Consider the following 56,616-nt stretch of genomic DNA (forward strand, 5'->3'; position numbering starts at 1 on the left):
AGGTGCCAGCCCAGCCCGACCGCGTCGCACGCCGTCCGCCGCACCCGCCCGCCTGCGTCCTGCCAGCGGAGAGCGGTGACCCCGGTATCCGACGCCTCGATTTCCTCGAGAACGGCCCCGGCATGGTAGAGCCGCCCCAGCCGCGCCCGCATCGCCAGCCCTTGCAGGGCGAAGGACGGGCGGACGGCGAGGTCGGGAATGGCGGCGATCTGGCCGCGCATTCCGGCGGTGTCGAGGACCGCCGCGATCCCGGCCCCCGCCTTCAGCAGTTGCGTCGCCAGCAGGGTCAGCAGCGGCCCCGACCCGGCCAGCACGATCCGCCGCCCCATCGCGACGCCCTGGGCCTTGAGCGCGATCTGCATCGCGCCGAGGCTGTAGACGCCGGGCGCCTGCCACCCCGGCACGGGGGCGAGGCGGTCGGTCGCCCCGGTCGCCAGGATCAGCCGGTCGTAGCCGATCCGGCGGCAGCCGTCGTCCCCCACAGCATGCAGCGTCCCGTCGGCCAGCGCCACGACCGAATGGCGCGGCAGATGGACCGCCCGGCCGGCCGCGGCCAGCCCGTCGAAGGCGGCGTGCAGCGCCACCGCCTTGCCGGCCTGCGAGCCGTAGAGCGTCGCGGGGGTCGGGTGAAGCCGTCGGGCGGGCGGCGATAGATCTGCCCGCCGGCCCGGGCGCCCTCGTCGATCACCGTCGGGCGCAGTCCGGCCGCCGCCAGCGCCTCCGCCGCGCGGATGCCCGCCGGACCGGCGCCGACGATCACCACATGCGGTTCCGTCATGGCCAATCCTCCCGCGTTTGGGTCAGCAGCCGCATGCCGTCTGCCAGCGGGGTGGAACAGGCGCGCAGGCGCGGCCCCTGTTCCTGCCAGATCCAGCAATCCTGGCAGGCGCCCATCAGGCAGAAGCCGGCGCGCCGCTCCGGGCCGAATTCCGACTGCCGCAGCGACGCGGCGTTGGCCAGGATCGCTGTCAGCACCGTATCGCCCGCCAGGGCGGTGCGTTCCACCCCGTCCAGCAGGAAGCGGACCGGCGCCCTCCCCGTCTCGGCCAGCCTGACCAGCCGGCCCCCCGCCTCTTCACTCATTCCGCCGCCTCCCGGACCTCGGCCTTCGGGCGCGGCATCTCGGGGAAGCGGGCGTAGACCTCTTCCAGCGCCGCCGCCACCCCGTCGGCACCGGCGCGGCCGGCCATGCGGGCGAAGATCTCCGTCTTGGCGAAGAAGCGCCAATGGATCGGCAGGCCGTCCAGGGTCCGCGTCAGGAAATCATAGGCGTCCGGGGTCCATTGCCGCTCGTACCCCTCGCGTTCGGGGCCGAAATGGAAATGCGCGGTGGGCGGCTGCCGGCCGGCACGCAGGGTCCCGGTCGCCGCCTCGTCGAGCAGGCCGTCGCGGATGACGACGCCATACTCCCGCTCAGCCGCCTCGACGGAGACATAGCCGCGCGCCACGTCGCGGGCCACCCGCCATGCCTCGCGCGTGAAGGGATCGCCCCGCCCGCCGCCGCCGGCCGAGCGGATGTCCAGCACGTCGCCCGGCTGCAGCACCGCGGTGTCGATGTTGCCCAGCCGCCGTTCGCCCTGCGTGCCGGGATTGACCACCATGTCCGACAGCCCGGCCGCCCGGCCGCCCAGCACGCCCCAGGGGCGGAAGAATCCGCGGTCGCGGTTGCGCGCGGTGATGCGGGTGTCGGGGGAGAAGACGCGGAAGGCCATGTGCGTCGCCAGACCGCCGCGCCAGCGCCCTGCCCCGCCGCTGTCGGTCGCCAGCCCGTAGCGGACGAACTCCACCGGGGTTTCCATCTCGGTGATCTCGATCGGCGTGTTCTTCAGATAGGCGGCGTCGGCGCCCGACCCGTTGGTGCCGTCGCGGTGCGGCATGCCGCCGCCGCCGCCGACCACCGGGTTCACCGCGGCGATGATGCGGTTGCCCGTCCGCTCGTCGGTGGTCATCACGTTGACGATGCAGTTGTTGCCGGCGGGGGCCGCCGGAAGCCGCTCCGGCACCGCCTGGGAGAAGGCGCCGAAGATCACCGAGCGCAGGCGCGCGCAGGTCAGCGACCGCATGCCCACCGCCGCCGGGAAGGTCGGGTTCAGCACCGTCCCCTCCGGGGCGATGCAGGTGAAGGGCCGGGTCAGGCCGGTGTTCAGCAGGATCTTCGGGTTGAGGGTGTAGAGGACGTAATAGACCCCGACCAGCAGGATGGTGTGGCGCGGATCGCCGCCCGACGGTACGTTCAGCGAGGAGGCCAGCTGCGGGTCCGACCCGGTGAAGTCCAGGATCGCCTCGTCGCCCCGGATCGTCAGGGTCAGCTTCAGGCGGCAGGGGTTGGCGTTGACCGAATCCTCGTCGGCATAGTCGGCGAAGACCCATTGGCCGTCGGGCATGGCGCGCAGGATGTCGCGCGCCTGCGCCTCCGCATGGTCGAGCAGGGCGTCGACGCCGTCGAGGAAGGCGGCCTTGCCGAACTTCTCGACCATGGCGAGGATCTTGCGCTCCCCGGTGTTGAGCGCGCCGACCAGCGCCTTGATGTCGCCGATGTTCAGGTCGGGCTTGCGGACGTTGGCGGTCATGATCCGCAGGATCTGCTCGTCGAACACCCCTTCGCGGACCAGCTTCATCGGCGGGAAGCGGATGCCTTCCTGGTGGATTTCGGTCAGCGCCCGCGACAGCGAGGCCGGGACGGCGCCGCCCATGTCGGTGTTGTGGATGTGTCCGCCGGTCCAGGCGATGATCTCGTCCTCATAGAAGACCGGCTTCCACAGGTGGGTGTCGGGGGCGTGCGTCGCCACGAAGCCGGAATAGGGATCGTTGGTGAAGGCGACGTCGCCGGGCCGGTAATCCTCGATCATATCGATGGCGCGGCCATAGGTCAGGCCCGGATACCAGGTCGCCCCCAGTTCCATCGGCACGCCGAAGGTCTCGCCCCGGCGGTTCAGCAGCATGACGGTGAAATCCTCCGTCTCCTTGACGAAGGCGGAATGGGCGGTGCGCTGCAGCGTGTGGGCCATGTTCTCGGCCGCCGAGCGCGCGTGGTTCGCCAGAACCTGAAGCTTCATCTTATCGAAAGCAGGGCGGTCAAACACGGCGATCACTCCGCAAAGGTCAGGTGGAGGTTGAGGTGCGCGTCCACGCGCGCATCGGTCCCGGCCGGAATGGCGAAGGTGGTGTCCTCCTGCGCCACGATGGCCGGCCCCTGGAACTGCGCCCCGGCCTGCAAATCCGCACGCCGGTACAGCCCGACCGGGGTCACGGCGCCGCCGGTGAAGACCGGGACGGTGCGCTCCGCCGACACGGCGCGCGGCTCCTCCTGCGCCGTCGGGAACTGCAGCGCCGGGCCGTTGCCGATGGCCGACAGGCGCAGGTTGACGATCTCGATCCGCCCGTCCGGGTCATGAAAGTCGTAGAGCCGGGCGTGCGCCGCATGGAAGGCGTCGGCGATTGGGCCGGGATCGTCGCCGTCCAGCCAGGAGGGGTTCAGCGGCGTCTCGATCTCATAGCTCTGGCCGGCATAGCGCATGTCGGCGACGACCATCAGTTCGACGGCGCCGGAGTGGCCCTGCGCGGCGAGCCAGTCGCGCCCTTCCCTGCCCATGGCGGCGAAGGCGTCGCGCAGCGTCGGCATCAGGCCGGGGGACAGCTCGGCGAACAGGGTGCGGACGAAGTCGCCGCGCAGGTCGGCGACCAGCCCGCCCAGCGCCGACACCACGCCCGGCCAGCGCGGTGCCACGACGCGCGGCATGCCCAGCTCGCGCGCCAGGAACACCCCCAGCATCGGACCGCCGCCGCCGAAGGGCATCAGCGCGAAGTCGCGCACATCGACGCCGGCGCGCGCGGCCATCTTCTCGACCTCCGCGAACATCTCCGACACAGCGACGTCGAGGATGGCCTGGGCGGTGGCCTCAACCGAACGGCCCAGCCGGTCGGCCAGCCGCCCCACCGCGGCGCGGGCAAGGCCGGCGTCCATCCGCAGCTGCCCGTAGGCCATCTGGCTGTGGCCGAGCCAGCCGCAGACCACCATGGCGTCGGTCACCGTCGCCCAGTCGCCGCCGCGGCCGTAGCAGGCCGGACCCGGCGTCGATCCGGCGGATTCGGGGCCGACGCGCAGCACCCCCTGCCCATCCACGCCGGCGATGGACCCGCCGCCGATGCCGATGGAGCTGACGGACACCGACGGGATGTGCAGCGGAAACTCGCCGATCATCTCGCCGACGCCGAACTGGGCCTGACCATCGATGATGAGGGCGAAATCGGCCGAAGTCCCGCCGATGTCCAGCGTCAGGATGCGCGGCTCCCCCGCCTGCCGGGCCAGCCATGCGGCGCCGTTGACGCCGGAGGCGGCACCCGACAGCAGCATGTGGACGCAGGCCCGCTTACCCTCCGCCGCGTTCATCACGCCGCCGTTGGACTTGGTCAGCAGCGGACGGGCGGGCACCTCGCGCCCGGCCAGACGCTGCTCCAGCGCCGACAGGTAGCCGGAGATGCGGGGATGGACATAGGCGTTGAGGATCGCGGTCGTCGTCCGCTCATACTCGCGGATCACCGGCCAGACCTCGGCCGAGGTGAAGACGAACAGCTCGGGAGCCAGCCGGGCGACCTCGGCCTTGACGGCGCTTTCGTGGGCGTCGTCGCGCCAGGAATGCAGGAAGGAGACGACGACGCCCAAGGCACCCTTGGCCTTGAGGGCGGCGACGGCCTCGGCGACGGCCGCCATGTCGGGGGCCTGCCGCTCGGTGCCGTCGGACCGCAGGCGGGCGGGAATGCCGAAGACCATGTCGCGGGCGACCAACTGGTCCGGACGCGAGCAGAACAGCGAATAGGTGTCCGGCATGCGCAGCCGGGCGAGTTCGATCACATCCTCGAACCCCGCATTGGTCAGCAGCGCCAGCGGCGCGCCCTTGCGCTGGATGACCGTGTTCATGCCCACCGTCGTGCCGTGCACGAAGCGGGTGACGGCGCGCGGGTCCATCCCCTCGCGCTCGGCCAGCAGGGTCAACCCGGTCATCAGCTCCGCACCGGGATCGTCCGGCGTCGTCAGCACCTTCAGCGACGCCACCCGGCCCGACCGGGTATCCAGCGCGCAGAAATCGATGAAGGTTCCGCCAATGTCGACGCCGACCTTCCAATCGGCCCCACCCATGCCCCCGTCCATCTTCGCTCCCTTCCGCAAGTCAGCCTGTGCCGGGCGGAAAGCTGGCATGGCGGGGCGCAGGCGGTCTAAGACCCAATGAACGCAGAGGCATAAGGCCGACTTATGCACCGGGGCTCCAATGGCCCGGTCCATAGCCCGGCCTTATGGGATCATGGCCAACCCGTCTTTGACCCGTCCGCCGGCCGCGGGCAGCCTGCCCGATGGGGCGGAGCCGCATCCGCCCGGATGTGGGAGAGGTCGATGAAGGTTATCGTGCTGGGCGGCGGGTTGATGGGATCGGCCGCCGCCTTCTTCCTGGCCCGGCGCGGCCTGCGCGTCACGCTGCTGGAACGCAACCGCGTCGGCTCGGGCGCCACGGTGGCGTCCTTCGGCAACATCCGCCGCAGCGGGCGCTATCTGCCGCAATTGCCGCTCGCCCACCGGTCGCGGGCGCTGTGGGGCGAGGCGGAGCGGCTGCTGGGCCGCGACGTGGAGTTCCGCGCCACCGGCCATCTGCGGCTGGTGTTCGACGAGGACGGGCTGGCCGACATGCGCCGCTTCATCGCCGACGCGCGGCCCTGGGGGCTGGAGCTTGAGGAGCTGACGCCGCCGGAGATCCGCCGCCGCTTTCCCGGGCTGGGGCCGGGCGCCATCGCCGCCTCCTTCTCGCCGCAGGACGGCAGCGGCAACCCGCGCCTGATCGCCCCCGCCTTCGCCGACGCCGCCCGCCGCCTGGGCGCCGAGATCGTCGAGGAGTGCGGCCCGGTGGAGGTGTCGGCGACCGGTTCCGGGTTCGAGGCGGTGACGCAGCGGGGCCGCTTCACGGCGGACTGCCTGCTGAACGCCGCCGGCGCCTGGGGAGCCCGCGTCGCCGCCGGCTTCGGCGAAGCGGTGCCGATGTCGGCATACGGGCCGCAGATGGGCGTCACCGAACCGCTGCCGCACCGGATCCTGCCGGTGGTCGGCATGTGGTCGCGGGCGGGCGGGGACGGCTATCTGCGTCAGGTGGAGCGCGGCAACATCGTCTTCGGCGGTGCGGCCGAGCGCGTGCCCGTGGCGCTCGATCCCGGCCACGCCAGGGCGGACCCGGCGCGGCTGCCCGGGCAGTTGCGGGGGCTGATCCGGCTGCTGCCGGCCATCGCCGACGTCGCGGTGATCCGCACCTGGTCGGGCTGCGAGGGCTATGTCGCCGACAAACTGCCGGTGATGGGACCGTCGGCGACGACGCCCGGCCTGTTCCACGCCTTCGGCTTCAGCGGCCACGGGTTCCAGCTCGGCCCCGGCGTCGGCGACGTGATGGCGGAGATCATCGCCACCGGGCGCACCGAAACGCCGCTGCATGATTTCCGCATCGACCGTTTCCAGGCCGCCGCCCAGCCGGCCGGCCTGGAAGCGGGACTGTCCTGACCGCGCCGCCTGGTCCCAAGCAGTGCGGCCCGCTAACTTGCGGGCCGCAGCGCTTCCGACCGGGCGGCGTACCGGGCGGAGACGGGGACCACCAGGGCCGACAGCGCGATCACGACCGCTCCGGCAAGGCTGAGCGGGGACGGCAGCAGGCCGAAGATCAGCGCGTCGAGGATCAGCGCCCACAGCATGGCGGTGTAGTCGAACGGCGCCTGGGTGGAGACCGGGGCGCGGGCCATCGCCTCGGTCATGGCGATGTGCGCCAAGCCGCCGGAGATGCCAGCGCCGATGAGATAGGCCAGCGAAAGCCCCGTCGGGTTGATCCAGCCGAACGGCCAGCTCGCAAGACCGCCGACCGCACAGAGCAGGGCGAAGTAGAAGGCGATGGTCCCCGGCGCCTCGGTCGCGGTCAGCGTCTTGATCTCGACCCGTCCCGCGGCGGTCGCGACCGCCATGGCCAGCCCGGCCGCCACCCCGATGATGGTGTCGTGATCCAGCTTCGGCCCGTCGAAGGCGGGGGCCAGCATCAGGACCACCCCGGCGAAGCCGGTCAGCGCCGCGCCGATGGCCACCGCGCCCGGCCGTTCCCGCAGGAACAGCATGGCCGCCGGCACCGCGAGCAGCGGAGCCAGGAATCCCAGCGCCGTCGCCAGGGCCAGCGGCAGATAGGCCAGCGAAACGAAGGAGAACACCATCGCGGCGCCGCCATACAGGTTGCGCTTCAGATGCCCCACCGGCTGCCGCGTCTTCAGTGCCTTGGGGAATTGCCGGCGCCACATCAGATAGGCGACGATGGGCAGCAACGCGAAGGCGCTGCGGTAGAAGATGATCTGTCCGATCGGCGCCTCGACGGTGGCCAGCCGGACGAACAGCGACATCACCACGAACAGTCCGGCCGACACCAGCCGCAGCATCACCCCGCCGCGGACGCCGGGCGGGGGTGGAGGGGGAGATGGTTCGGGCACGGGGTCGGCGTGAGAGCCGGCGGAGGAGTCCGGCGTCTGTCCCGGCATTTTCGGCGCATCCTTTTCATGAAGCCGGCTTTTCATGCAGCCGGTTGCGGCTCAACCCAGGGCATGGGTGGCGAGTGCGTAGGTGACGGGGCGGTCCGGCCCCCGCCTCGCCGGGTCTGTCAACGGCGCCCCCAGCGACATGGTCAGGACCGTATCGAAGATCCGCATGCCCGAGCGGGCGACGAACAGCGGGAAGATCCCTTCGTCCAGATGGGTGTCCAGGCGAAGGAAACGGCCGTCATGCTCATCCACATGCGGACGGATCACGGCGACCGCGTCCTCGTCCAGCCCGGCGACCACCGGACCGACGACATGGCCGCGGCCGAAGGGCCGGCAGAGGGCGAAGGCGGCCAGCGTGCCGTCGCGTTCCAGGCCGTAGCCGACCGACTGCTCGAACAGCCGCGCGATCAGCCCGGCGCGCGAGGTTCCGAAGGCGCGTTCGTCGAGCGCCGTCACAGCCGCCAGATCGGCCGCCTCCAGCCGCCGCACCGGCTCCGCGGAGAGGGGCCCGTCGCTGCGCCGGGCCTGGCCCTGGCACTGGAACACGGTCCGGTGACCGATGAAACCGAGAGAGCGGTACAGCGCCAGCGCCGCACGCGTGGCGTTGAGCCGGTAGGTCCGCCCCGCCGACGCCGACAGCACCCGCTTCATCAGCCATTCGCCGACGCCCAGCGACTGCAGCCGGGGCGAGGTCATGACCATGCCGATGGTCGCGAAATCGTCGCCATGGGGAAACCACATCGCCGATCCAAGGACGCGGTCGATCTCGTCGAGCGCGACGAAGCCGTGCCCGACCTCGCGCGCGAACTGCCAGTCCTCAGCACGGTGCGGCCAGCCGACCGAGATCGACAACGCCTGCAGGCGTTCCAGATCGATGTCCGCGACATCGGCCATCCGCACGTCGAAGGCGTCGACCGTCAGGGAGGGCGGTAACGCACCGTCCCCGGTTCCTTCCGCAACGCTCAAAGCTTCCTCCTCCCCGGAGTTTCCGAACCGTAAGGCGGTGCTCCTTTGGGTCAACCGACATGCCTGAGCCACCAACCGTCGCCTGAGACTAGCCGGACGCCCGCCGCACAAATCACCGCAAAGCGCCGGGTCCGCACAACAATCCTCCAAATCGCCCATGCATTCGGCATGGAATGGAGCCGGCGCCGGCTATGATCGTACCTGTCGCAGCCGCCAAGGCCGCCGCCCCTCTCCACACACAGCGACGATCCCGAACAGACTCCCTGCGCCCGTGGCGTGCAGCAAGGGAACGCAGCAAGGGACCCAGCAAGGGACAAGGTGAGCCCGTCATGACCGTGATCGACATCCTGAAGGATCTGATCGCCTTTCCCTCCGTCGTCGGAACCCCGAACGGCGCCATCGTCGACGGGATCCGCGGCATTCTGGAAGCGGCCGGCGCGCGCGTGCAGGTGCTGCCGGGGCCGGAGGGCGACCGGTTCAACTTGTTCGCCACCATCGGTCCGGCGATGGTTCCGGGCTATGTGCTGTCCGGCCACATGGACGTGGTTCCCGCCACCGAACCGGAATGGACCGGCGACCCGTTCCAGCTGCGCGCCGACGGCAACCGGCTGTATGGGCGCGGCACCTCCGACATGAAGGGCTTCATCGCGGCGGCGCTTGCGGCTTTGCCGGACCTGACCGCCGCCCCGCTGGCCCGGCCGATCCATTTCGCCTTCACCTATGACGAGGAGGCCGGCTGCCAGGGCGCGCCGCATCTTCTGCCGCACCTGCCCGCCCTGTGCGCGCCGCCGCTGGGCGTCATCGTCGGGGAGCCGAGCGGCCTGCGCGCCGTCCGCGCCCACAAGGGCAAGGCGGCGGCCCGGCTGACCGTGCGCGGACGCTCCGGCCATTCCTCCCGCCCCGACCGGGGGCTGAACGCCATCCATGCCATGGCCGAGGCGCTGACCGCCGCCGTCGCCCAGGCCGGCCGCCTCACCCAGGGCCCGTGGGATTCGGCCTTCGAGCCGCCCTACTCCTCGCTTCAGGTCGGCACCATCCAGGGCGGGCTTGCGGTGAACGTCATCCCCGACGCCTGCACCGCCGAGTTCGAGGCCCGCGCCATCGCCGGGATCGATCCCGCGACCCTGCTGGAGCCGGTTCGCGAGGCGGCGGAGCGGCTGGAGGAAAAGGGCTTCGCCGTGGATTGGACGCAGACTGGCGCCTATCCCGCCCTGTTCCTCGCCGCCCGCACGCCGCTGGCCCGCCTGCTGGAGGAGCTGACCGGACAGGAACCGCTGGCCGCCGTCAGCTATGGCACGGAGGCCGGCCTGTACCAGACCGCCGGGATCGACGCCATCATCTGCGGCCCCGGCGACATCGCGCGGGCGCACCGTCCCAACGAACACATCCTCGTCGAGGAACTGCAGGCCTGCCAGTCGATGATCGAGGCGCTGGGCCGGCGCTGCCGCCTCTGACCCGCAGCCCGCAACCGCATCGCATCGCATCGCATCGCATTGCATCGCCAAAGGGACGCACGGACGCACATGACCTTCCTGTTCAATTCCGATGCCACGCGCGGCGCGGTGTTCGCCGGGGCCTTCGCCGACGAGCTGCCCGACCTGCCCTTTTCGATGGACCCGGCCACCGTCGATCCCGATGCGGTGCGCTACCTGATCACCTGGACCATACCGGCCGACCTCGCCCGCTACCGCAATCTGGAGATCGTCTTTTCCATCGGCGCCGGGGTGGACCAGTTCACCATGACCGACCTGCCACCCTCGGTGAAGGTCGTGCGCATGGTGGAGGACGGCATCATCCGCATGATGCAGGAATACGCCACGCTCGCCGTGCTGACCCTGCACCGCCGGTTCCCGCACTATCGCGCCCAGCAGGCGGACCGCCTCTGGCGTCCCCTGCATCAGCCGCAAGCGGCGGAGCGGCGGGTCGGCGTGCTGGGGCTGGGCGTGCTGGGCCAGGCGGTGCTGGAGCGCCTCAAGCCCTTCGGCTTCCCGCTGTCGGGCTGGAGCCGCTCGCCCCGCCAAGTCGACGGCGTGACCTGCCACCACGGCGAGGGCGGCCTCGACGCGATGCTGGCCGAGACCGACATCCTGATCGTCCTGCTGCCGCTGACCCCGGACACCCGCGGCTTCCTGAACGCCGATCTGCTCGCCAAGCTGCCCCCCGGTGCCGGGCTGGTCCATACCGGGCGCGGGCCGCAGCTGGACCATGCGGCATTGCTGGAGGCGCTCGACACGGGCCGCCTGTCCGGAGCCGTGATCGACGTGACCGATCCGGAGCCGCTGCCGGCGGATCATCCCTTCTGGTCGCATCCGAACATCGTGCTGACCCCGCATGTCGCCAGCATCACCCAGCCGGACAGCGCCGCCCGGGCCGTCATCGCCAACCTCCGCCGGCATTTCGCCGGACAGGACCCGGTCGGCCTCATCGACCGGCAGCGCGGCTACTGACACCGCCATACCCGGCTCTTTCCCCTGCGGCACAGCCGCTCACAGCAAGGATTTCCCATGTCGCTGCTCAAGACCATCGATCCGAACCCGACCTTCGCCCCGCGGGAATCCACCCCGATGCCGGAACGGCTGATCGCCGGGTCGCCCGCCTTCAAGACCTGGGCGCAGGACGCCGCCAAGGACGACAAGGTCCTGACCGGCGTCTGGGAGGCCACGCCCGGCGAGACCCGCTCGATCAAGGGCGAGACCTTCGAGTTCTGCCACATCCTGGCCGGCGTCATCGAGATCACGCCGGACGGCGGCGAGCCGGTGGTCTACCGGGCGGGCGACAGCTTCGTCATGAAGCCGGGCTTCACCGGCGTGTGGAAGACCATCGAGACGGTCCGCAAGATCTATCTCACCGTCAGCTGAGGACGCGTCATGAGCCTGTCCTTCGACCCGGACCGCCTGCCGCTGCCCATCGGCCACTTCATCGGCGACCGTCTGATCCCGGCGGCCGGCGCAATGGAAGGCGGGCTGCCCATGCACCGGCCGTCGGATGGCCGGGCCTTTGCCGACTGCCCGGTGGCCTCGCCGGATCTCGTCGATGAGGCGGTCGCCACCGCGCAGGCCGCCCTGAAGTCCAGCAACTGGGGCGGCGTGCGCCCGCGCGAGCGAACCGCCGTGCTGCAGCGCTGGGCCGCCCTGATCGAGGAGGAGGCGGAAACCCTGGCGAAGGTGGAGGCGCTGTCCTCCACCCGTCCGGTCGGCCAGCTGGTCGCCGGCGACGTCGCGGTGACCGCCGAGCAGATCCGTTTCTTCGCCGAATTCGCCGACAAGGAGGGCGGCGACCTCGCCCCCACCGACGACGGCAGCTTCGGCATGGTGATGACGGAGCCCTACGGCGTCGTCGGCGCCATCACGCCGTGGAACTTCCCGCTGTCGATGGCGGGCTGGAAGCTCGGCCCGGCGCTGGCCGCCGGCAACGCGGTGGTGCTGAAGCCGTCGGAAATGACGCCCTTCTCCACCGTCCTGCTGGCGCAGCTGGCGGTGAAGGCCGGCCTGCCCGCCGGCCTCATCAACATCGTCCAGGGCGACGGCCCGACCACCGGCGCCGCCATCACCCGCCATCCCGGCATCGCCAAGGTCAGCTTCACCGGCTCGACGGCGGCGGGATCGGCGATCATGGCCGACATCGCCCGCAGCGGCGTCAAACCGATGACGCTGGAGCTGGGCGGCAAGAGCCCGCAGATCGTCTTCGCCGATGCCGACCTGGACAAGGCGGCGGCGGCCATCGCCACCAGCGTGCTGTCGAATGCCGGCCAAGCCTGCGTCGCAGGATCGCGCCTGCTGGTCGAAGCCGGCGTGGCCGAACCGCTGGTCGAGCGCATCCTGGGCCACATGCGCGCCGTCCGGCCCGGCCCGACCTGGGACGAGAAGACCCGCTATTCCCCCATCATCTCCGAACGGCAGCGCGCCCGCATCCACTCCATCGTCACCGCCTCGCTGACCGGATCGGTGGAATGCCTGACCGGCGGGGCGCCGATGGAGGGCGACGGGTATTTCTACGCGCCGACGCTGCTGGCCGGGGTCGACCGGACCTCCCCCGCCGTCATGGAGGAGATCTTCGGCCCGGTGCTGACCGTGCAGAGCTTCGACGGCGAGGAGGAGGCGATGGCGCTGGCCGACCATCCGACCTACGGGCTCGCCGCCGGCCTCTACACCCGCGACCTGTCGCGCGCCATCCGCCTGACCCGGCGGCTGCAGGCCGGGACGGTGTGGGTCAACCGCTATGGCCGCTCGCGCGACCACATCCTGCCGACCGGCGGCTACAAGCGCTCCGGCATCGGCAAGGACCTGGGACGAGAGGCGTATCTCGCCAACCGCCGCAGCAAGAGCGTGCTGATCGGGCTGTAAACCAATCAAAGCAGGTGAGGGACGTTCGATGAAAACCCACAACATTGCGATCATCAAGGGCGACGGCATCGGACATCCCGTGGTCGACGCCGCCTGGGAGGTTCTCCAGGCCGTGGCGAAGCAGTCCGGCTTCGCGCTGTCCGGCACCGAGATGCCGTGGTCCTGCGCCCATTACAAGGAAACCGGCGTGATGATGCCGGCGGACGGAATCGAGACGCTGCGCAAGTACGACGCCATCCTGCTGGGTGCCGTCGGCTGGCCGGCGGAGGTGCCGGACGCGGTGTCGCTGCACGGGCTGCTGCTGCCCATCCGCAAGGCGTTCGACCAGTATGCCAACGTCCGTCCGCACCGGCTGCTGCCGGGGGTGGAAGGGCCGCTGCGGCGCGGCGGCTTCGACATCCTGTGCATCCGCGAGAACACAGAAGGCGAATATGCCGGTGCCGGCGGGCGCATCCATCAGGGGACGGCGCAGGAGGTGGCGGTTGAGACCGGCATCTTCACCCGCATGGGGGTGGAACGCATCCTGCGCTTCGCCTTCGCCCAGGCCCGCGCCCGGCGCGGCAAGCTGGCCTCCGTCACCAAGTCGAACGCACAGAAATATTCGATGGTGTTCTGGGACGAGATCACCCGCCAGCTGGCCGCCGAACACCCGGACGTCGAGGTGACGAGCTACCATGTCGACGCCATGGCGGCGCGCATGGTGACGGCGCCGGAAAGCCTGGACGTCGTCGTCGCCTCCAACCTGTTCGGCGACATCCTGACCGACCTGGGGGCCGCGATCCAGGGCGGGCTGGGCTTCGCCGCCTCGGCCAACCTGAACCCCGACCGCAAGGCGCCGTCGATGTTCGAGCCGGTGCACGGATCGGCCCCCGACATCGCCCATCTCGGCATCGCCAACCCGATCGCCGCCATCTGGTCCGGCGCCATGATGCTGGAACATCTGGGGGAAAAGGCCGCCGCCGACCGCGTGATGGCGGCGCTGGGCGACACCACCGGCCGCGGCATCGGCACCGTCCCCGGCAAGGACAGGACGGACGCGATCACCGCCGCCGTGCTGTCGGCCCTGTCGTAACGCCGGCCCCCTCGCAAACCATACGCAGCGGAAAAGACACGACCATGACCCATCACCTGACGGATTCCTCCCTGTTCCGCGAACAGGGGCTGATCGGCGGGCGCTGGTGCGACGGGGCCGCCGGCCGCACCATCGACGTCCGGAACCCGGCGACCGGCCGCAGCCTCGGCAGCGTTCCCGACATGGACGGCGCCGACGCCCGCGACGCCATCGCCGCCGCGGCCGAAGCCTATCCGGCCTGGAAGCGGCGCACCCATGCCGACCGCGCCGCCCTGCTGGAGCGCTGGCACGCGCTGATGATCGAGAATCTGGAGGATCTGGCCCGCATCCTGACGCTGGAGCAGGGCAAGCCGCTGGACGAGGCGCGCGGCGAGATCCGCTATGGCGCCTCCTTCGTCAAATGGTTCGCCGAGGAGGCGCGGCGGATCGGCGGGACCACCATCCCCTCCCCCACCCAGGACCGCCGCATCGTCGTGCTGAAGGAGCCGGTGGGCGTCTGCGGCATCATCACGCCGTGGAACTTCCCCAACGCCATGATCACCCGCAAGGTGGCGCCGGCGCTGGCCGCCGGCTGCACCGTGGTCATCAAGCCGTCGGACTTCACGCCCTATTCGGCGCTGGCGCTCGGCGTGCTGGCGGAGCGGGCCGGCATCCCGGCCGGCGTCATCAACATCCTGACCGGCCGGCCGGAGGCCATCGGCGAGGAGCTTCTGGCGAACGAGACCGTCCGCAAGATCTCCTTCACCGGCTCCACCCGCGTCGGCTCGCTGCTGATGCGCGGGGCCGCCGACGGCATCAAGCGGCTGAGCCTGGAGCTGGGCGGCAACGCGCCCTTCATCGTGTTCGACGACGCCGACCTGGACCAGGCGGTCGAGGGCGTCATCCTCTCCAAGTTCCGCAACGGCGGCCAGACCTGCGTCTGCGCCAACCGCATCCTGGTGCAGGCGGGCGTCTACGACGCCTTCCGCGACCGTCTGGTCGCCCGCGTCAACGCCATGCGGGTGGGATCGGGGCTGGAGCCGGGGGTCGCCATCGGCCCGATGATCAACGAAGCCGCCATCGCCAAGATCGAGCGCCATGTCGCCGACGCGCTCGCCAAGGGCGCGACCGTCGCGTCCTCCGCCATGGCGGCGCCGGGTCCGCAATATGTGGCTCCGGTGGTGCTGACCGACGCCACCACCGACATGCTGCTGGCCAGCGAGGAGACCTTCGGCCCGGTGGCGCCGCTGTTCCGCTTCGAGACGGAGGAGGAGGCCATCACGCTCGCCAATGCGACACCCTTCGGGCTGGCGGCCTATTTCTACACGCAGAACCTCGCGCGGTCCTGGCGGGTCGGCGAAGCGCTGGAAGCCGGCATGGTCGGGCTGAACACCGGCCTGATCTCCACCGAGGTCGCCCCCTTCGGCGGCGTCAAGCAGTCCGGCCTGGGCCGCGAAGGCGCCCAGGTGGGCATCGAGGAATATCTTGAGATGAAGACCTTCCACATCGGCGGGTTGGGGTGAGGCACAGGGATAACGAAATGCCCGACGGAAGCGCGTCAACGATTCCGCCGGTGTGTTCAGAGCAGTCGTATGTGAGATTCATCCGCGGACAGTGCCCCTCTCCCCTTGCGGGAGAGGGGTTGGGGTGAGGGGTCGCAAATCTTGGGCTTCCAACGGCCTGCGGCCGCCGCACCCTCATCCCAACCAGCGGGTCGGCAAAACGCCGTTGGCGTTTGGCCGATCCCGCCCCGGAAGGGGAGAAGGGCATCCGAGACGGAACGTCGTCGCTCAAACCTCGACGTCACTGAATCCGGTCGAGCGCCTTGTAGTACAGCCCGACCAGCGGCAGGAACCAGGGCTTGCCGAAATGGCCGGGCACGGCGGGCCAGGACAGCCCCTTCAACGGGTTCCGGTCCTCCCGCCCCAGGATCGTGTCGGCCATGGTCATGCCCAGATGGGTCGACAGCTGCGCCCCGTGGCCGGAATAGCCCATGGCGTACCACAGGCCGTCCTGGTAGCCGGCGCGCGGATAACGGTCGCTGGTCATGTCCACCAGACCGCCCCAGCAGTAATCGATGTCGATGCTGGCGATCTGTGGGAAGATCCGCGCAAGGCTCGCCCGCAGGATCGCCCCGCTCTTGGCGTCGGACCGCTGGTCGGAGGTGGCGGAGAAGCGCGCCCGGCCGCCGAAGATCAGCCGCCTGTCGGGCGACAGGCGGAAGTAGTTGCCGATGTTCATCGACGTGACGTAGGTGCGGTTGCCGGGCACCACCGACGCGATCTCGCCGTCGCTCAGCGGGCGGGTGGCGATGATGAAGCTGCCGACCGAGATGATGCGGCGGCGGAAATGGCCGAAGTTCGGCGTGGTGTAGGCGCCGGTGGCGACCAGCACCTCCTTGGCGGTGACCGTGCCGCGCGGCGTGGCCAGGCTATGCCGGTCGCCGGAGCGGGCCATGGCGGTGACCGGCGCGTTTTCGGCCAGCACCGCGCCATGCCGCTTGGCCGCCTCCGCCAGACCGGTGGCGAAGCGGCCCATATGCATCATGGCGCTCTTGCGCGACAGCATCGCGCCGTGGAACGGCGAGCCGACCTCCCCCTTCAGCTCCTCGGCGGTCAGCAGCACCGTGTCGGGATCGACCTCGCGGTGCACGACCTCGAAGTTGCGGGCGATGGCGTCGAAATGCGCGGGCTTGGAGGCCATTTTCAGCTTGCCGGCGCGGCGGAAGTCGCAGTCGATCCCCTCTTCGGCGATCAGCGCCTCCAGCGTGTCGATGGACTGGTCGAAGGCGCGGTAGAGCGCGATGGCGCGCTCCGTGCCCAAGGCGGCCTTGGCGGCGATGAAGCTGTGGGCCAGACCGTTGTTCAGGTGCCCGCCGTTGCGCCCCGACGCACCGCCGCCGATGCGGCCGGCCTCCAGCACGATCACCCGCGCCCCGGCCTTGGCCAGCTGGCGGGCGGCACCCAGGCCGGTGAACCCCCCTCCGACGATGGCGACGTCGTAACCGCCCTCGACAGGCCCCTCGGCCCCGCCCGCGAAGGCGGGGGCCGTGTCGTGCCAGTAGGAGACGAATTTCATGACCTGGGTCCTTCTCGTTGCAGCCTGAACCGTGAAATCCGTCCCTTACAGCCCGACCACGCCGGGCAGGCCGGAGATGTCGCGGATCTCGGTATAGCCGTAATAGGGGTTGGCCGGCTCGTGGCCGCGGTTGACCCACACCTTGTTGCGGATCCCCAGGTCGTGCGCCGACATCAGGTCGTAGCGGAAGGAGGAGGAGCAGTGCAGGATGTCCTCCGGCCCGCAGCCGAGCATGTCGAACATGTATTCGAACGCCTGGAAGCGCGGCTTGTAGGCCCGGGCCTGCTCGGCGGTGTAGACGGCGTGGAAGGGCGCGCCCAGCTTCGCCACGTTCGACGGGATCTGGTCGTTCATGGCGTTGGACAGGATGACCAGCGGGATTTCCTTGGCCACCTTCGCCAGCCCGGCCGGCACGTCCGCGTGCGGACCCCAGGTGGGAACCCGCTCATAGACCATGCGCGCATCCTCGTCGCGGAAGACGACGTTGTTGCGCTTGCAGCTGCGCTCCAGCGCGTTGTGCACGACCTCGGCATAGGGCTTCCAGTCGCCCATGATCTCGTCCAGGCGGTAGGCGGCGAAGTTCTTGATGAACTCCGTCATCCGGGCCTCGTCGAGGATCGAGCCGTACAGATCGCGCGCGGCCTCCGCCATCTGAAAGTTGATCAGCGTGCCGTGGCAATCGAAGGTGACGTATTTCGGCCGAAACTGGCTCATGGCTGCTTCCTTGGGATGGGGGCAGGGGAATGGATGGCATGGGGTCCGGCATGGGACCCGGGATCGGGCCCGATCAGCCTGCCCTACGATCCTAGCGTCGCCGCGATGCCGGCCCTGACCGAATTGCCCGGCGCGAAAGCACAAAGTTCCGTTTCCGTCTCGGCACTCAGCATTTGGTTGGGAGGGGACCGGCACCGGGGCGGGGCGGACGGGCCTCGAACGGGGTGTGCAGGCCCGATCCGCGGGTTCGGCGGCCAGCGCCACGGCATAAGATGCGGCGGGCTGGCGAAGCAAAGGTGAAAGATGTCGCGGCGGGTATCGCCTTCAGACAATCGTCCGGGGGCGGTGCGCCCACTCTTGGGGCAGAGGGTGAAAGGACTGCCCATGAGCAAGAATACGGTTTCCAAAAGAACGGTTCACTGTCAGGCTTTCGAACCGAAGCATCTGGAGGATGCGCTGGCATTGTCGCGGCAGGCGCAATGGCCGCACCGTCTGGAAGACTGGTCCCTGACCCTCTCGCTGAGCCGGGGGCTGGTCGCGGTGGACGCGGAGACGGCGCAGGTGGTCGGCACGGTGCTGACGACCACCTATGGCGAGGATGCCGCCGCCATCAACATGGTCATCGTCGACGAAGGCTGGCGCGGGCAGGGCCTCGGCCGCCGCCTGATGGACGAGGCGATGGCGCTGGCGGGAGACCGCCCCCTGCGTCTGACCGCAACCAGCGACGGGCTGCCGCTCTACGAAAAGCTGGGCTTCCGCGAGGTCGGCAGCGTGCTTCAGCACCAGGGTGAATCCAGCCCGATGTCGTTCGTCGCGGCGGAAGAGGTCGTCACCGCCGGCCCCGATGACCGTGGCGCCATCGCCGCCCTGGACCGGCAGGCCTTCGGCGCCGACCGCAGCCTGCTGCTGAAGCGTTTCGCGGAGGTCGGATCCTTCACGCTGCTGCGCCGGAACGGCGCGCCCGCCGGGTTCGCGGCGCTGCGCGACTTCGGCCGCGGGCAGGTCATCGGCCCGGTGGTCGCCCCCGATGCCGAGGGCGCCAAGGCCCTGATCGGCCCGATCATCGCCGCCAATTCAGGGAAGTTCCTGCGGGTGGACACCACCGCCGACACCGGTATCGCTCCATGGCTGGCCGATTGCGGCCTGCGCCATGTCGGCGGCGGCGTCGCCATGCGCCGACCCGCCCCGCCCCGCGCGCCTGCATCGCCGGCGCCTGCTTCCCAGGCTTCCGTCTCGACCTACGCGCTCGCCAGCCAGGCACTCGGCTGATCCGGAGAGGACCATGCTCAGCAATTCCCTGATCGAACTCGACCGTGCCCATCTGGTGCATCCCGTCGCGTCATACCGCGGCCACGAGAAGGCCGGCGTCCGCGTCATCGCCTCCGGCGCCGGGGCGACGATCACCGACGGCGCCGGCCGCCGTCTGGTCGACGGCTTCGCCGGCCTGTGGTGCGTCAATGCCGGCTACGGGCAGCAGAGCCTCGTCGAGGCCGCCACCCGCCAGATGCAGGAGCTGCCCTACGCCACCGGCTATTTCGGGCTCGGCAGCGAACCGGCGATCCGGCTGGCCGCGGCCCTGGCGGAGCGCGCCCCCGGCGACCTCAACCATGTCTTCTTCACGCTCGGCGGGTCGGACGCGGTGGACAGCACCGTCCGCTTCATCCGCTATTACTGGCAGGCCAAGGGCCAGCCGCAGCGCGACCAGTTCATCTCGGTGGAGCAGGGCTATCACGGCTCCTCCACCGTCGGCGCCGGGCTGACCGCCCTGCCCGCCTTCCATGCCGGCTTCGGCGTGCCCTTCGACTGGCAGCACAAGATTCCGTCGCACTATGCCTACCGCAACCCGGTGGGCGACGATGCCGACGCGATCATCGCCGCCTCGCTGGCCGCCCTCGATGCCAAGATCGCCGAGATCGGCGGGCCGGAACGGGTCGCCGCCTTCTATGCCGAGCCGATCCAGGGATCGGGCGGCGTGCTGGTGCCGCCCGACGGCTGGATGAAGGCGATGTGCGACCGCTGCCGCAGCCTGGGCATCCTGTTCGTCGCCGACGAGGTCATCACCGGCTTCGGCCGCACCGGCCCGCTGTTCGCCTGCACCGACGACGGCGTGGTCCCCGACCTGATGACGACGGCCAAGGGCCTGACCTCCGGCTATGTGCCGATGGGCGCGGTCTTCCTGTCCGACGCCGTCTATGGCACCATCGCCGATGCCGCCGGCACCGCCGCGGTCGGCCATGGCTACACCTACTCCGCCCACCCCGTCAGTGCCGCGGTGGGGCTGGAGGCGCTGCGGCTGTACGAGGATGGGTTGCTCGCCAACGGCGTGAAGGCGGGCGCGCGGCTGATGGCCGGGCTGCATGCGCTGCGCGACCATCCGCTGGTCGGCGACGTGCGCGGGCGCGGCATGCTTGCCGCCATCGAGCTGGTGGTGGACAAGGAGCGCAAGACCCCCCTGCCCGCCGCCGCCGAGCCGTCCCGCCGGATTTTCGACCGGGCCTGGAGCAACGGGCTGGTGATCCGCGCCTTCGCCAACGGCGTGCTGGGCTATGCCCCGCCGCTCTGCTGCACCGACGACGACATCGACGCGATCCTGGAGCGCACGGCCCAGACGCTCGACCAGACATTGGAAGACCCGGACGTCCGCCGGGCGATGCGATAGACGGAAAAAGAGGAGTCCGCGGAAGAATCTGCGAATACCCCCGTATCCAGCATTTTCTGCCGTCCAATACCGATGATTCAGAGACCGGCATAATCCCCATCGACCACACTGGATGGGACGGAAGACCGGATCTTTGGGCCATTTCCAGGAGGACCGCCTCCAAAAGACCATCCCGGCTGGCGATGCCGCCGGACCCGAAACGCCCCGCCGAACCGAAGCGGTTCCCATGCGGTCCCTGATGAGGAGTTGGTGCGTTGCCCAAGAGCCTGCTGAGCTTCAAATATCTGACCTTCGACGTCGTCGGCACCCTGATCGACTTCGAAGCCGGCATGACCGGATGCCTGGCGGCCATCGCCGCGGAGGCCGGAACCACCGTGGACGGCGAGGCGGCACTGGCCCTGTACCGCGAAGCGCGCGGCGACGGCGACGCCGGCCTGTTCCCCGACGATATGGTCCGCGTCTATTCGATCATCGCGCCGAAGCTGGGGCTGCCCGCCGGCACGCAGTATGGCGAGCGCCTGCGGGATTCGGCGGCCTCCTGGACCGGCTTCCCCGACAGCAGGGACGCCTTGGCCCGCCTGTCCAGGCGCTACAAGCTGATTGCGATGACCAACGCGCGGCGCTGGGCCTTCACCCATTTCTCCCGCGAGCTGGGCGATCCCTTCTTCGCCGGCTTCACCACCGACGACACCGGCACCGAAAAGCCCGATCCCGCCTTCTTCCGGCAGGTGTTCGAGTTCGTCGAGCGTGACGGCGGCAGCAAGGACGACATCCTGCACGTCGCCCAGAGCCAGTATCACGACATCGGGGTTTCCCGGCAGCTCGGCATGACCAACTGCTGGATCCAGCGCCGCCACGCGCAGAAGGGCTATGGCGGTTCCATCGAGCCCGCCCAATTCACCAAGCCGGACTTCCACTTCCGCTCCATGGCGGAACTGGCCGATGCGGTGGACGCCGCAGCACTGGCGTCCTCGACGACCTCAGCGTAACCGGGCCAAACCGGAGCGCGTCAAAACAAAAAACGAACAACACACGAACAGAGCGAGGCTAGCATGACAAAGATGCCTGATAGCTGGAACCGGACCGACGACGGCATGGTCGAAAGCGCCATCCGGCGCGGGGCCAACCGCCGCGACCTGATGAAGATGCTCCTGGCGGGCGGGGTGACCCTCGGCGCCGCCGAATTCCTCCTGGGCCGCGCCCACGCCGCGGTCGCGGGCGAACCGGTGAAGGGCGGAGCGCTCAGGGCCGCCGGCTGGTCGTCGTCCACCGCCGACACGCTCGATCCGGCGAAGGCGTCGCTGTCCACTGACTATGTCCGCTGCTGCTCCTTCTACAACCGCCTGACCTTCCTGGACAAGGCCGGCATCCCGCAGATGGAGCTGGCCAAGTCCATCGAAACCGACGACGCCAAGACCTGGACGGTCAAGCTCCGCACCGGCGTGACCTTCCACGACGGCAAGTCGCTGACCGCCGACGACGTGGTGTTCTCGCTGAAGCGCCACCTCGATCCGGCCGTCGGCTCCAAGGTCGCGAAGATCGCCGCCCAGATGACCGACATCAAGGCGGTGGACAAGAGCACCGTCGCCATCACGCTGGCCGGCGCGAACGCCGACCTGCCGACCATCCTGTCCATGCATCACTTCATGATCGTGGCCGACGGCACCACCGACTTCTCCAAGGGCAACGGCACCGGCCCCTTCATCTGCAAGAGCTTCGAGCCGGGTGTGCGGTCCGTCGGCGTGCGCAACCCGAACTACTGGAAGGGCGGTCCGCATGTGGACTCCTTCGAGTTCTTCGCGATCAGCGACGACAATGCCCGCGTCAACGCACTGCTGTCCGGCGACATCCATCTGGCCGCGGCGATCAATCCGCGCTCCACGCGGCTGGTGGACGGGCAGAAGGGCTTCGCCCTGTCCAAGACGACGTCCGGCAACTACACCAACCTGAACATCCGCCTGGACATGGAGCCGGGCACCCGCAAGGACTTCGTGGACGGGATGAAGTATCTCGTCAACCGCGAGCAGATCGTCAAATCCGCCCTGCGCGGCTTCGGCGAGGTCGGCAACGACCAGCCGGTGTCGCCGTCCAGCCCCTTCCACAACGCCGCACTGAAGCCCAAGCCCTACGATCCGGAAAGGGCGAAGTCCCTGTTCAAGAAGGCGGGCCTGCTGGGGCAGTCCGTCCCGGTCATCACCTCGGATGCCGCTTCCTCCGCCATCGACATGGCCATGGTGGTCCAGGCCGCCGGTGCGGAGATCGGCATGAAGCTCGACGTCCAGCGCGTGCCGTCCGACGGCTATTGGAGCAATTACTGGCTGAAGGCGCCGATCCATTTCGGCAACATCAACCCGCGTCCGACGCCGGACATCCTGTTCTCGCTGCTCTACGCCTCCGAAGCGCCGTGGAACGAGAGCAAGTACAAGTCCGAGAAGTTCGACAAGATGATGCTGGAGGCGCGCGCCACGCTCGCCTGGCCCAAGCGCAAGGAAATCTACGACCAGATGCAGGTGATGATCGCCGAGGAAGCCGGCACCATCATCCCCGCCTACATCTCCAACGTGGACGCGATCACCGACAGGCTGAAGGGCCTCCAGCCGAACCCGCTCGGCGGCATGATGGGCTACTCCTTCGCCGAATATGTCTGGCTGACCGCCTGATGCAGTGGATCGGCGGGGTGGTCCGGACCCAGGCCCGGCCGCCCCCTCCCTCGCCGCCCATCCGGGCAACCCCTCCGGGGGCGCCTCACCTCGCGGAGGCCAAGCATGAAATCACGCATTCCCTCCCTCATCCTTGGTCGGCTGCTCATCGCACTGGTCACGCTGACGATCGTGTCCTTCGCCGTGTTCTTCGCCACCACCCTGCTGCCCGGCGACACGGCGATGATCCTGCTCGGGCAGTCGGCGACGCCGGAAGCGGTCGCCGGCCTGCGCGCCGCCATGCATCTCGACGAACCGGCCCTGCTGCGCTTCCTCTATTGGATCGCCGGGCTGTTCCAGGGCGATCTCGGCACCTCCTATGCCAACCAGATGCCGGTGACCACGCTGATCGCCGACCGGCTGGCCAACACGCTCAAGCTGGCGGGGCTGACCACGGTCGTGACGGTCCCCCTGGCGCTGACGCTCGGCATCACCGCGGCCATGTGGCGGGGGACGCTCTATGACCGCATCGTCACCATCGCCACCATCGGCGTGATCTCCGTCCCGGAATTCGTGCTGGCGACCTTGGCCGTCCTGGTCTTCGCCGTGTATCTGAAATGGCTGCCGGCCCTGTCCTTCACCTATCAGGTCGACAGCTTCTCCGGGCTGCTGCGGGTCTATGCCATGCCGGTCATCACCCTGACCTTCGTGGTCTCGGCGCAGATGATCCGCATGAGCCGGGCCGCGGTGATCGAGACGCTGAACACGCCCTATGTCGAGATGGCGCTGCTGAAAGGGGCGTCGCGGCCCCGGATGGTGCTGCGCCACGCCCTGCCCAACGCGCTCGGTCCGATCGCCAACGCGGTGGCGCTGTCGCTGTCCTATCTGGTGGGCGGCGTCATCATCGTCGAGACGATCTTCAATTATCCGGGCATCGCCAAGCTGATGGTGGACGGGGTGTCCACCCGCGACCTGCCGCTGATCCAGTCCTGCGCGATGATCTTCTGCTTCGGGTATCTGCTTCTCATCACCACCGCCGACATCGTCGCCATCCTGTCGAACCCGAGGCTCCGATGAAGACACACTCCCCACCGGCATCCTCGCGGCACGGACGGGCTACCGGGTCAATCTGGTCGGCCTGGTCAGCTTCTTCGTGGTCCTGTTCTGGGCGCTGGTCGCCCTGTTCGCCCCCTACATCGCCCCCCATTCGGTGGGTGAGATGGTCGACCTCGATTATTTCGGCCCGATGCGGCCCGGCCTGTGGCTCGGGTCGGATTATCTCGGGCGCGACATGCTCTCCCGCGTTATCTTCGGCGCGCGCTACACCGTCGGCATCTCGCTGGCCGCGGTGTCCATCGCCTGCTTCACCGGCGTGGTGCTGGGGATGACCTCGGCGGTGCTGCGCGGACCGGTGGACATGGTGGTCAGCCGCCTGCTCGACGCGCTCAACTCCATTCCCAGCAAGCTGTTCGGCCTGATGGTGGTGGCCGCGGTCGGATCGTCGATCCCGGTGCTGATCCTGACCCTGTCGATCATCTATATCCCCGGCGCCTACCGGTTCAGCCGGGCGCTGGCGGTCAACATCGACACGATGGATTTCGTCATGGTCGCCCGCATCCGCGGGGAAAAGCTGCCCTACCTGATCGTATCGGAGATCCTGCCCAACATCATCGGCCCGGTGCTGGCCGACCTGGGTCTGCGCTTCGTCTTCATCGTCCTTCTGCTGTCGGGCCTGTCCTTCCTGGGGCTGGGCGTCCAGCCGCCCTATGCCGACTGGGGAGCGCTGGTGCGCGAGAACATCGGCGGCCTGCCCTTCGCCGCACCGGCGGTGATCGTGCCGTCGCTGGCCATTGCCACCCTGACCATCGGCGTCAACCTGCTGATCGACAATCTTCCGCAGAAGATCCGGGACCGGAGTGCCTCCTGATGACGAACCTAGTCGAAATCCGCTCCCTGACGGTCGAGGCCACCACCGATTCCGGCCGCTGGATCCAGATCCTGAAGGGCATCGACCTCGACATCGCCGCCGGCGAGACCGTCGCCTTCATCGGCGAAAGCGGCTCCGGCAAGACCACCGCCGCCATGACCCTGCTGGGCTACGCCCGTCCGGGCTGCCGGATTTCGGGCGGCTCGGTGCGGATCGACGGCCATGACATGGTGACCCTGTCGGAGAAGCAGCGGGCGGCCCTGCGCGGAACGGTCGTGGCCTATGTGCCGCAAAGTGCCGCGGCCGCCTTCAACCCGGCGGCGACCATCATGGACCAGGTCATCGAGGTGACGCGGATCCACCGCCTGATGCCGCCGGACGAGGCCCGCCGCCGGGCGGTGGACCTGTTCCGCGCCCTGTCCCTGCCCGACCCCGACGGCATCGGCGACCGGTATCCGCACCAGGTGTCGGGCGGGCAGCTCCAGCGGCTGGCGGCGGCGATGGCGCTGATCGGCGATCCCAAGGTGGTGATCTTCGACGAGCCGACCACCGCGCTCGACGTCACCACCCAGGTGGAGGTGCTGCGCGCCTTCAAGGCGGTGACCGCCAAGCGGCGGATCGCCTGTGTCTACGTGTCCCACGACCTTGCCGTGGTCGCCCAGATCGCCGACCGCATCATGGTGCTGCGCAACGGCGCGGTGCAGGAAACCGGCAGCGTCCACGACATCCTGACGCGCCCGTCCCACCCCTACACGAAGGAGCTGCTGCACGCCTTCCACCCCGACAGCGGCGGGCGGACGGCGCCGGCCGTCACTGACGCCGTCCCTCTGCTGGAGATCAACGCGCTGAGCGCCGGCTACGGGCCGCCGCAATCGAACGGCCAGCCGCTGGTGCTCGCCGTCAAGGGGGTGAGCCTGCAGGTGAAGCGCGGCACCAACCTCGGCATCATCGGGGAGTCCGGCTGCGGGAAATCGACCCTGGCACGCGCCATCGCCGGCATCCTGCCGGCCTGCAAGGGCGACATCCAGTTCGACGGACGGGAGCTGTGGCACAGCGCCCGACAGCGCAGCCGCGAGCAGCTGCGCGACCTGCAGATCGTCTTCCAGCATGCCGACACGGCGCTGAACCCGGCCAAGTCGATCGAGGACATCCTGGGCCGCCCGCTGACCTTCTATCACGGCCTGCGCGGCAAGGCCCGCGACGCGCGCGTCGATGCGCTGCTGGACATGGTCCATCTGCCCCGCGCCCTGCGCCACCGCCGCCCGGCCGAACTGTCGGGCGGCCAGAAGCAGCGGGTCAATTTCGCCCGCGCGCTGGCCGCCGAACCCAAGCTGATCCTGTGCGACGAGATCACCTCAGCGCTCGACACCGTCGTCGCGGCGGCGATCATCGAGCTGCTGAAGGAGCTGCAGCGCGAGCTTGGCCTGTCCTACATCTTCATCAGCCATGACCTGTCGGTGATCGAGGCGATCTGCGACGAGATCATGGTGATGTATCGCGGACAGACGGTGGAGACGATCATTCCGTCCGCCCGTCAGCAGCCGCAGCACCCCTATTCGAAGCTTCTGTTCTCTTCGGTTCCGAAGCTCGACCCGACCTGGCTCGACACGCTGAACATCGACGCCGAGCGGATGCGCGTGGCGTGAGACACGGCCTCCCCGCCCGGCCCGCCGCCGCGGGGAGGGGTCCGAGCGCGGCCGTTCACATCGGGCCGCTCACATCGGAAACAGCGTGGTCAGCGGCATGTGGGCGCGCACGATCGGCGATTTCAGGACGACGTAGCTGAAATACTTGTCGATGCCGATGTCCATGTCGGTCAGCTTCTCCATGATCTCCTGATACTCGCCGATGCCGGACGTGACGAACTTCAGCATGTAGTCGTAGCCGCCGGAAACCAGATGGCATTCCAGCAGCTGCTCGATCTTTTTGACGGCGGCGAGGAAACGGGCGAAATCGACCTGCCGGTGGTTCTTCAGCGTCACCTCGGTGAAGACGGTCAGGGTCTGGCCGAGCTTGCTGACGTTGATCTGCGCCGTGTAGCCTTCGATGTAGCCTTCCGCCTGGAGCTTCTTGACCCGCATCAGGCAGGGGCTGGGCGACAGGTTCACCAGCTCCGCCAGCTCCACGTTGGTGATCCTGCCGTTCTTCTGGAGCTGATGCAGAATCTTGATGTCGATGCGGTCCAGCTTCATGGGGAACCTATCCGGTTCGAGGGCGGGGAACGGAACATGACGGCAGAAAATTCTGTCACTCCGGCCTTGGCAGCTTAACACGCTCCGCCTGCCTGTCGATGATCGAGTGGCTTTGTTCCGGCAGAACAATTCGCCGGGCTTTCACGCATCGACAGAAGATAATGCCGTTGAATCCCGCAAAGCAGCGCCCGCGCATCCGCGCACCATGGCTAGATGGCGCGACGCCGAAACCGGAGACCCGCCCCATGCCCGCCCCGTTGCAAACCATCCCGTCCTCGCCACAGCTTCCCGACCGGGCGGACGTCGTCGTGATCGGCGGCGGCATCGTCGGCGTCTGGGCGGCCTATTTTCTGGCGAAGCGCGGCGTGTCGGTGGCCCTGGTGGAAAAGGGTCAGGTCGGGGCGGAGCAGTCCAGCCGCAACTGGGGCTGGTGCCGCCAACAGAACCGCGACGCGCGCGAACTGCCGATGGCGACCAAAAGCCTGGATCTGTGGGAGCGCTTCGCCGCCGAAAGCGGGGAGGACACCGGCTTCAGCCGCTGCGGCCTGCTCTACCTCAGCAACGACGACCAGGAGCTGGCGGGCTGGGCCCGCTGGCGCGACTTCGCCCGGACGGTCGGCGTCACCACCCACATGCTGAGCAGCGCCGAAGCCGCGGAGCGCGGCCGCGCCACCGGCCGGCCCTGGAAGGGCGGCGTCTTCTCGCCGTCGGACGGCATCGCCGATCCGGCCCGCGCCGCCCCGGCCGTGGCGCGGGCGATCATGAAGCTGGGCGGAACGGTGCATCAGGGCTGCGCCGCGCGCGGGCTGGAAACCGCCGGCGGACGGGTCTGCGGCGTCGTCACCGAAAAGGGCACGATCCGCACGAAACTGGTGGTCATGGCGGGCGGGGCCTGGGCCTCCTCCTTCTGCCATCAGGTCGGCGTGCGGCTCCCGCTCGCCTCGATCCGGTCGTCGATCCTGTCGGTCGGCCCCAGCCCCGCCGGTCTGCCCGACGCCCTGCACACCGCCGCCGTGTCGATCACCCGGCGCGGCGACGGCGGGCACACGCTGGCCATCAGCGGACGTGGGCGCGTCGATCCGACGCTTCAGCAGATCCGCTTCGCGCCGCAATTCATGCCGATGTTCAAACGGCGCTGGCGCAGCCTGCTGCCCGGCGGGCTGGAGGGCGTGCGCGGCGGTCACGAGACGCTGCGGCGCTGGCGCCTCGACCGTCCGACGCCGATGGAGCGGGTGCGGGTGCTGGACCCCACGCCGGACCGCGGCACCATCCGCCTCACCCACGAACGGGCCATGGCGCTGCTGCCCGGCCTGAAGGGCGCGCCGATCACCGCTGCCTGGGGCGGCTACATCGACAGCACGCCCGACGGCGTTCCGGCCATCGGCGAGGTCGGCGGCATGCCCGGCCTGATCCTGGCCGCCGGCTTCAGCGGCCACGGCTTCGGCATCGGCCCCGGCGCCGGACATCTGATCGCCGACCTCGTCACCGATCAGGCGCCCATCGTCGATCCCAAGCCCTACCACCCCGACCGCTTCGCCGGCTTCTCCGCCGGAAAGGTCGCCGATTTCTGACGGAACGGCGGGACCGTCAAAGGCCCCCGGCTCAAGCGCGCGTGCGGCTCGGCGCAGGCAGTCGCGCATCAGGGCGTGGCTGCCGGACAGCGGGCGCTCCCTGCTGGTCAGGATGGCGATGGGCACGCGGATGCCGGGGCGGAACGGCCGCTGGACGATGCCGGAAAACTGGCTCCACGGCAAAAGTCCGTCGACCACCGCGACGCCGATCCCCTCGCGCACGAAGGGGAGCGCGGTGATCGACAGGTCGATCTCCACCGCCGGGGCGTAGCTGCCCCCCTCCGCCTCGACCGCCGCGGCGAGCAGCCGGCCGGGCAGCGTGTCCACGCGGTACGAGATCAGCGTCTCCTCCGCCAGTTCGGCAAAGCCGATTTCGGCATGCGCGGCCAGCCGATGCCCCTCGGGCATGAGGCAGACCAGCCCGGCATGCCCCACCGTTTCGACGTCGAGGTCATGATGGGGCATGTCGTTCATCGCCACCCCCAGCAGGACGTCGCCGCTGCGCAGCATGTCCAGGATGTTCGCGATGGGGGCGACCAGGGACCGCACGATGATGTCCGGGTGTGCTTGGCGGAACGCCGTCAGCGCCTTGGGAAGAATGGACATGGACGGCGGGGCGGAGGCGGCGAGACGGACCAGGCCGGTGCGGCCATGGCGCATGTCGACCGTGCGCCGGCGCAGCGCCCCCAGCTCCGCGAAGATCCGCTCGGCCTCCGGATAAAGCTCGTTGGCCTCCTGCGTCGGCACCAGACGGCCGCGCACCCTGTCGAACAGCTTGAAGCCGAGCTGGTCTTCGGCGTGCAGCAGGATCTGGCTCAAGGCCGGCTGCGAGATGTTCAGCATCGCCGCCGCCCCGGTCACCGTTCCACACCGCATCAGCATGCAGAAGACTTCCAACTGGCGGGCTTGCATTCACGATCCTGGAGGCTGGCGGACGGAAGGGGCGGCGGACGAAAGGGGCGGACTCCGGCGCTCCACTATAGCGATCGACGGGCCCGGGGGTCGAGCGGCAACGGCAAGGCGGCGATAACCGGTCATGAGGCTTCGTCGGCCTCTTCGATGACAACCGTCAACCGAAGACTGCGGAGGGCGCGGTTTCGATATCGGATCGGCGCCAATACCGAAGCAGCGGCCAAGGGTTGTGCTTCTCTCCACCGGTCGAACCGAATGACTCTTGACTTGCAAACGACAATCGTTATCATTTGCGAAACGCCCGCGCTTCGCTGCGAACACAAACCTCCATGATCGATGTGGAAAACAGCATCCGTCCGGAGCACCGAGAGGGTAGTTTCATGCTTTGAGGCAAAATACTTGGCCGCGCCAACTCATTCGCTAGGCACTTTTATTGCTCGCGATTGAAGTTTCGACTGTGGGGCTGTCGCCTTGAACGCTGTTTACTGCGTCGTTCGGCATGAGCGGCTTCACCGGAACATGCGCCACACCATTGCCTCCCCGCCCCACGCGAAGCGCGCGATCCACAATGGTCCCCGATCTGCAATGGCATGACTGCGCCGCCCTTCCCCATCGCAGCCAGCGGACCGCCAACGGCGCACCGTAACGACAAACCGGCCTGGAACGTTCCCATGACCTTCGTGAAATCACTCCTGACCGCCGCCGGCCTGTTCGCGGCGGCCGGCCTTGCCGCCACCCCCTCCTTCGCCGGCAAGACGAGCTATCCGCTGACCATCGAGAATTGCGGTGCCCAGGTCACGATCCAGAAGGCTCCGCAACGGGCGATCGGTCTCGGCCAGAACAGCGCCGAAATCCTTCTGCTCCTCGGGCTGCAGGACCGGATGGTCGGCACCGCCTTCTGGCCCAGCAAGGTCATGCCGCAGCTGGCCGAGGCGAACGCCAAGGTCAAGCTGCTGACCGTCGAGTTCCCGACCTTCGAATCGATCCTGGTCGAAAACCCGGATTTCGTCGCGGCGGCGCTGCCCGTCCTGCTCGGTCCGAACAGCAAGGTCGCCAAGCGGGGCGATTTCGACAAGGTCGGCGTCCCGACCTATCTGTCGCCCAGCACCTGCCTCGACACCAGGAACTCCAAGGATGCGTATGGCACCCGTGCGCAGCTGTGGAGCATGGATCAGCTCTATCAGGAGATCGACGAGCTGTCCCGGATCTTCGACGTCGCGGATCGCGGCCAGGCGCTGATCGCCGATTTCAAGGCGCGCGAGGCGGCCATCCGCGCCAGCGTGCCGAAGGACGGCCGGAAGCTCTCCTACGTCTTCTGGTTCTCCAGCCCCTCGCCGTCCGCCGACGCCTATCTCGGCGGCAAGAACGGCGCGTCGGGCTTCATCGCCGACCTGCTTGGCGGCACGAACGCCATCGCCTCTGAATCCGAATGGCCGACGCTGGGCTGGGAGGGCATCATCGCCGCCAATCCTGACGTCATCGTCGTGGCCAGCCTCGACCGCAACCGGTGGGAACTGGACCGTACCGACGCCAAGATCAAGTTCCTGACCACCGATCCGGCCGTCAGCCAGATGCCCGCGGTCAAGAACAAGGCCATCGTCGTCATGGACGGTCAGGCGATGAACCCGACCATCCGCACCCTCTATGGTGCCGAACAGGTGGCCGGGCAACTGAAAGACCTCGGGTTGCTGAAGTGACGGGCATGGGGCAGTCGCTAGGGCGGTTGACCATGCTGGGGGGCGTGCTTGCGGCCTCCCTGGCGGCCATCGCCCTCGTCATCGCGGTCAGCGTGGGGATCGGCGACCTGCCGATCCCGCTCTCCACGACCTTCCACGCCGTGACCAACCGGCTGGGCTGGACCTCGGTCGAGCTGAGCCGCATCCATGAGACGGTGATCTGGGACTACCGGCTCAGCCGGGCGCTGGTCGCGGCCTTCTGCGGTGCCGGCCTTGCGCTGTCGGGGGCGATCATGCAGTCGCTGCTGCGCAACCCGCTCGCCGAGCCCTATGTGCTGGGCATTTCGGCCGGCGCGTCCACCGGCGCCGTCGCCATCGTCATCCTCGGCGTCGGGGCCGGGGCCGTCTCGCTGTCGATGGGGGCCTTCGCCGGCGCCTTCGCCGCCTTCCTGTTCGTGGCCCTGCTGTCGAACGGCACGCGCGGCGGCGCCGACCGCACGATCCTGGCCGGCGTCGCCGCCTCCCAGCTGTTCAACGCCGCCACCTCCTACATCGTGACGACGTCGGGCAATGCGCAGCAGGCGCGCGACGTGATGTTCTGGCTGCTCGGCAGCTTCAGCGGCGCGCGCTGGCCGGAATTCATGTTGGTCTCCATCGTGGTGAGCGGCGGCCTCGTCGCCTGCCTGCTGGCCGCGCGCGTGCTCGACGCCTTCGCCTTCGGCGACGAATCCGCCGCGGCGCTGGGCGTCGATGTCGGCCGGACGCGGCTGCTGCTCTTCGCGCTGACCGCGCTGATGACCGCGACCATCGTCAGCATGGTCGGCTCGATCGGCTTCGTCGGCCTCGTGGTGCCGCATGCCGCCCGCTTCCTGGTCGGCCCGATGCACATCCGGCTGCTGCCGGCCTGCGCCATCGCCGGCGCGATCTTCATGGTGGCGGCGGACATCGCGTCGCGCGTGCTGATCCCGCAGCAGGTCCTGCCGGTCGGCGTCGTCACGGCGCTGGTGGGCGTGCCCTTCTTCTCGGTCATCCTCTACCGGTTCCAGCGTGCGTCATGAGCTTCAAGACCGAACGTCTCACATGGGGAATTGGCGGCAAGACCGTGCTCGACGCGGTTTCGCTGGAAGCCCGGCCGGGCGAGATGCTCGGCCTGCTCGGACCGAACGGGTCCGGCAAGACCTCGCTCCTGCGCCTGCTCGCCGGGCTGAAGCAGCCGCAGTCCGGCCGGGTCCTGCTCGACCGGACCGACCTGCGGACCATCCCGCGCCGGGCCGTCGCGCAGCGCGTCGCCTTCGTTGAGCAGCATGCGACGACGAACGCCAACCTGAAGGTGATCGACGTCGTGAAGCTCGGGCGCTTCCCCCACCGCTCGCTGTTCTCCGGCTGGTCGCGGGCGGACGAGGAGGCGGTGGACGGCGCGCTCGAGAAGGCCGGGATGACGGCGAAGCGCAACGACTTCTGGCACAGCCTGTCGGGCGGCGAGAAGCAGCGCGCCCACATCGCCAGGGCGCTGGCGCAGACGCCGAAGGAACTGATCCTGGATGAGCCGACCAACCACCTCGACATCCAGCACCAGATCGCGCTGCTGAAGCTCGTCTCCGAGCTTGCGGTCACCAGCATCACCGCCCTTCACGATCTCAACCACGCGGCCATGTTCTGCGACCGGCTGGTGGTTTTGAAACAGGGCCGGATCGTCGCCACCGGGTCGCCGGCCGAGGTGCTGACCGAGGATTTGCTGAGGAGCGTCTTCTCGGTCGAAGCCCGCGTGGAGGTCTCCCCCACGCGCGGCCCCACATCCATTACCTCCGCTGATCCTCATCGAGACTGCCGACAGGCAGCCCGGCGCGCAAAGGTCGCGTCCGGAATGAGGTTGCCGCTGATTTTTTCCAAACCCTCGTCATGGAGTCAAAAGCTGTGAATCGTTATCTGCTGGCGGGCTGCGCCGCGGTCACTCTCGCAACCGGTGCCGGCGCCGCCAATGCCCAGGCCAAGTTCGACGTGAAGGTCAGCGGCGATGCCTATTTCGAAGCCGGCTACGTGAGCCAGGACCTGGATGCGAACACCCGGTCGACCGAGTTCCGCAACCGCCTGCGCGTGAACATCATCCCGACCGCCAAGGCCGACAACGGCCTTGAATATGGCGCCCGCATCCGCATGCGCGCCAATGCCGGCGCCGGCAATGCCCGCAACACGGACGCCGACCGCGCCTTCGTCTTCGTGCAGGGCTCCTTCGGCACGGTTCGCGCCGGCGTCGCCAACTCCTTCAGCGACGAGACCTACATCTCCGCGCCGTCCGACTATGTGTCGGCCTTCGTCGAGCAGCCCGTCTTCTGGGTCGGCCCGAACAACACCATCAACGGCACGACGACCGGCTCGCTGGCGTTCGGCGCCGCCCAGACCACTCGCAACACCATCGTCTATCCGGCCCTGGCCGTCGACGCCAATTCGACGAAGATCGTCTATTACTCACCGCGCTTCGCCGGCCTGCAGCTGGGCGGCAGCTATACCCCGCGCAACGACAGCAGCAACACCGACGTCAACCGGTCGCAGTTCACGGCGGACAGCTCGGCCAACATCATGGGAACCGGCATCTTCGAGAACATCTGGGAAGTCGGAGCCAACTACAACAACAGCTTCGGCGGTGTCTCGATCAAGGCCAGCGCCGGCTACATGGGCGGCAGCGCGGTCGCCGGCGCGCCGGGGATCGCCTACAACGACCTGACCGGCTGGCAGGCCGGCCTCATCATCGGCTATGCCGGCTTCTCCGTCGGCGGCAGCTACACCGACTTCAACCGGTCGGGTGAACGCCAGTCCTTCTCCGCCGCCGCCGGACGGCCGGCCACCGAAGCGCAGCGCAACTGGACGGCCGGCGCCCAGTACACCTCCGGCCCGCTGGTCGTCGGCGCCGCCTACAAGTTCGGCGCGGATGCCGGACGCACCGACACGCCGGGCAGCCGCCATGTCAACGTCTACGAGGTCGGCGTCGGCTACACCGTCGCGCCGGGCCTGACCCTGCAGGCCCAGTACGACTATGTCGACACCAAGGGCGAGGTCAGCACCCTGAACGACAAGGCGAACGTCGTCCTGGCGCGCTCCGTCCTGGCATTCTGAGGCGCGGTCCGTCCAAGCGGACGGAAATCGGAAAGCGCGTGGTCCGCCGGTGCATCGATACGCACCGGCGGATCGTGGTCGCCACCCTGATCGGGCCGGAGGCGGTGCGGGGGATCGAGGTCAACCCGCTGGCGCTGGAACTGGCCCGCGTGTCGGTGTGGATCGGCGAGATCCAGTGGCGGCACCGCCATGGCCTTGCCCCGCCCAGGGACCCGGTGCTGAAACCCCTGAAGACGGTGGAGCACGGCAATGCCCTGGTGTCGGAGGACAGCGGAGAAACGCCCTGGCCGCCGGCAGACGCGATCGTCGGCAACCCGCCCTTCCTCGGCAACAAGGCGATGCTGCGGGTGCTGGGCGAAGCCGAAACGATGCGCATCCGCTCGGTCTATGCCGGCCGGGTGCCCGACGCCGCCGACCTCGTCTGCTACTGGTTCGAGAAGGCGCGCGCCATGATCGCCGGCGGCACGGCGAAACGCGCCGGGCTGGTGGCCACGAACTCCATCCGGGGCGGCGCCAACCGCGCGGTGCTCGACCGCATCCGCCAGACCGGCCGCATCTTCGAAGCCTGGTCCGACGAACCCTGGGACCTGGACGGCGCCGCAGTCCGCGTCTCGCTGGTCTGCTTCGGACCGAAGGACACGGACGGGACCCCGCGCCTGGACGGCCGCGAGGTGACGGAGATCTTTGCCGACCTGACCGGAGGCGGGGTGGATTTGACCATGGCGAAGCGGCTGAACTCCAATAAGCGAATCAGCTTCCAAGGCCCGGTCAAAGTCGGTGCGTTCGACGTGGACGGTTGCGTGGCCCGCCGCTGGCTGATGGCTTCCGGCAATCCGCATGGTCGTCCCAATGCCGATGTCCTGCGTCCTTTGGTCAACGGCATGGACGTGATGCGCCGCCCGTCCGACACATGGATCATCGACTTTGCCGAAATGACAGAACGCCAAGCCTGCTTGTACGAAGGACCGTTCGATCACCTGAAGCTGCACGTCAAGCCTGTTCGCGAAAGAAACCGGGATGCCTCGCGTCGGCAGAATTGGTGGCGTCTCGGGCGGAGCGGAGCGGACATGAGGGAGGCACTGCACCGACAGTCCCGATGCATCGCAACGCCCAGGGTCGCGCGCCACCGGGTTTTCGTTTGGCTTCCGTCGTCCGTGATGCCGGACAGCCGCCACGGTGTCGGAAACGATCCGCAGTACACGCCGAGCACGGGTTTCGAAACCTTCCCCTTCCCCGCCGGGCTGACGCCCGACCGTCCTGCCTCCGACTATGCCGACGATCCACGTGCGCAAGCCATCGCCGAGGCGGCGAAGCGGCTGAACCGGCTGCGGGAGGCGTGGCTAAACCCGCCCGACCTCGTGAAGCGGGTGGCGGAGGTGATGCCGGACCTTCCCGCCCGCATGGTGCCGCGCGATGCGGGGGCCGCCGCCCTTCTGAAGAAACGCACGCTGACCAACCTGTACAACGACCCGCCGGACTGGCTGCGCGACGCACAGCGCGACCTCGACGCCGCCGTGGCCGACGCCTATGGCTGGCCGGCCGATCTGGACGACGAGGAGGTGCTGCGCCGCCTGCTCGCCCTCAACCTCCGGCGCGCCGCGGGCCAGGACGAACCGCGCCAGCTCCGCTTCCACTTTCCGCCGCACCAGCTGCATTTCAGTCTGGAGGGCGGTGCCGGCCGGGCGCCGGAAAGGCGCCTCCGCCCCCGCAGCCGGCCCCCGGTCTGGACCGGCGGCAGCGCCATTTCGCCTATGTCATTCCCGGCGGCCTGACGGACCGGCTGCACACGACCATCCAGGCCCGCGTCGCCATGGCGGCCTGACGCGGGATCTGCGGCCACGACCGGAGGGGGCCTGCCGGGTGTGACCGAAATGACGACGGTCCGGGCGAGACGCTATCGGAGGCAGGGTCAGCCCATCCGATCCACATTGACAGGGTGAGTGTCTCACCCTATCCGTGGAACGCTGAACTCGATTGGTTGGGGAGGGGCGGATGCTCGGCGAGCAGTTGAAGGCCTACCGCGAGGCTCGCGGGCAGTCGCGGGAGGACTTCGCGGCCTTCCTGAACGAGGGGCTGGACCGCTCCTACGACCGGCAGCGCATCTCGCGCTGGGAGAATGGGGGCGAGCGTATTCCGCAGGCCGTCGTCGCCTTCGTCCGCAAGCACCCGGTGCTTCCCGTCGAGAAGCCGGGCCCGGCGCTCGTCGTATCGCTGGCGAACCAGAAGGGAGGCGTGGGCAAGACCACCGGCTGCGTCAATGTCGGACGCATGCTGGCCGACCGCGGCTATTCCGTCGTGCTGGTGGACTCCGACCCCCAGGCCAACGCCGGCATCCATCTCAGCGTGGACGTCGTCGCCTGCGAGGAAGCCGAGAAGACGCTCTACTACGTCCTCAAGGGGGCCGCGAAGGCCGAGGAGTGTCTGGTGGAGACGCGCAACCCGCGCCTGCGGGTCCTGCCATCCTCGCTCAAGCTGGCCGAGAGCGAGACCGAACTCGCCGCCCAGCAGTTTTCGCACAACACCTTGCGCAGCCGTCTCGCCGAGCTGCGGCGCAGCGTCGATTTCATTCTGATCGACTGCCCGCCCACGCTGGGGCATCTGGTGACCAACGCCCTGGTGGCCAGCGACACCGTCCTGATCCCCTGCCAGACGCAGCCCCTCGCCTTCATGGGCATGGGCACGCTGCGCAAGCAGATCGACTTCGTGCGCGAACGCGGCAACCCCACCCTTTCGCTGCTCGGCATCGTGCCGACCTTCTATTCCGGCCGCACGACCCAGGACCAGGCCACCCTGAAGGACATGCACGACACCTATGGGCAGGAGGTTCACATCTTCCCGCCGATCCCCAACACCACGCTCTACCCGCAATCCTCGGCCGGCGGCGACGCGCTGGTCGCCTTCAACGCCAAGGCCCCCGGCATCGGCACCTTCGACATGGTGGTGCAGACCCTGATCGGGGAGCGCGACCGCCGCGTGGTTTCGGCCGGCCATGGAGTGACGGCGCATGGCTAAGGGCATTCCGCGCTCCAACATGGGGCTCATCGCCAAAAGCAGCGACCAGACCAGCGCCAACCCGGTGCGGCTCGACAGCAACGCGCTGACCGGCAAGGCGGTGCCCTTCGAGAGGCCCTTCGCCTGCGACATCGGGCTGGTCGTCACCAATCCCGATCAGCCGCGCAAGATCTTCCGGGAAGAGGATCTGGCCTCTCTGGCAGCCTCGCTCGCCAAGCATGGGCTGAAGCAGCCGATCGGCGTGCAGCAGCAGGCCAACGGCGAATATCTCCTGGTGTGGGGCGAGCGGCGCTGGAGAGCCGCCCGGGCGCTCGGCTGGCCGACGATCACCGCGGTGCTGACCGCCGGCGACCCGCTTGAGGTGGCGCTGGTCGAGAATGTCCAGCGCGTCGACCTGTCTCCGTTCGAGCAGTCCGATGCCCTGCAGGGGCTGAAGGAGCGCCACGGCTACACGGACGAGGCGCTTGCCGGCATCGTCGGCAAGGACCGCAGCATGATCTCCAAGCTGCTCCGTCTGCAGTCCCTGCCGGAACTGATCCGCAAGGAATATGCGGAGCATGAGCCGACGCTCCGCTTTCTCCTCACCCTCACCCGGGCCGCGTCGAAAGCCTCCGCCCTCGCCATGTGGGATCAGTGGAAGAGCGGCGCCGCCGTCGGAAACCCCGACGCGGGCGGGGAGCCGTCGACCCCGAAGGCTGCTGGCGAGGACGGCGAGCGCCCCTCGCACAAGCCGGCCGAAAAATCCCCGGAGATGGCGCTGAGCGCCCTGCCTCAGCGGGTGTACCGCGTGCTCAGCCGGGCGCAGGAGACCATCGGCGCGATGGTGGAGCGGCCGCGGCCGCTGACCGACGAGGATTGGGAGCGCCTGAAGCGGATGCGGTCACTGATCGACACCCTGCTGGAACAGCGGAAGTAAGAGCTGGGAGTCCGTCCGATGGGAACCGTTCCCATTGGACGGCCCATCCGCCGCCCCCTGCTTGGGGAACCGTTCCCATCGAACAGCCCCGCTGGTCCAAGCGGCCCCCTTCCCCGGCGGCCGGCGCCGGCATGATCGCGGCGGCATGCGGCGTTTCGCCCCAACCCGGTCTGTGACTGTCTCACCGACCGATCGGGGCCAAAGGGTACCATGCGTCCCCTGGGGGAATTGCCGGGGAAATCCGTTTATGCGTCGGTGGCGCTTGGGTCTTGTTCTGATGCTGGCCGCCGGTGCCCTCGCCGCTGGAGGGTGGGCGGCCTTGTTCCGCCCTGTCGCCGTCGTGGTTGCGGCGGTCCAGCATGACGTCGCCATCGAGGTCTACGGCATCGGCACGGTGGAGGCGCGTGTGCGCTCGGCGGTCGGGCTGGAGGTCGCCGGCACGGTGACGGAGCTGTTCGCCGATCACGAAGACCACGTGCCGCAGGGCGCCGTCCTCGCCCGGCTTGACACCCGCCAGCAGGACGCACGCGTCGCCGAAGCGCAGGCCGCACTGGGGCAGGCCCGCGCGGCGCGCGCCAAGGCGGAGGCCGCGATCCTCAAGGCGACCTCGCTGCTTGACAAGCGCAGGCAGGCCGCCGGACGGCGGCAGGAGCTGTTGTCCAGGGGCAGCGTGTCGGTCGAGGTGGCGCAGGACAGTGCCGCCGACCTGCGCGTCGCCGAAGCGGAGCTGGCGCTGGCCCGATCCGACCTCGCGCTGGCCGACGCCACGGTGGCCGACGCCGAAGCGCGGCTGCGCTATGAATCCGCGCGGCTCGACCGTTACACCCTGACCGCGCCGTTCGAGGCGCTGGTGATCGCCCGCCACAAGGAGCTGGGTGCCGCCGTCAATCCCGGCGAACCGTTGTTCACCCTGATCGCTCCCGACAGCATCTGGGCGCTGGTCCACATCGACGAGGCATCGGCCGGCGGCCTGACGGAGGGGCAGGCGGCGGCGGTGCGGCTGCGCTCACTGCCCGGCCGGAGCTTCGCGGCGCGCGTGGTCCGCATCGACCTGGAAAGCGACCGCGTCACCGAAGAGCGGAAGGTCTACCTGAAATGCGGGGACTGCCCGTCCCGCCTCCACCTCGCCGAGCAGCTGGAGGCGACCATCGCCGTCGCTTCCCTGCCGCGCGCCGTGCTGGTGCCGCAGGCGGCGGTCGAGCGGTTCGACGGGCGCAGCGGCATGGTGTGGACCGTCGAGGACGGCCGGCTCGCCCGCCGCAAGCTGGGCTTCGGCCGGCGCACGCTGGACGGCCGGCTGGAGGTGACCGGCGGCCTGCCCGACGGCGCGCGGCCGGTCGTCGCCCCGGCGTCCGGCCTGCGCGAGGGCCGGCGCGCCGAACCGCAGGAGACGACGCCATGAACCTCGCGCTGCGCGATGTCCGCCACAATCTCGGCCGCTTCCTGCTGACCTGCCTGGGGCTCAGCCTGCTGCTGGGGGTCGTGCTGTCGATGATCGGCATCTACCGCGGGCTGGTGGACGAGGCGCTGACGCTGGCGCGCTCGCCCGGGGCCGATCTGTGGATCGTCGAATCCGGCACCCGCGGCCCCTTCGCGGAGGCGTCGCGCATCCCCGGCGACCACCGTGACGCGGTGGCCCGGCTGGCCGGGGTGGCCGCGGCCGGCTCGCTGACCTTCCAATCGGTGGAAACGGCGCACCGCGGGCAGATCTTGCGCCTCTATGTCGTCGGCTACGAACCGGGCCGGCCCGGCGAGCCGGGGCGCCTCGCCGCCGGCCGGCCGATCACCCGCAGCCATTACGAGATGCTGGCCGACCGCCGCGCCGGGCTGGAGATCGGCGAGCGCCTGCGGCTGGGGCGGGACGTCTACGAGGTGGTCGGCCTGACCGACGGCATCGTCGCGTCCGGCGGCGATCCGGTCGTCCACCTGACCCTGCGCGACAGCCAGCGCCTGCAGTTCGAGCTGGATCCGGCCGCCGCCCGCCGCGAGTTGGCCCGCGGCGGGCGGCCGGGGGCCTCGACACGGTGAATGCGGTGGTGGCGCGCGTGATGCCCGGCGTGCCCGCCGCACGGGTGGCGGCCGAGGCGGCGCGATGGAAACATGTCGCCGCACTCACGCAAGCGGAACAGGAGGGACTGCTGCTGAAGTCGGTGGTCGAAAAGGCGCGCCGGCAGATCGGCCTGTTCACGGCGATCCTGATGGCGGTGTCGGCGGTGGTGATCGCGCTGATCCTCTACACGATGACCATGGACAAGGTGAAGGCCATCGCCACGCTGAAGCTGATCGGCGCGCCCGACCGCACCATCGTCGCCCTGATCCTGCAGCAGGCGCTTGCCATGGGGGCGATCGGCTGGAGCGCCGGCACGCTGCTGATCCTGCTTGCCAAGGACCATTTCCCGCGCCGCCTGCTGCTGCTGCCCGACGATGCGCTGATGCTGGGAGCGGCGGTGCTGGTCCTCTGCGTGGTGGCGAGCGGGCTCGGCGTCCGGCTTGCGCTCAAGGTCGATCCCGCGACCGCGCTCGGAGGGTGAGGCGATGTCGGTGCCGCTCGTCGAGCTTCGGGGAATCGCCAAGACCTACGGCAGCGGCGAGACCGCCGTGCATGCGCTGAAGGACACGGATCTGCGGGTCTATCCGGGGCAGGTGGTCGGGCTGCTCGGTCCCAGCGGGTCCGGCAAGACGACGCTCCTGAACCTGATCGGCTGCATCGTCGAGCCGACGCGCGGCCGCATGGATCTGGATGGTGAGACGGTCTATGACGGCCGCTGGCTGAAATCCGACCTGCGCCGGCTTCGCCTGGAGAAGATCGGCTTCATCTTCCAGTTCCACAACCTACTGCCGTTCCTCACCGCCGAGGAGAATGTCGCCGTGGCCCTCGGTCTGGCCGGTGTTTCCGGCGGGGAAGCGCGGCGGCGGGCACGGGCGCTGCTCGACTATCTGGAGGTCGGGCACCGCCGCGCGTCGCTGCCGTCCCGGCTGTCCGGCGGAGAGGCGCAGCGGGTGGCCATCGCCCGCGCGCTCGCCAACCGGCCGCGCATCATCCTGGCCGACGAGCCGACGGCGGCGCTCGATTCCGGACGGGCCGGCATGGTGATGGACCTGCTCCGCCGGCTGGCCATCGAACAGCAAGCCGCGGTGCTGGTGGTCACGCATGACGAGACGATCTTCGGCCGTTTCGACCACGCGGTGTCGCTGCGCGACGGGACGGTCGAAGCCGGTCAGGACGGGTAATAGCCCAGGATGGCCTTGGTTTCGAGGCACTCTTCCAGCCCGAAGACGCCGTACTCCCGTCCGTTGCCGGACTGCTTGTAGCCTCCGAAGGGCGCATGGGCATCCCAGGCGGGATGGTTGATGTGGACCTGTCCGGACCGGATCCGGGATGCGACCCGACGGGCGCGTTCCAGGTCGGACGACTGGACATGGCCGCCCAGCCCGAACACCGTGTCGTTGGCGATCTCTACGGCCTCCTCCTCGGTCGCATAGGGCATGATGCAGAGCACCGGGCCGAAGATTTCCTCCTGCGCGATGCGCATGCCGCCGGTCACGCCGGAAAAGATCGTAGGCTTCACGAAATGGCCGATATCCAGCCCCGCGGGCTTGCCAGGCCCGCCGCAGAGCAGTTGCGCTCCCTCGGCGATGCCGGCGGCGATCATCCGCTGCACGCGGTCGAACTGCGCCCCGTTGGCGATCGGGCCGAGGGTGGTCCGCGGGTCGCGGGGGTCCCCGACGACGATGGTTTCGACATGCCGGCGGGCCAACGCCTCCACCTCCTCCAGCCTGTCGGCCGGGACGATCATCCGCGTCGGCGCGCTGCAGGATTGCCCGACGTTGCGGAAGGCGGAGGCGATGCCCAGCGGCACGGCCTTCGCGAAATCCGCGTCCGGCAGCAGGATGTTGGGCGACTTGCCGCCCAGTTCCTGGACGACGCGCTTGACCGTGACGGCGGCGGCCTGCGCCACCAGCACCCCGGCGCGCACCGATCCGGTGATGGACACCATGTCGATGCCGGGATGGGCGGCGATGGCGGCCCCCACCTCCCCGCCGGTGCCGTTGACCAGATTGAAGACGCCCGGCGGCGTCCCGGCATCGTGCATGATCCGGGCGAACAGCAGCGCGCTCAGCGGCGAGAGTTCGCTGGGCTTCAGCACGACGGTGCAACCGGCGGCCAGCGCCGGCGCCAGCTTGGCGGTGATCTGGTAGAGCGGCCAGTTCCAGGGCGTTATCAGGCCGCAGACGCCGACCGGTTCGCGCAGGATCGCCGTCGTTCCCTTCCGGACGAGGAAGTCGTAGCCGCCCAGAACCTCCACCATCGCCCGCAGGTGCGCGATGGCCAGCGGCACCTGTGCTGCGCGGGCGAAGCCGATGGCGGTCCCCATCTCCGCCGTCATGGCGAAGGCCAGCTCCTCGGCGCGCGTCTCCATCAGATCGGCGATCCGCTGCAGCAGGGCCTGCCGTTCCTCCACCGGCATCGCGGAGAAGGTCGCGAAGGCCCTGCGGGCTGCGGTGACGGCCTCGTCGACATCACCGGCCGTGCCCGCCGCGATGGAGCCGATGACCGCTTCGGTGCTCGGATCGACCACCGCGATGGTGGCGTCGGAGGACGGGGCGACCCATCGTCCGTCGATGTAGAAGTGCCGCGCGTCCTCCGGCTCCATCGTCGTTCTCCTCTTGCGGCCGTTGCGGACCGATCCGCCGTTCGGCCCGGCGGTCAGTGCAGAATGTCCTGCAACTTGTAATAGGCGCCGACGAAGGGCAGGAACCAGGTGGGGCCGAAATGGCCCGGGATGGCCGGCCAGTCGAAATCGCGCAATGGATTGGCGGCGGCGTTCCCGTCCATGACCTCGGCCATGATCCGGCCCATATGGGTCGACATCTGCGTGCCGTGGCCGCTGTAGCCCATGGAATAGAACAGGCCGTCCCGTTCGCCCGCCCGCGGCAGGCGGTCCGCCGTCATGTCCACCATGCCGCCCCAGCAGTAATCGATCCTCGCGTCGGCCAGATCGGGAAAGATCTCGATCATCGACCGCCGGAGGATCGAGCCGCTCCTGGCGTCGGAACGGGGATTGGATTTGGCGAAGCGCGCCCGACCGCCGAACAGAAGCCGGTTGTCCGGCGTGATGCGGAAATAGCAGACGAAGTTCCTGGTGTCCGTCACGTTGCGGCGATGCGGCAGCAGGGCGTCCAGGCGGGCGGGCGACAGGGGCTCCGTCGCGATCAGGAAGGCGCCGACCGGAACGATGCGGCGGCGGAAATAGGAAAGGGGACCGACCGCCGAGGTGCCGGTCGCCAGCAGCACCTGCTTGGCGGTGACCGAACCGGACGGCGTGGAAAGCCGGTGCGCATATCCGTTCAGCCGCTTCATGCCGATGACCGGCGCGTTCTCATGCAGCCGGACGCCCTGGCGCCCGGCGGCCGTCGCCAGACCATGGGCGAACTTGCCCATATGCATGGCGGCACTCTTGGGAAAGATCAGGCCGCCGAAGTAGCGGTCGCTGCCCAGCTCGCCCTTGAGGTCCTGCTTCGAGACCATGAAGCTGTCGGGGTCGGCGCCCCGGGCCATCAGCTCCTGCGAGCGGGCGAGCTTGTCGTAATGCGCCGGCTTCGCCGCCACCTTCAGCTTGCCGACGCGCTTGAAGTCGCAGTCGATGCTTTCCTCGCGGACGATGCGCTCCACCGTGTCGACCGCGGCGTCGTAGCTCCGGTAGAGCCGCATGGCGGCGTCGGCGCCCAGCCGGCCGACCATCGCGGCATAGTCGCCGGCGAAGCCGTTGTTGCACATGCCGCCGTTGCGCCCGGACGCGCAGCCGCCCAGCTGTCCGGCTTCCAGCAGGACGACCCGCGCGCCCTTCTTCGCCAGGGCGAGCGCGGCGGACAGTCCGGTGAAGCCGCCGCCGACGACCGCCACGTCATGGTCGCCCTCGACGGGACCATGGTGGAGATCGAGGAACCTGGGCGCGGTGTCGAGCCAGTAAGGGGTCAGTTTCATCGCATTCGCCTCAACCGAAGGATTGGCCGGCAAGGTCATGGATGCGCTCCGGCCCGGTCGCCGGCGGGCGCCGCGCCGGGGGCACGAACCGCGACGGCGTCGATCTCCACCAGATAGCCGTAATGGAGTTCAGGCACCGGCACCACCGACCGCGCCGGCCGGGCATCCCCCAGCATCTCCGCATAGATCGCGTTGAAGCGCGGCCAGTTCGCGACGCCGACGAGGTAGACGGTCACCTTCAGCAAGGTTGCGGCCGTGCCGCCCGCCGCCTCCACCACCGCGATCATGTTGCCGATCGCCAGCCGGGCCTGCCGGTCGAAGTCCGCATCCGCATGGTGGGTGCCGTCGGGGGCGACGGGCAGCTGGCCCGATACATAGATCAGGTCGCCATGCCGGACGCCCTGGGAATAATGGCCGCCGGGCGGTGCCGCGCCGTCGGTGGATATCGCCGCCACGTCCAAGTTCCCTGCGATTCCGTCCGCCATCGTCACCATCCTCCGAAACGGGGCCAGACGGCCTCGATCTCGTCGCTGCCGCTCCGCACCACCTGATAGGCCCCGTGCTGCGCACCCGTGGCGCAGGCGTGGTTGGGAAGGATGCGCACGCGCGTGCCGATCGGCAGGTCGGGCAGGCGGGCATCCGACCCCGGACGCACGGTGATGATCCCATGCTCCTGGTTGGCGTCGGACAGGATCAGGTCGCCGAACGGCTTGCCGCCGACATCGCAGACGAGGCCATAGCCCTGGTCGATCCTCTGCCTGGCCGTCCCGCGGTCGCGGGACATCGCCATCCAGCCGGCATCGACCAGGATCCAGCCCTTGTCCCGCTGATGGCCGATCACCGTCGCAAGCACGGACAGCGCGATGTCGTCGATCCCGCAGACACCGATTCCCGCCATGACGAGGTCGAAGAAGACGAAGACGCCGGCGCGCACCTCCGTCACGCCGTCCAGCCTTTCCGCGAAATGCGCGGTGGGCGTCGATCCGACGCTGACCACCGGACAGGCGAAGCCGGCGTCGCGCAGAAGGGTGGCGGCCTGCACCGCGCCCGCGCGCTCGGCCTCGGCGCAGGCGCGCAACGCGTCCTCGCCGACCGCGCCATAGCTCGCCCCCGCATGGGTCAGGACCCCGCGCAGACGGCCGCCCTCATCCAAGGCCCGGGCGATGGCGACCAGCGTCGCGCCGTCGCCGGGCAGCACGCCGGAGCGGTGGCCGTCGCAGTCGATCTCGATGAGGGCGGGGATCGGGTCTCCGGCCTGGCAGGACGCCTCGGCCACCGCCTGCGCCTGCTCCACCGTATCGAGCGTGACGGCCAGATCGACCCCGCCGGCTCGAAGCGCGAGGATGCGACCGATCTTGTCCGGGGAAATGCCGACCGCATAGATCAGGTCCGTGACGCCGGCACCGGCGAACTGCTCCGCCTCCTTCAGGGTGGAAACGGTCGCGGGACCGGACGGGGAGGTCATCACCCGTTGCGCGGCATCGACCGACTTGGCCGTCTTCAGATGCGGCCTCAGTTCCACGCCCAGCCGGTCGAGCCGGTCACGGAGGCGGCCGACATTGCGGTCCATGCGGTCCCGGTCGAGAAGGAGGCAGGGCGTGCCGACGTCCTGCAGGCTTGGAGCTTTGGAGGCGGTTCGCATCGTTCCATCCAGCAAGCGCTAAGGTCCGTGCCACGGCTCAACCGCCGTGACGGTCCTTGCATTCTAGGGGATGTCGGGTAGCATGCAATTAACGATACATGCAGGCTTCATTAAGGTAGACCTTAATGCTGACGAGCGATGATCTTGTCTTTTTCGGCGTCCTTTCCGGTTCCCCGTCGCTTGCCGACGCCGCACGCAAGCTGAACGTCACACCGCCGGCCGTCACGCAGCGGCTGAAGGCACTGGAGCAGCGCGTCGGCGTCCGCCTGATGGACCGTACGACCCGCGGACTGGCCCTCACCGACGAGGGAGAGCTGCTGGTCGCCGAAGGCGCTGCGATCATCGAGGCGATCGAAGGGCTGGCGGAGTCGCTGGGCCGGCGGACGACCCGTGTCCGCGGCAGGCTGCGGATCGCGGCGCCCTATGGCTTCGGGCGGGAGCATGTCGCGCCGGTCGCCGCGGACTTCGCGCGGCGGCATCCGGAGGCCACCGTTGCCCTGGAGTTGTTGGACCATCCCAGCGTGCTGACCTCCGACAGCTGGGACGTCGTGATCCATATCGGCGCCCTCAATTCGGCCGAACGGCTGGTCACGACGCTCGCGCCGAATGCACGGGTGGCCTGCGCCTCGCCGGCTTATCTGGAGCGGCATCCGGCCATCGGCAATCCGGAGGATCTCCGGCATCACCGCTGCCTCGCGTTGCGGGAGAATGACGAGGACGTGACGCTGTGGCGCTTTTCCCATGCAGCGCAGGGGGCCACGACCGTCCGCATCAAGCCCGCGATGTCCACCAACGACGGCTCCATCCTGCGCGCCTGGGGACTTTCAGGGCTGGGCGTCATCGTCCGGTCGGAGTGGGACGTGGCGGGCGATCTTGCCGCCGGGCGGCTGGTCCGGATCCTGCCGGACTGGGCTTGTCCGGCCGCGGACGTCGTTGCCCTGCTGAACGCCCGTCATGGCCGCAGCCGAAGGGCCACGGTGTTCCTGGAGATGATGCGGGAGGCGCTGACCCCGCTCCCCTGGCGAAGCCCGGCACGCTGAACCGCCATCCGTGTAGGGCTGTCGTCCGGCGGCCGGATTGTCCACCATGCGGGAAAGCCGCGCGGCGGAGGCGACGGGTGCCGGTGTTGTCGTCGAAAGTGAGACCGGCAACCCAAGGAGACGAGCATGGCACCGCCGTCATCGGCCATGATTTTCCAGAACCCTGCGACCGGCCAGACGGAAGCGGTGTCCAACAGGGCAGGGGTCTGGGCGTTCCTGGGCGGTCCGTTCTATTTCGCCGCCAAGGGCGAATGGATCCACGCCGCGATCCACGCCGTGCTGACAGTCATCGCCCTGCTGCTTTGGCCCACCGGGATCCTCATGCTCCTGGGGCTCTGGTTCGGCTACGCCTGCGCGACGCCGACCATCCTGGAGGCGCGCTACAAACGCCTGGGCTGGCAGCGGATCCCGGCCTGAGGCGGTGTGGTAAACCCGCCCACCGGCGCATCCGCCGGTCATTTCACCCGGCCTTGGAGCCGGTGCAACAGCTCGCCGACGATGCCGCGGCGGAAGACCAGGACGCAGACGACGAAGATGCAGCCGATGACGACCGGCACCGGCAGGCTGGTCGCCGCCAGATAGCTCTCCAGCGTGACGACCAGCGCCGCGCCGACCACCGGCCCCAGCAGCGTGCCCATGCCGCCCAGCAGCGTCATCAGCACCACCTCGCCCGACATCAGCCACGTCACGTCGGTCAGCGAGGCGAGTTGGAACACGATGGCCTTGGTTCCGCCGGCAAGCCCGGCCAGCGAGGCCGACAGCACGAAGGCGACCAGCTTGTAGCGGTCGGTGCGGTAGCCGAGCGACACCGCGCGCGGCTCGTTCTCGCGGATCGCCTTCAGAACCTGCCCGAAGGGCGAATGCACGGTGCGCCAGATCAGGGCGAAGCCGCCGACGAAGATCGCCAGCACGGTGTAGTACATGGTCAGCGGCTGGTTCAGGTCGAACAGCCCGAACAGGGTGCCGCGCGGCACGCCCTGGATGCCGTCCTCGCCATGGGTGAAGGGAAGCTGCAGCGCCAGGAAGAAGATCATCTGGCTCAGCGCCAGCGTGATCATGGCGAAATAGATGCCCTGACGGCGGATGGCGATCAGGCCGAAGACCAGCCCCATCGCTCCCGCCACCGCGGTGGCGGCGAGCAGCCCGAACTCCGGCGCCCAGCCCCAGACCTTCACCGTGTGGGCGGAGATGTAGGCCGCCCCGCCGAAGAAGGCGGCATGGCCGAAGCTGAGCAGCCCGGCATAGCCGATCAGCAGGTTGAAGGCGCAGGCGAACAGCGCGAAGCACAGCACCTTCATCAGGAAGACGGGATACAGCACGAAGGGGGCGGCGACGGCGATCAGCAGCAGGGCACCGGCGATCAGGACGGTGCCGGTGCCGCGGGAGGACCCGCGCATGGCGATGGTGGTGGAGTTGCTGGCGACGGTCATGGATCAGCGCTCCCGTCCGAAGAGGCCCGCGGGCTTGATGAGAAGAACGATCGCCATCACGACGAACACGACGATGTTGGACGCCTCCGGATAGAAGACCTTGGTCAGCCCTTCCAGCAGCCCCAGCCCGAGCCCGGTGACGATGGCGCCCAGGATCGATCCCATGCCGCCGATCACCACCACGGCGAAGACGATGATGATGAGGTTGGAGCCCATCAGCGGCGACACCTGATAGATCGGCGCCGCCAGCACGCCGGCCAGCCCGGCCAGCGCCACGCCGAAGCCGTAGGTCAGCGACACCATCACCGGCACGTTGATGCCGAAGGCCTGGACCAGCGTCGGGTTCTCGGTCGCCGCGCGCAGATAGGCGCCCAGCTTGGTCCGCTCGATGGCGTACCAGGTGCCGAAGCAGATGGTGAGGGAGGCGACGACCACCCAGGCGCGATAGTTCGGCAGGAACATGAAGCCCAGATTCTGCCCGCCCTTCAGCGCGTCGGGGATGGGATAGGGCTGGCCCGACACGCCGTACTGGTGGCGGAAGGCGCCTTCCAGGATCAGGGCGAGGCCGAAGGTCAGCAGCAGGCCGTAGAGATGGTCCAGCTTGTACAGCCGCGACAGCATCGACTTTTCCAGCGCGATGCCCAGCAGGCCGACCGCCAGCGGCGCCAGCACCAGCGCCCACCAGTAGCCGAGCCCGAGAGAGGTCAGCAGCAGCCACGCCACGAAGGCGCCGACCATGTAGAGCGCGCCGTGGGCGAAGTTGATGACGTTCAACATGCCGAAGATCACCGCCAGCCCGAGGCTGAGCAGCGCATAGAAGGAACCATTGATCAGGCCGAGCAGAAGCTGCCCGAACAGGACTTGGGGCGGGACACCGAGGAGTTGGAACATGATTGTCCTCCCGCTCACACGCCGAGATAGGTGTGGAGCTTGTCCATGTTGGCGTTGAGCTGGTCGTTGGGGATCATGTCCACCACATGGCCCTCCTCCATCACGTAATGGCGGTCGGCGATGGTGGCGGCGAAGCGGAAGTTCTGTTCCACCAGCACGATGGTGAAGCCGCGCGCCTTCAGCGCCCGCACCGCGACACCGATCTGCTCGATGATGACCGGGGCGAGACCCTCGGTCGGCTCGTCCAGCAGGATCATGGTGGCGCCGGTGCGCAGGATGCGGGCGATCGCCAGCATCTGCTGCTCGCCGCCCGACAGGCGCGTGCCCTGGGTCGAGCCGCGCCCCTTCAGGTTGGGGAACAGGTCGTAGATCTGCGGGATCGTCATCCCGCCGTCCTTCACCACCGGCGGCAGCGTCAGGTTCTCGTCCACGCTGAGGCTGGAGAAGATGCCGCGCTCCTCCGGCACATAGCCGATGCCGAGCCGCGGGATGCGGTGCTGGGCCATGCCGATCAGCTCCTGCCCCTGGAAGCGGATGGAGCCGGTGCGCTTGCCCATGATCCCCATGATCGCGCGCATGGTCGAGGTCTTGCCGGCGCCGTTGCGGCCCAGCAGCGTCACCACCTCGCCCTGCCGCACCTCCAGGTTGACGCCGTGCAGCACATGGCTTTCGCCGTAGAAGCCGTGCAGGTCGGCGATCTCCAGCATCGCAGTCTTCGTCTGCATCCCGTCAGGCATGTCCGGTCCCCATATAAGCTTCCATCACCTGCGGGTTCTTGGAGACGACCTCGTAGGGTCCCTCCGCCAGGATCTCGCCGCGGCGGAGCACGGTGATGGTGTCCGACAGGTGGGCGACGACCGACAGGTTATGCTCCACCATCAGCACGGTGCGGTCGGCGGCGACGCGCTTGATGAGGGCGGCGGTGCCCTCGATGTCCTCATGGCCCATGCCGGCCAGCGGCTCGTCCAGCAGCATGACCTCCGGGTCGAGCGCGAGCGTGGTGGCGATCTCCAGCGCGCGCTTGCGGCCATAGGGCAGCTCGGCGGCCAGATGGTTGGCCCAGGGGGAGAGGTTGACCGCCTCGATCAGCTCCAGCGCCCGGTCATGCAGGTCGTAGAGCGTCGATTCGGACTTCCAGAAGTGGAAGCTGGTGCCGAGCGGGCGCTGCAGCGCCACCCGGACATTCTCCAGCACGCTGAGATGCGGGAAGACCGCCGAGATCTGGAAGGAGCGGACCAGCCCCATCAGCGCGATGTCGGCCGGCTTGGTGCGGGTGATGTCCCGGCCCTTGTAGAGGATCTGGCCGCGCGTGGGCGTCAGGAACTTGGTCAGCAGGTTGAACACCGTGCTCTTGCCGGCGCCGTTCGGGCCGATCAGCGCGTGGATGGTGCCGCGGCGAACCTGGAGGTTCACCTCCTTCACCGCCACGAAGCCCTTGAACTCCTTCGTCAGGTTGCGCGCTTCCAGGATGATGTCGTCGGTCATCGGCGATGCGATCCCCTTGCCAGTCGTCGGCCGTGCAGTGGTCTGCTGTGCAGCCGGCCGGCGATTCCAGACGGAACCGCCGGCCGGTGCGCCCCATTGGTCCCGCCCGTCAGCCCTTGACGAGGGGGCACTTGCTTTCGGACAGCGGCAGGAAGGCGTCGTTGCCGGGGATGGTGCTGAGGATCTTGTAATAGTCCCAGCGTCCCTTGGACTCTTGCGGGCTCTTCACCTCGACGAGGTGCATGTCGTGGACCATGCGGCCGTCGGCGCGGACCTTGCCGTTGCGGGCGAACATGTCCTCGATGGGCATGGTCTTCAGCTGGTTGACCACGGTCAGGCCCTTGTCGGTGCCGCTGGCGTCGATGGCCTTCAGGTAGTTCAGCACCGCCGAATAGACGCCGGCCTGCACCATGGTCGGCATCCTGCCCTCGTGGCGCTGGCCGAAGCGCTTGGCGAACTCCCGCGTCCGCTCGTCGGTGTCCCAGTACCAGCCGGTGGTGATGATCATCCCCTTGGTGACGTCGAGGCCGAGGCTGTCGATGTCGGTCAGGAAGACCAGCATGCCGACCATCTTCTGGCCGCCCTGGGTCAGGCCGAACTCGTTGGCCTGCTTCACCGCATTGACGAAGTCGCCGCCGGCGTTGGCGAGCGCCACCACCTGCGCGCCCGATGCCTGCGCCTGGAGCAGGAAGGACGAGAAGTCCGGCGTCGCCACCGGCGCCCGGACCGTGCCCAGCACCTCGCCACCGGCCTTCTTCACCGCGTTCGAGGTGTTGGTTTCAAGGCTGCGGCCGAAGGTGTAGTCGGCGGTGATGAAGAACCAGGACTTGTTGCCCTGCTGGGTCAGGGCGCGGCCGGCGCCGTTGGCGAGCGCGTAGGTGTCGTAGGTCCAGTGGACGCCGGTGGGGGAGCATTTCTCGTTGGTCAGCTCGGTGGTGCCGGCGGTGGAGTTCAGGTGAACCCGCCCGGTCTCGCGCGTCACCTCCTGCACCGCGAGTGCGGCGGCGGAATTTCCGACATCGACGATCACGTCGACCTGTTCGCGGTCGATCCACTGGCGGGAGACGCTGGCGGCGATGTCGGCCTTGTTCTGGTGGTCGGCGAAGACGACCTGGACCGGCGCGCCCTTGACCTTGCCGCCGAAATCCTCCACCGCCATCTGCGCTGCGACCACCGAGCCGCGCCCGGCAAGGTCGGCATAGATGCCGGTCATGTCGTCGAGCACGGCGATCTTCACCACATTGTCGGAGATCTGCGCCTGCGCCGTGCCGGCCAAGACGCCGGTGAAGGCGAAGGCGGCCATACCCGCGAGCAGAGCGGTCTTGAGCGTGGTCATCCGTTTGTCCTCCCTATTCTGATTGATTTGAAAAGTCGTCTCAGGCCTTGGCTGCCGCCGCGGCGTCGCGCAGCATGCGGCCGAGCAGGAACTGGTCGCTGTCGCCATGGGCCAGCCGCGTCTGGTCGGCCTGGGCGTCGATGGCGCGCTTGGTCATGCGCAGGGCCAGCGGCGGGACCGCCGCCGCCTCGCCCGCCAGCCGCATGCTTTCGTCGACCGCGGCGCCGTCCTCCGCGACGAGGTCGGCCAGACCCCAATCGAGCGCCAGCGCCGGATCGACCCGCAGGTCGGTGAACAGCAGCCGCTTGGCCCGCGCCGGACCAACCAGCGAGACCAGACGCGGCAGTCCGCCCCAGGCGAGGTTGAAGCCGAGCCGGGCCTCCGGCAGCCGAAGATGCGCGCTCCGCCCGAAGACCCGCAGATCCAGTGCCAGCGCCAGCACGCCGCCGCCGCCGACCGCCGGTCCCTCGACGGCGGCGATGGTGAGTTGGGGAAGTGCCGCCCAGGCGTCGCACAGGGCGCGTCCGCGCTCGACCGCGGCGTGCTGCTCCAACACATCCGTGCCGGTAGGCCAGAGCAGCGGATCGGACAGGTCGATGCCGCCGGAGAACACCGTGCCGGTTCCGGTCAGCACCACCGCCCGGACGCCGGTGTCGGCGCGCAGGCGGTGGGCGACGTCGGTCAGCTTCTCCATCGCCGCCGCGCTCAAGGCGTTGGCCCGCCCGCCGCGGTCGTAGCGGACCAGCGCCACTCCGTCGGCATGCTCGATCGAAACAAGGCTCATTCCGCTTTTTTCCTCCCCGACCATGGCCCGACCATGGCTCCGCCGGCGCGGCGTGCCGTTCTTGCCGGTGCCCACTCCCTAACATTCTACTGAGTATGTTGCAATCTTTTGATTGGCAGTGCAAACATACGAACGGCAGCAGCCGGCACGGGCGCGAGGCCCGTGGTCCGGACAGGGTTTGGAAAGAACAGGGAGGGTTTTCGGCGATGCACGGCGATGATTGGGCGCGGATCCCCACGGCGGACGAGTGCGTGCTGCGCAATCTTCTGGAGGCGCAGGCCGCGCGGCAGCCCGACGCGGTGTTCGTCGCCTTCTGGCGGGGCGAGAGCTGGAGCTACCGGGAGACGCTGGAGCGTGTCCGCCGCCGCGCCGCCGCCCTGCGGGCGCAGGGTGTGCGCCAGGGCGACCATGTGCTGTGCTGGATGGGAAACGGGCCGGACCTTCTGACCGCGTGGTTCGCCATCAACTATCTCGGCGCGGTCTATGTGCCGCTCAACACGGCAAGCCGCGGCCGCCCGCTGGAGCATATGCTGGACAATGCCGGCGCCACGGTCCTGATTGCCCACGCCGCCCTGATCGGCCGCTTGGCGGAGATCGGGCGCGGACCGCTGGCCAGGATCCTGACCGTCGGCACGGCGGATGCGGACCCGCCCGAGCTGCCCGGCGTGACCGTCGCACCGCTGGTGGATGCGCCGGCCGATGCCGACATCAGCCTGCCGCTCGACCGGCCGATCCAGCCCTGGGACCCCCACGCGATCATGTATTCGTCGGGAACCACCGGCGCGGCCAAGGGGGTCGTGACCTCCTACGTGCAGATCTACACGATGGGGCCGGACGCCTTCGACAGCATCACGGCGGACGACCGCTGCATGATCTGCGGCCCAATTTTCCATTGCGGCAGCACGCTTTACGTCTATTGCATGCTGGGCAAGGGCGGGTCGATGGCGATGGTTCCGGAATTCCGGACGCCGGACTTCTGGGACTCGATCCGCGACACCGGCAGCACGGTGGTCCTGCTTCTGGGCATCATGGCGAACTTCCTACTGAAGGCGCCGCCGGACGCGCGGGACCGCGACCATACTCTCAAGAAGGTCTTCATCGTTCCCTTCGGCGAGGACGCGCCCCGGTTCGGCGAGCGCTTCGGTGTCGAACTCCACACCGTCTACAACATGACCGAGATCGCCAGCCCCCTGACCGCCGGACCGCGCACCGCCGGACCGGATGGGATGGTCCCGGGCCTGTGCGGCCGCGCGCGCCCCTGCTTCGAGCTGCGCGTGGTCGACGGCAACGACGCCGAGCTGCCGCCGGGCACGGTCGGCGAGCTGATCATCCGCTCGCACCGGCCCTGGGCGCTCGGCTCCGGCTATTACCGCAATCCGGAGGCGACGCTGGCGTCCATGCGCAACGGCTGGTTCCACACCGGCGACGCCTTCCGCATGGAGGCTGACGGGCGCTTCTTCTTCGTCGACCGCCTGAAGGACGTCATCCGCCGCCGCGGCGAGAACATCTCCTCTTTCGAATTGGAGGCGGAGATCTGCGCCCATCCGGCGGTACGCGAGGCGGTGACCGTCGCCGTGCCCAGCGACGTCGGCGAGGACGAGGTGCTGGCGGTCGTCGCCCCAATCCCCGGCGCCGCGATCGACCCGGCCGAGCTGGTTGGCTTCCTCGCCGCGAGGGTGGCGCACTACATGGTCCCGCGCTATGTCCGCGTGGTGGAGGAACTGCCCAAGACGGCCAGCGGCAAGCTCCAGAAGCACATGCTGCGCGCCGACGGCCTGACGGAGGATTGCTGGGACCGCGAGGCCGCGGGCATCCGCCTCAAGCGCGAAAGGCTCGGCTGAGGGGCGGTCGAGCGCAGCGAGTTTTCAACGGTGACTGGGCCCCTCTCCCCTTGCGGGAGAGGGGCTTTTTCCTCATCCCGGCGCGTTCAGCCCCTGCATGATCGAATCCACGATCTTGTCGGCCAGGATCTCGCGGTCGTCGCGGGTCTCGGCGGGGCGGGGGCGGTACCAGATCGACAGCCAGTTGATGGCGCCCAGCGCCACCTTGACCGCCACCGACACGTCGCTGGTGCGGATCGAGCCGTCCTCGACCCCCTCGTAGGCGACCCGCTTGAACAGGCTCTCGAAGTCGTTGCGCACGGTCATCAGCTCGGCCAGCGTGCGGCGCTGCTCGGGCGTGGTGGCGCCGAAGCGGTGCATCTCGACCCCCTGCACGACCACCGCCTCCAGGGCGAGATTCTCCATCATCGACAGGGCGTGCTGGCGGAACATGGCGCTGAGGCGCTTCGCCGCCGGTTCCGGCCCCTTCATCACCGGGGTGACGGCCTCGAAGTTGCGCCGCATTCCCTCGCGGTGGACGTCGAAGAACAGCTCCGTCTTGGAGCGGTAGTAATGATAGATGCGGCCCTTCGTAGCGCCCAGACGCCGCGCCACGTCGTCGATGCTCGTCGCGTGATAGCCCTGCTCCATGAAGCATTCGGCGGCGGCGGTCAGGATATCGATGTTCCCGGTCTTGTCGATGCGGGGTGACAGCTGGCTCTTTTCACTGCTCATCGTCCAGTTCCAACTCGATAATTTCGTCGGCGGTCAACCCGTTCCGCCCGCATCGTCCCTTCGCGGCACCCCGGCAGGGGCCGGTCAGGCGAAGCTAGGACCAATCCATCCCACAGGCAACATTTCTGCCTGGACAGAGCGGGCGCTCTCACATACTACTTGGTAGGTTTTTTGTGCGTGACGCAAGCAATCTTTGCGGCGAGCGCATCCGACCGAAGGCCGAATGGCCCACACGAACATGGCCCAACGAACATGGGAACGCGCCCAATGAACGAACCCATTCCCGCCGGGGAGCTGGAGCGGCGCGTCGGCGGCGAGATCGGTGTGTCGCGCTGGTTCGAGATCGACCAGACGCGCATCGACGCCTTTGCCGACGCCATCGACGACCACCAGTTCATCCATGTCGATCCCGAGCGGGCGAGCCGAGACACCCCCTTCGGCGGCACCATCGCCCACGGCTTCCTGTCGCTGTCGCTGCTGACCGCGATGGGGGAGGGCGTGCTGCCGAGGATCACCGGAGAGGCGATGGTCATCAATTACGGCTTCGACCGCGTCCGCTTCCCCGCCCCGGTCCGGTCCGGCGCACGGGTCCGCGCCCGCTTCGTGCTGAGCGAGGTCACCCGGCGGTCGGATCGGGAACTGGCCGCGCGCTATGCGGTGACGGTGGAGATCGAGGGCGGCGGCAGGCCGGCGCTGGCGGCCGACTGGATCATCCTGACCCTTTTGAAAGAACAGGTGAACGCAGCATGAGCATTGAATCGGAAGGCATCCGCTTCGACGGGCGGGTCGCCATCGTCACCGGGGCGGGGAACGGCCTGGGGCGCGGCTATGCGCTGGAACTGGCGGCGCGCGGCGCCAGGGTGGTGGTCAACGACCTGGGCGGCGGGCGCGACGGCCGCGGCGCCTCCGATGCCGCCGAGATGGTGGTCGCGGAGATCCGCAGCCGCGGCGGCGAGGCCATCGCCGACGGCGCGAACGTCACCGACCCGGCGCAGGTCGCGGCGATGGTCGGGCGCGCCCACGGCCTGTGGGGCCGCATCGACGTACTGATCAACAACGCCGGCATCCTGCGCGACAAGAGCTTCGCCAAGATGGAGCTGGAGGATTTCCGCTCGGTCGTCGACGTGCATCTGATGGGGGCGGCCAACGTCACCC

General features: G+C 69.0%; 49 protein-coding genes and 3 pseudogenes (2 of these 52 cut by a window edge). 31 read left to right on the forward strand and 21 right to left on the reverse strand.

Annotation, left to right across the window (positions count from 1 at the left end; all coding sequences use genetic code 11):
- From AB8P05_RS19330 to AB8P05_RS19345, 4 genes and pseudogenes are all read right to left on the reverse strand, one after another.
- A pseudogene (locus AB8P05_RS19330) lies at positions 1 to 778 on the reverse strand (FAD-dependent oxidoreductase); it reaches 583 nt to the left of the window's first position.
- Positions 775 to 1,083, reverse strand: a complete 309-nt coding sequence (locus AB8P05_RS19335) for a (2Fe-2S)-binding protein (protein ID WP_472760483.1) — start codon at positions 1,081 to 1,083, stop codon at positions 775 to 777. The pseudogene AB8P05_RS19330 and the gene AB8P05_RS19335 overlap by 4 nt, the downstream one beginning before the upstream one ends.
- Positions 1,080 to 3,056, reverse strand: coding sequence for a hydantoinase B/oxoprolinase family protein (locus AB8P05_RS19340; RefSeq protein WP_472760484.1), 1,977 nt, complete (start codon positions 3,054 to 3,056; stop codon positions 1,080 to 1,082). Before AB8P05_RS19340 ends, AB8P05_RS19335 begins: the two co-directional genes overlap by 4 nt.
- Positions 3,057 to 3,088: 32 nt before the next feature.
- Entirely contained in the window at positions 3,089 to 5,137 is a 2,049-nt protein-coding gene (locus AB8P05_RS19345; RefSeq protein ID WP_472760485.1) for a hydantoinase/oxoprolinase family protein, read from the reverse strand.
- A 252-nt stretch (positions 5,138 to 5,389) separates the two neighbouring features.
- Between AB8P05_RS19345 and AB8P05_RS19350 the strand changes: the two genes are divergently transcribed.
- Entirely contained in the window at positions 5,390 to 6,535 is a 1,146-nt protein-coding gene (locus AB8P05_RS19350; protein ID WP_472760486.1) for an NAD(P)/FAD-dependent oxidoreductase, read from the forward strand.
- A gap of 32 nt (positions 6,536 to 6,567) precedes the next feature.
- Here AB8P05_RS19350 and AB8P05_RS19355 read toward each other — a convergent pair whose 3' ends face one another.
- Both AB8P05_RS19355 and AB8P05_RS19360 read right to left on the reverse strand, forming a co-directional pair.
- The gene (locus tag AB8P05_RS19355; RefSeq protein ID WP_472760487.1) at positions 6,568 to 7,545 is read right to left on the reverse strand and encodes a DMT family transporter; all 978 of its coding nucleotides are present in this window, start codon (positions 7,543 to 7,545) and stop codon (positions 6,568 to 6,570) included.
- A gap of 51 nt (positions 7,546 to 7,596) precedes the next feature.
- Positions 7,597 to 8,439: a GNAT family N-acetyltransferase gene (locus tag AB8P05_RS19360; protein WP_472760699.1), complete on the reverse strand. Its 843-nt coding sequence runs from the start codon at positions 8,437 to 8,439 to the stop codon at positions 7,597 to 7,599.
- 401 nt (positions 8,440 to 8,840) lie between these two features.
- Here AB8P05_RS19360 and argE point away from each other — a divergent pair, with 401 nt between their 5' ends.
- The 6 genes from argE (at position 8,841) to AB8P05_RS19390 (ending at position 15,428) form a co-directional block, all read left to right on the forward strand.
- Entirely contained in the window at positions 8,841 to 9,965 is a 1,125-nt protein-coding gene (gene argE / locus AB8P05_RS19365) for an acetylornithine deacetylase (protein ID WP_472760488.1), read from the forward strand.
- A gap of 69 nt (positions 9,966 to 10,034) precedes the next feature.
- Positions 10,035 to 10,958, forward strand: a complete 924-nt coding sequence (locus AB8P05_RS19370) for a 2-hydroxyacid dehydrogenase (protein WP_472760489.1) — start codon at positions 10,035 to 10,037, stop codon at positions 10,956 to 10,958.
- Between the two features lie 57 nt (positions 10,959 to 11,015).
- A complete protein-coding gene (locus AB8P05_RS19375; RefSeq protein WP_014188568.1) occupies positions 11,016 to 11,369 on the forward strand; it encodes a cupin domain-containing protein in 354 nt (117 codons plus the stop codon).
- Between the two features lie 9 nt (positions 11,370 to 11,378).
- Positions 11,379 to 12,854 (forward strand): aldehyde dehydrogenase family protein, encoded by a 1,476-nt coding sequence (locus tag AB8P05_RS19380; RefSeq protein WP_472760490.1) that lies wholly within the window; start codon positions 11,379 to 11,381, stop codon positions 12,852 to 12,854.
- 28 nt (positions 12,855 to 12,882) lie between these two features.
- Positions 12,883 to 13,926: a tartrate dehydrogenase gene (locus tag AB8P05_RS19385; RefSeq protein ID WP_472760491.1), complete on the forward strand. Its 1,044-nt coding sequence runs from the start codon at positions 12,883 to 12,885 to the stop codon at positions 13,924 to 13,926.
- Between the two features lie 44 nt (positions 13,927 to 13,970).
- Entirely contained in the window at positions 13,971 to 15,428 is a 1,458-nt protein-coding gene (locus AB8P05_RS19390) for an NAD-dependent succinate-semialdehyde dehydrogenase (protein ID WP_472760492.1), read from the forward strand.
- A 280-nt stretch (positions 15,429 to 15,708) separates the two neighbouring features.
- On the opposite strand, the gene AB8P05_RS19395 is transcribed toward AB8P05_RS19390, so the two are convergent.
- Entirely contained in the window at positions 15,709 to 16,983 is a 1,275-nt protein-coding gene (locus tag AB8P05_RS19395) for an NAD(P)/FAD-dependent oxidoreductase (RefSeq protein ID WP_472760493.1), read from the reverse strand.
- Positions 16,984 to 17,028: 45 nt separating this feature from the next.
- Positions 17,029 to 17,697 carry a haloacid dehalogenase type II gene (locus AB8P05_RS19400; RefSeq protein WP_472760494.1) on the reverse strand — a complete coding sequence of 223 codons (669 nt, stop codon included), beginning with the start codon at positions 17,695 to 17,697 and terminating at the stop codon, positions 17,029 to 17,031.
- 384 nt (positions 17,698 to 18,081) lie between these two features.
- Here AB8P05_RS19400 and AB8P05_RS19405 point away from each other — a divergent pair, with 384 nt between their 5' ends.
- From AB8P05_RS19405 to AB8P05_RS19435, 7 genes are all read left to right on the forward strand, one after another.
- Positions 18,082 to 18,966: a GNAT family N-acetyltransferase gene (locus AB8P05_RS19405; RefSeq protein WP_472760495.1), complete on the forward strand. Its 885-nt coding sequence runs from the start codon at positions 18,082 to 18,084 to the stop codon at positions 18,964 to 18,966.
- Positions 18,967 to 18,979: 13 nt separating this feature from the next.
- Entirely contained in the window at positions 18,980 to 20,356 is a 1,377-nt protein-coding gene (locus AB8P05_RS19410) for an aminotransferase class III-fold pyridoxal phosphate-dependent enzyme (protein ID WP_472760496.1), read from the forward strand.
- Positions 20,357 to 20,610: 254 nt separating this feature from the next.
- Positions 20,611 to 21,345 (forward strand): HAD-IA family hydrolase, encoded by a 735-nt coding sequence (locus AB8P05_RS19415; RefSeq protein ID WP_472760497.1) that lies wholly within the window; start codon positions 20,611 to 20,613, stop codon positions 21,343 to 21,345.
- 63 nt (positions 21,346 to 21,408) lie between these two features.
- Positions 21,409 to 23,016 carry an ABC transporter substrate-binding protein gene (locus tag AB8P05_RS19420; RefSeq protein WP_472760498.1) on the forward strand — a complete coding sequence of 536 codons (1,608 nt, stop codon included), beginning with the start codon at positions 21,409 to 21,411 and terminating at the stop codon, positions 23,014 to 23,016.
- Between the two features lie 105 nt (positions 23,017 to 23,121).
- Entirely contained in the window at positions 23,122 to 24,072 is a 951-nt protein-coding gene (locus AB8P05_RS19425; protein ID WP_455174049.1) for an ABC transporter permease, read from the forward strand.
- A gap of 19 nt (positions 24,073 to 24,091) precedes the next feature.
- Entirely contained in the window at positions 24,092 to 24,922 is an 831-nt protein-coding gene (locus AB8P05_RS19430) for an ABC transporter permease (RefSeq protein WP_472760700.1), read from the forward strand.
- Entirely contained in the window at positions 24,922 to 26,568 is a 1,647-nt protein-coding gene (locus AB8P05_RS19435) for an ABC transporter ATP-binding protein (protein WP_472760499.1), read from the forward strand. Before AB8P05_RS19430 ends, AB8P05_RS19435 begins: the two co-directional genes overlap by 1 nt.
- Before the next feature lie 69 nt (positions 26,569 to 26,637).
- Here AB8P05_RS19435 and AB8P05_RS19440 read toward each other — a convergent pair whose 3' ends face one another.
- Entirely contained in the window at positions 26,638 to 27,114 is a 477-nt protein-coding gene (locus tag AB8P05_RS19440) for an Lrp/AsnC family transcriptional regulator (RefSeq protein WP_012977455.1), read from the reverse strand.
- 245 nt (positions 27,115 to 27,359) lie between these two features.
- Here AB8P05_RS19440 and AB8P05_RS19445 point away from each other — a divergent pair, with 245 nt between their 5' ends.
- Positions 27,360 to 28,685: an NAD(P)/FAD-dependent oxidoreductase gene (locus AB8P05_RS19445; protein ID WP_472760500.1), complete on the forward strand. Its 1,326-nt coding sequence runs from the start codon at positions 27,360 to 27,362 to the stop codon at positions 28,683 to 28,685.
- A gap of 24 nt (positions 28,686 to 28,709) precedes the next feature.
- Here the strand turns inward: AB8P05_RS19445 and AB8P05_RS19450 are convergent.
- Positions 28,710 to 29,597, reverse strand: a pseudogene (locus AB8P05_RS19450) (LysR family transcriptional regulator); the annotation flags it as partial.
- Positions 29,598 to 30,268: 671 nt separating this feature from the next.
- Here AB8P05_RS19450 and AB8P05_RS19455 point away from each other — a divergent pair.
- The 11 genes and pseudogenes from AB8P05_RS19455 (at position 30,269) to AB8P05_RS19505 (ending at position 41,543) form a co-directional block, all read left to right on the forward strand.
- Positions 30,269 to 31,294 carry an ABC transporter substrate-binding protein gene (locus AB8P05_RS19455; RefSeq protein ID WP_472760501.1) on the forward strand — a complete coding sequence of 342 codons (1,026 nt, stop codon included), beginning with the start codon at positions 30,269 to 30,271 and terminating at the stop codon, positions 31,292 to 31,294.
- A 5-nt stretch (positions 31,295 to 31,299) separates the two neighbouring features.
- Positions 31,300 to 32,331: a FecCD family ABC transporter permease gene (locus tag AB8P05_RS19460; RefSeq protein WP_472760502.1), complete on the forward strand. Its 1,032-nt coding sequence runs from the start codon at positions 31,300 to 31,302 to the stop codon at positions 32,329 to 32,331.
- A pseudogene (locus AB8P05_RS19465) lies at positions 32,328 to 33,085 on the forward strand (ABC transporter ATP-binding protein). Before AB8P05_RS19460 ends, AB8P05_RS19465 begins: the two are co-directional and overlap by 4 nt.
- A gap of 102 nt (positions 33,086 to 33,187) precedes the next feature.
- A complete protein-coding gene (locus AB8P05_RS19470; protein ID WP_472760503.1) occupies positions 33,188 to 34,384 on the forward strand; it encodes a porin in 1,197 nt (398 codons plus the stop codon).
- 38 nt (positions 34,385 to 34,422) lie between these two features.
- Positions 34,423 to 36,156, forward strand: a complete 1,734-nt coding sequence (locus AB8P05_RS19475; protein ID WP_472760504.1) for a class I SAM-dependent DNA methyltransferase — start codon at positions 34,423 to 34,425, stop codon at positions 36,154 to 36,156.
- Between the two features lie 220 nt (positions 36,157 to 36,376).
- Positions 36,377 to 37,396: an AAA family ATPase gene (locus tag AB8P05_RS19480; RefSeq protein ID WP_472760505.1), complete on the forward strand. Its 1,020-nt coding sequence runs from the start codon at positions 36,377 to 36,379 to the stop codon at positions 37,394 to 37,396.
- Entirely contained in the window at positions 37,389 to 38,312 is a 924-nt protein-coding gene (locus AB8P05_RS19485) for a ParB/RepB/Spo0J family partition protein (protein ID WP_472760506.1), read from the forward strand. The genes AB8P05_RS19480 and AB8P05_RS19485 overlap by 8 nt, the downstream gene beginning before the upstream one ends.
- A 319-nt stretch (positions 38,313 to 38,631) precedes the next feature.
- Positions 38,632 to 39,714, forward strand: a complete 1,083-nt coding sequence (locus tag AB8P05_RS19490) for an efflux RND transporter periplasmic adaptor subunit (RefSeq protein ID WP_472760507.1) — start codon at positions 38,632 to 38,634, stop codon at positions 39,712 to 39,714.
- On the forward strand, positions 39,711 to 40,340 hold the full coding sequence (locus AB8P05_RS19495; protein ID WP_472760508.1) for an ABC transporter permease: 630 nt from the start codon (positions 39,711 to 39,713) through the stop codon (positions 40,338 to 40,340). The genes AB8P05_RS19490 and AB8P05_RS19495 overlap by 4 nt, the downstream gene beginning before the upstream one ends.
- 8 nt (positions 40,341 to 40,348) lie before the next feature.
- Positions 40,349 to 40,843, forward strand: a complete 495-nt coding sequence (locus AB8P05_RS19500) for an ABC transporter permease (protein ID WP_472760509.1) — start codon at positions 40,349 to 40,351, stop codon at positions 40,841 to 40,843.
- 4 nt (positions 40,844 to 40,847) lie between these two features.
- Positions 40,848 to 41,543: an ABC transporter ATP-binding protein gene (locus AB8P05_RS19505; protein WP_472760510.1), complete on the forward strand. Its 696-nt coding sequence runs from the start codon at positions 40,848 to 40,850 to the stop codon at positions 41,541 to 41,543.
- Here AB8P05_RS19505 and AB8P05_RS19510 read toward each other — a convergent pair.
- Genes AB8P05_RS19510 through AB8P05_RS19525 form a run of 4 tightly spaced genes read right to left on the reverse strand, consistent with a single transcriptional unit; the run spans position 41,531 to position 45,940 of the window.
- Positions 41,531 to 42,967, reverse strand: coding sequence for an aldehyde dehydrogenase family protein (locus AB8P05_RS19510; protein ID WP_472760511.1), 1,437 nt, complete (start codon positions 42,965 to 42,967; stop codon positions 41,531 to 41,533). The genes AB8P05_RS19505 and AB8P05_RS19510 overlap by 13 nt on opposite strands.
- Positions 42,968 to 43,020: 53 nt before the next feature.
- Positions 43,021 to 44,298: an NAD(P)/FAD-dependent oxidoreductase gene (locus tag AB8P05_RS19515; protein WP_472760512.1), complete on the reverse strand. Its 1,278-nt coding sequence runs from the start codon at positions 44,296 to 44,298 to the stop codon at positions 43,021 to 43,023.
- A gap of 35 nt (positions 44,299 to 44,333) precedes the next feature.
- Complete coding sequence (locus tag AB8P05_RS19520) at positions 44,334 to 44,783, reverse strand: RidA family protein (protein WP_472760513.1); 450 nt, start codon at positions 44,781 to 44,783, stop codon at positions 44,334 to 44,336.
- A 2-nt stretch (positions 44,784 to 44,785) separates the two neighbouring features.
- Positions 44,786 to 45,940, reverse strand: coding sequence for a DSD1 family PLP-dependent enzyme (locus tag AB8P05_RS19525; protein WP_472760514.1), 1,155 nt, complete (start codon positions 45,938 to 45,940; stop codon positions 44,786 to 44,788).
- A 125-nt stretch (positions 45,941 to 46,065) separates the two neighbouring features.
- Here AB8P05_RS19525 and AB8P05_RS19530 point away from each other — a divergent pair, with 125 nt between their 5' ends.
- Together AB8P05_RS19530 and AB8P05_RS19535 are read left to right on the forward strand one after the other, a co-directional pair.
- Positions 46,066 to 46,980, forward strand: coding sequence for a LysR family transcriptional regulator (locus tag AB8P05_RS19530; protein ID WP_472760515.1), 915 nt, complete (start codon positions 46,066 to 46,068; stop codon positions 46,978 to 46,980).
- A 126-nt stretch (positions 46,981 to 47,106) separates the two neighbouring features.
- Positions 47,107 to 47,397 (forward strand): hypothetical protein, encoded by a 291-nt coding sequence (locus AB8P05_RS19535; protein ID WP_109153738.1) that lies wholly within the window; start codon positions 47,107 to 47,109, stop codon positions 47,395 to 47,397.
- 38 nt (positions 47,398 to 47,435) lie between these two features.
- Here AB8P05_RS19535 and AB8P05_RS19540 read toward each other — a convergent pair whose 3' ends face one another.
- The 6 genes from AB8P05_RS19540 to AB8P05_RS19565 all read right to left on the reverse strand — a co-directional run bounded on the left by AB8P05_RS19540 (position 47,436) and on the right by AB8P05_RS19565 (position 52,906).
- Positions 47,436 to 48,410, reverse strand: a complete 975-nt coding sequence (locus tag AB8P05_RS19540) for a branched-chain amino acid ABC transporter permease (protein ID WP_472760516.1) — start codon at positions 48,408 to 48,410, stop codon at positions 47,436 to 47,438.
- Positions 48,411 to 48,413: 3 nt separating this feature from the next.
- The gene (locus AB8P05_RS19545) at positions 48,414 to 49,301 is read right to left on the reverse strand and encodes a branched-chain amino acid ABC transporter permease (RefSeq protein WP_472760517.1); all 888 of its coding nucleotides are present in this window, start codon (positions 49,299 to 49,301) and stop codon (positions 48,414 to 48,416) included.
- A gap of 14 nt (positions 49,302 to 49,315) precedes the next feature.
- Entirely contained in the window at positions 49,316 to 50,038 is a 723-nt protein-coding gene (locus tag AB8P05_RS19550) for an ABC transporter ATP-binding protein (protein WP_455175231.1), read from the reverse strand.
- Positions 50,031 to 50,786, reverse strand: a complete 756-nt coding sequence (locus AB8P05_RS19555; RefSeq protein ID WP_472760518.1) for an ABC transporter ATP-binding protein — start codon at positions 50,784 to 50,786, stop codon at positions 50,031 to 50,033. The genes AB8P05_RS19550 and AB8P05_RS19555 overlap by 8 nt, the downstream gene beginning before the upstream one ends.
- 109 nt (positions 50,787 to 50,895) lie before the next feature.
- Complete coding sequence (locus AB8P05_RS19560) at positions 50,896 to 52,122, reverse strand: ABC transporter substrate-binding protein (protein WP_472760519.1); 1,227 nt, start codon at positions 52,120 to 52,122, stop codon at positions 50,896 to 50,898.
- Positions 52,123 to 52,162: 40 nt separating this feature from the next.
- Entirely contained in the window at positions 52,163 to 52,906 is a 744-nt protein-coding gene (locus tag AB8P05_RS19565; protein WP_472760520.1) for an enoyl-CoA hydratase/isomerase family protein, read from the reverse strand.
- 206 nt (positions 52,907 to 53,112) lie between these two features.
- On the opposite strand from AB8P05_RS19565, the gene AB8P05_RS19570 reads away from it, so the two are divergent.
- Positions 53,113 to 54,747, forward strand: coding sequence for an AMP-binding protein (locus AB8P05_RS19570; RefSeq protein WP_472760521.1), 1,635 nt, complete (start codon positions 53,113 to 53,115; stop codon positions 54,745 to 54,747).
- A 72-nt stretch (positions 54,748 to 54,819) separates the two neighbouring features.
- Here the strand turns inward: AB8P05_RS19570 and AB8P05_RS19575 are convergent, their stop codons facing one another.
- A complete protein-coding gene (locus tag AB8P05_RS19575; protein WP_085091628.1) occupies positions 54,820 to 55,461 on the reverse strand; it encodes a TetR/AcrR family transcriptional regulator in 642 nt (213 codons plus the stop codon).
- A gap of 267 nt (positions 55,462 to 55,728) precedes the next feature.
- On the opposite strand from AB8P05_RS19575, the gene AB8P05_RS19580 reads away from it, so the two are divergent.
- Positions 55,729 to 56,211 carry a MaoC family dehydratase gene (locus AB8P05_RS19580; protein ID WP_472760522.1) on the forward strand — a complete coding sequence of 161 codons (483 nt, stop codon included), beginning with the start codon at positions 55,729 to 55,731 and terminating at the stop codon, positions 56,209 to 56,211.
- Positions 56,208 to 56,616: the start of an SDR family NAD(P)-dependent oxidoreductase gene (locus tag AB8P05_RS19585; RefSeq protein WP_472760523.1), read on the forward strand. 512 nt of this gene lie beyond the right edge of the window; the window shows 409 of its 921 coding nt (coding positions 1-409); it begins with the start codon at positions 56,208 to 56,210; its stop codon lies beyond the right edge, outside the window. The genes AB8P05_RS19580 and AB8P05_RS19585 overlap by 4 nt, the downstream gene beginning before the upstream one ends.

The organism is Azospirillum sp. VT-I1, from assembly GCF_055698305.1.

Excerpts from the sequence above, each read along its gene's own strand:
- AB8P05_RS19335 (WP_472760483.1), bottom strand. The coding sequence starts at position 1,083 with ATGAGTGAAGAGGCGGGGGGCCGGCTGGTCAGGCTGGCCGAGACGGGG.
- AB8P05_RS19340 (WP_472760484.1), bottom strand. The coding sequence starts at position 3,056 with ATGAAGCTTCAGGTTCTGGCGAACCACGCGCGCTCGGCGGCCGAGAAC.
- AB8P05_RS19345 (WP_472760485.1), bottom strand. The coding sequence starts at position 5,137 with ATGGGTGGGGCCGATTGGAAGGTCGGCGTCGACATTGGCGGAACCTTC.
- AB8P05_RS19350 (WP_472760486.1), top strand. The coding sequence starts at position 5,390 with ATGAAGGTTATCGTGCTGGGCGGCGGGTTGATGGGATCGGCCGCCGCC.
- AB8P05_RS19355 (WP_472760487.1), bottom strand. The coding sequence starts at position 7,545 with ATGCCGGGACAGACGCCGGACTCCTCCGCCGGCTCTCACGCCGACCCC.
- AB8P05_RS19360 (WP_472760699.1), bottom strand. The coding sequence starts at position 8,439 with ATGGCCGATGTCGCGGACATCGATCTGGAACGCCTGCAGGCGTTGTCG.
- argE (WP_472760488.1), top strand. The coding sequence starts at position 8,841 with ATGACCGTGATCGACATCCTGAAGGATCTGATCGCCTTTCCCTCCGTC.
- AB8P05_RS19370 (WP_472760489.1), top strand. The coding sequence starts at position 10,035 with ATGACCTTCCTGTTCAATTCCGATGCCACGCGCGGCGCGGTGTTCGCC.
- AB8P05_RS19375 (WP_014188568.1), top strand. The coding sequence starts at position 11,016 with ATGTCGCTGCTCAAGACCATCGATCCGAACCCGACCTTCGCCCCGCGG.
- AB8P05_RS19380 (WP_472760490.1), top strand. The coding sequence starts at position 11,379 with ATGAGCCTGTCCTTCGACCCGGACCGCCTGCCGCTGCCCATCGGCCAC.
- AB8P05_RS19385 (WP_472760491.1), top strand. The coding sequence starts at position 12,883 with ATGAAAACCCACAACATTGCGATCATCAAGGGCGACGGCATCGGACAT.
- AB8P05_RS19390 (WP_472760492.1), top strand. The coding sequence starts at position 13,971 with ATGACCCATCACCTGACGGATTCCTCCCTGTTCCGCGAACAGGGGCTG.
- AB8P05_RS19395 (WP_472760493.1), bottom strand. The coding sequence starts at position 16,983 with ATGAAATTCGTCTCCTACTGGCACGACACGGCCCCCGCCTTCGCGGGC.
- AB8P05_RS19400 (WP_472760494.1), bottom strand. The coding sequence starts at position 17,697 with ATGAGCCAGTTTCGGCCGAAATACGTCACCTTCGATTGCCACGGCACG.
- AB8P05_RS19405 (WP_472760495.1), top strand. The coding sequence starts at position 18,082 with ATGAGCAAGAATACGGTTTCCAAAAGAACGGTTCACTGTCAGGCTTTC.
- AB8P05_RS19410 (WP_472760496.1), top strand. The coding sequence starts at position 18,980 with ATGCTCAGCAATTCCCTGATCGAACTCGACCGTGCCCATCTGGTGCAT.
- AB8P05_RS19420 (WP_472760498.1), top strand. The coding sequence starts at position 21,409 with ATGACAAAGATGCCTGATAGCTGGAACCGGACCGACGACGGCATGGTC.
- AB8P05_RS19425 (WP_455174049.1), top strand. The coding sequence starts at position 23,122 with ATGAAATCACGCATTCCCTCCCTCATCCTTGGTCGGCTGCTCATCGCA.
- AB8P05_RS19435 (WP_472760499.1), top strand. The coding sequence starts at position 24,922 with ATGACGAACCTAGTCGAAATCCGCTCCCTGACGGTCGAGGCCACCACC.
- AB8P05_RS19440 (WP_012977455.1), bottom strand. The coding sequence starts at position 27,114 with ATGAAGCTGGACCGCATCGACATCAAGATTCTGCATCAGCTCCAGAAG.
- AB8P05_RS19445 (WP_472760500.1), top strand. The coding sequence starts at position 27,360 with ATGCCCGCCCCGTTGCAAACCATCCCGTCCTCGCCACAGCTTCCCGAC.
- AB8P05_RS19455 (WP_472760501.1), top strand. The coding sequence starts at position 30,269 with ATGACCTTCGTGAAATCACTCCTGACCGCCGCCGGCCTGTTCGCGGCG.
- AB8P05_RS19460 (WP_472760502.1), top strand. The coding sequence starts at position 31,300 with ATGGGGCAGTCGCTAGGGCGGTTGACCATGCTGGGGGGCGTGCTTGCG.
- AB8P05_RS19480 (WP_472760505.1), top strand. The coding sequence starts at position 36,377 with ATGCTCGGCGAGCAGTTGAAGGCCTACCGCGAGGCTCGCGGGCAGTCG.
- AB8P05_RS19485 (WP_472760506.1), top strand. The coding sequence starts at position 37,389 with ATGGCTAAGGGCATTCCGCGCTCCAACATGGGGCTCATCGCCAAAAGC.
- AB8P05_RS19495 (WP_472760508.1), top strand. The coding sequence starts at position 39,711 with ATGAACCTCGCGCTGCGCGATGTCCGCCACAATCTCGGCCGCTTCCTG.
- AB8P05_RS19505 (WP_472760510.1), top strand. The coding sequence starts at position 40,848 with ATGTCGGTGCCGCTCGTCGAGCTTCGGGGAATCGCCAAGACCTACGGC.
- AB8P05_RS19510 (WP_472760511.1), bottom strand. The coding sequence starts at position 42,967 with ATGGAGCCGGAGGACGCGCGGCACTTCTACATCGACGGACGATGGGTC.
- AB8P05_RS19515 (WP_472760512.1), bottom strand. The coding sequence starts at position 44,298 with ATGAAACTGACCCCTTACTGGCTCGACACCGCGCCCAGGTTCCTCGAT.
- AB8P05_RS19520 (WP_472760513.1), bottom strand. The coding sequence starts at position 44,783 with ATGGCGGACGGAATCGCAGGGAACTTGGACGTGGCGGCGATATCCACC.
- AB8P05_RS19525 (WP_472760514.1), bottom strand. The coding sequence starts at position 45,940 with ATGCGAACCGCCTCCAAAGCTCCAAGCCTGCAGGACGTCGGCACGCCC.
- AB8P05_RS19530 (WP_472760515.1), top strand. The coding sequence starts at position 46,066 with ATGCTGACGAGCGATGATCTTGTCTTTTTCGGCGTCCTTTCCGGTTCC.
- AB8P05_RS19535 (WP_109153738.1), top strand. The coding sequence starts at position 47,107 with ATGGCACCGCCGTCATCGGCCATGATTTTCCAGAACCCTGCGACCGGC.
- AB8P05_RS19540 (WP_472760516.1), bottom strand. The coding sequence starts at position 48,410 with ATGACCGTCGCCAGCAACTCCACCACCATCGCCATGCGCGGGTCCTCC.
- AB8P05_RS19545 (WP_472760517.1), bottom strand. The coding sequence starts at position 49,301 with ATGTTCCAACTCCTCGGTGTCCCGCCCCAAGTCCTGTTCGGGCAGCTT.
- AB8P05_RS19550 (WP_455175231.1), bottom strand. The coding sequence starts at position 50,038 with ATGCCTGACGGGATGCAGACGAAGACTGCGATGCTGGAGATCGCCGAC.
- AB8P05_RS19555 (WP_472760518.1), bottom strand. The coding sequence starts at position 50,786 with ATGACCGACGACATCATCCTGGAAGCGCGCAACCTGACGAAGGAGTTC.
- AB8P05_RS19560 (WP_472760519.1), bottom strand. The coding sequence starts at position 52,122 with ATGACCACGCTCAAGACCGCTCTGCTCGCGGGTATGGCCGCCTTCGCC.
- AB8P05_RS19565 (WP_472760520.1), bottom strand. The coding sequence starts at position 52,906 with ATGAGCCTTGTTTCGATCGAGCATGCCGACGGAGTGGCGCTGGTCCGC.
- AB8P05_RS19570 (WP_472760521.1), top strand. The coding sequence starts at position 53,113 with ATGCACGGCGATGATTGGGCGCGGATCCCCACGGCGGACGAGTGCGTG.
- AB8P05_RS19575 (WP_085091628.1), bottom strand. The coding sequence starts at position 55,461 with ATGAGCAGTGAAAAGAGCCAGCTGTCACCCCGCATCGACAAGACCGGG.
- AB8P05_RS19580 (WP_472760522.1), top strand. The coding sequence starts at position 55,729 with ATGAACGAACCCATTCCCGCCGGGGAGCTGGAGCGGCGCGTCGGCGGC.